This window comes from Bradyrhizobium sp. S3.3.6, assembly GCF_040546905.1.
In the GTDB taxonomy this organism is placed as follows: domain Bacteria; phylum Pseudomonadota; class Alphaproteobacteria; order Rhizobiales; family Xanthobacteraceae; genus Bradyrhizobium; species Bradyrhizobium cytisi.
The window spans coordinates 1-55776 of record NZ_JBEPOT010000014.1 but is presented as its reverse complement, the minus strand read 5'-3'; the positions used below and the strand labels follow the sequence as shown (position 1 = coordinate 55776).

Genomic DNA, 55776 nt, shown 5'->3' with positions numbered 1-55776 from the left:
AACCAGAGAGATAGTCGTTCGTGCCATGATGGGCTCCTCGTTGTTGATGGAGCCGCCGTCTTCTGAATTCGGCACTTGGGCAACGGGCAAGCCTACCTTTAGGCCAAACATCAGCAAATGCGTAATGGGCTCTTCTATTCCTGCTAGAACGAGAGGTTAGTCGCGTTCAGGCAAGGAGATCTGCAGGCTAACCCTGCTGGATATGTCGCATAGATCCCGGATTAATCGGCATGGGGGAGCTCTTACCTTTTGGCCGCTGTTGCGTCGGTGTGCCCCGGGCTGTCTAGCGAGGTTACAGAGACGATTGACCGGAACTCTTCAAGGATCTCCGGATGGTTTTGGTCGAGATAGCGCTCCACCTTCTTGTTGCCGACCAGCTTGACGATGTATCCGCAAGCAATCACGAGATGCAGAACGTCTTCACCGTATGAGGATTCGACCGCCTTGAAGTCCTGTTGGAGCACACTCATTTCGCGTTCCATTCGGGCGATCTGCTCGGGCGTCATACCATCGATCTTTTTCATTCGTTCGGGCTTGGCCAAATCAATCTGTTTGGTCGCGGCCAAGAGAGCTCGCGCATAACCGACGGTGAAATTCGAGGCCGACAGCATCAATTCGGCGACCTCGACCTGACGCATCGGACCCATCCTGCGAAGCACATCAAAAGTCACTGGACTGACCATCTTATCCTTCAGCATCTCGATCACTTCCGAGCTTATTCCGTCGAGCATCGCTCGCCGCCGTTTGATATGACCAATATTGACATCCAGCGCCTTCGCAAGCTTCTCTTCCGACACGCCACGCGCGAGCGCACGCACGATCATGAAGTATTCCTGAATCGTCGCGAGATGGTTGACCCGCTTGTTGTAGGTGAACGTTTCATCATCATGAGCCAAAATGCATCGGGCGCTCATTTCGCCTCGATCCAGGAGCGCCGCACGACGCCAATGACCATCCAGCAGTAGGTATTTCCCGTTCTCATCGGGTTGCCGTGAGACAACCAGGGGCTCGATCAATCCAACTTCAGCAATTGACTGGGCGACTCGCTTGTATCGTACAAGCTTCTTCGTCTCGTCCGAAACCTGTTTGAGCGGTAGAATTAATCCAATCGGAATGACGAGAATGTCTTCCTGAAAGGCGATCTTAACCTCGGGATTGTCCATCTTTAGCCTCCCGCGGCATGGAGCCGCTCGGCAATAGGACGCGGAAGCGTGTGTAGCTCCTCCGTCTGCAACAATTTGACGAACAGAGCCTCTCCCATCAACATTCGCAGGGCATTGACGACGAACAGGAGGCGACCTTGAGCGAGGCCCGCCTTCTTGACGAGCAGCTGTTGTCTATCCGCTTCCTTTCTGAAAGCGCGCACAAGCGCACCCGACGTTACGCGTTTCGCCTGGTGCCGCGGACCTGTCGGGGTTTTCGCCTTCCCGAGCAAATTACGCTGTTCGATGATTTTGCGGATCGTAAGCACTTGATTTCCCGGAATAGTATTGGCCTCATACGCCTCCGCGAGCGCTTTCTGAACATCGCCGTCTTTGGCTTTTGCGATCTCTATGGCGATGGTGTGAGGGATGAGCCCCTTGTCCACCGCCGCCAATAGCCGCTGCTCTCCATTGTCCAACAGGTAGCAGATCGCATAGACGTACTCGGTGCTGAAATCGATCTTCGCGGCGATCTGGGCCATCGAATAGCCGCGCTTCTTGAGATTTCCAATCTCCGAGACCAGCTCCACGGGCGAATGGTGCCGCCGTGCGAGGTTCTCGACTAAGCTCATGACGAAGCAGTCCTCTTCGGAGGCTTCGATAACGATTGCCGGAATTTCCTTTTGGCCGAGCGCGATAAAGGCTTCCAATCGCCCCTGACCACAGACCAGGTCATATCCATGACCGTTGCGGCGACTGACGGTGATAGGCTTTTTGAGACCAAGATGAGCAATGCTTGTCACAAGCTCACCGAATATCCGCTTATTGCGGGATCGAGGATTGATTATCTTGATGTCGGCAACAGGAACTTTAAAGATTTCCGGAGCAGTTTCGTCGGTCATGCGGCAACTCCTAGCTCATTTCGCGCGCTGAGGCCGAAGAACATATCGAGATCGTCGAAGCGATACGCATCCAAATAAATTCCGTTCTCTTCAGCGAGCCGCAGGCGATCCTTTGACATGTCGATACCTGGGAGAAGGTAGTAGTCGAGAATTTCAGCATTCTGTCCGTCCATGCGGATGGCAATCGTGATATCAGGGCGTAGACTGGTATCGAGTCTCAGCTTCCAGCGTAGACACCCAGCCTGAGTGTGCTGGCAACGAGCGATGACAATCGAAGCCGTAAACTCGCCATTGATCGTCAAAATATCCGTCATTTCGTCGAATTCGACCGTCCCGCCGCCTTGCCGTATCCCAGCCAGTGTTTTCTCAAGCACTTCCGGAAACATGGTCCGCAGCGCCCGGTTCGTCTCGATATACCGATAATCGCGACCGGGATCGTAACCGACCAGCTGATAGGCTCGAACGAGGCTTCCAAATCTCGTTCGATACACGGAGCTCGATGGCATCTCATCGACTTCGTCGATCACGAGGCCTGAAAGGTGTCCCCTCTGTTTCAATAGTGTCGTCAGCAGCTCCAACATTTCCTCATCGGTTAGTTGCTTGCTGCGCTCGTCGATAATGCGTTTGGCGGCAAGGAAGAAGTCGCTATCGATCACTGCATCGAAGACGTGATCGGCGCGAATCCACATCTCCGGTGGGTTTATGACGCGCTTCTGTTTCAGCTTAAACGAAACCCGATTGTAGATATTGTTCCCAACGTATTTCTCGTTTGTGAGGATTTGGTGGATCGTTCCTCGCGTCCACGGGCGGCCGAATTCATTCGCGATGCCTTCAGCATTCAACATCGCTGCAATCTCGGCTTCTGTTTTGAGCTGAAGGACAAAGCAGCGGTATATGCGTTGCACGACACCGATTTCGTAGGGCGGACCAGGCTTCAAGATGACCCGATCGGTTTGCAGGCTCTTGTATTCGCCGCGCGAAAGATCGGCTTTTGGAACGCGATGCTCATCTATCAACTGACGCCGAAGCCCGTAACCGGGGGAGCCGCCTTGCCTAAAGCCGAGACCGATTAGGCGGCATTGACCCGCGAAGACCTTGGCCGAGAGCTCCCGACTGTACTCGCCCGCCATCGCCCGTTTCATGCTCTTGATGATGGTGGACGACAGGCTACCGTCGTTTTCGAACTGCTCGGCGCAATACTGAACCTTGATGCCTGCCTCCTTGCAGGTGTACTCGTAGTAGGCGCTTTCGTCCGCGTCAGGGAATCGCCCCCAGCGGCTCACATCGTAGACGACTACGACGCTGTAGTCGGCCCGGCGTTTCCTAACGTCTTCAATAAGTTGCTTGAGAGCATCGCGCCCTTCGATGCGTAGTCCACTGCGTCCCGCATCCTCGTAAGTTCGAACAATCGTGAGATTGTGGCGTGCGGCATAGGCCGCAATCGCATCTTTCTGATTCTCGGTCGAATACTTTTGATGGTCTGTGGACATGCGGACGTATTGCGCGGCCCGTGCCGGTCCTTTGGCTGGCTCTTCGACGTTTGCTTGTCTCTCGCGTCGCACGGAAGAACTACCTGGTCATCGATCAACCTAAATTCAGGTTGAGCGTCGGAGATAGCAAAGCGTACCCAAGGGAGGGCCGGAATGTCGCCTCCGAAAAAGGACCGAAAGATTCAGCCGATTCCGGTAAACTCTTATCCGCCCAAGGTGAATGAGATCGGAAGCGCCGAATTTACGCGGACTATAGCGCAAGCTCTTCATAAAGAATTCGGCGATACCCACGCCGCCGTTAAGACGGTCGTGGCACTCACTAGAGCCAACGAGCGGGCAGTAAAGAATTGGTTTTCGGCCAAGAACGGTCCGACGGGCCGACATCTCGTAGATCTCGTTCGAACTTCAGACGAAGTTCTCGAGGCTGTACTGCGGATGTCTGGCCGAAGCGATCTGATCGTGGCCAAGAAGCTCGGAGAGTCCAAGCGGACTTTGCTCAAGATGCTGAGACTTATCGGTGAGCTTCAGAGCTAGGCTGTGTCTGGTGACCGAGCTTTCGATGTCGCAAGGCCAGAGACTACCGACCCTCTATGGTGATCAATGACGCACTGGACGCGATCGACGACACGCGCCGAATTGTCCGCCCAAGCAAGCGTGACCGTTCGCGGTACTAACTCTTTGCGAACTCATCCGCTGACAAACCAAGACAGGCCATGCTTTCCGAGCCAAGACATCGCCGCCGTACAAGCGATCGAAATCAGGCCAGTCCAAAACCAAGGACGACCACGTGCGGCGCTGACGGAACGCAGATACAAGAATGCTCCGAGCAGCGTTCCATAGTTCCTCCTGAAATCTCCATTGAGCTTGGCAATCTTGGACAGCTCTGAAGACGTGTCGTCGGTCATGGATGCTGGCTCCTAACGTCGGCTACCAGCACCCTATGAACCACTGTTTTGCCCGACGGCGCAAGAGGAATTTCGGTATATCGAAAATTATGCTCGTTAGCTGATCCTCGGTCTTGAACCGCGCTGCACCGCTTCAAGCCAAGTCGTCGACAAACCGATATTGCTCCCAACCGCGCACAGCACGCTGAGCTGTGGACCTAAATATCTCCACATGCAGACAACACTGCATCCCATTCGCACCGAACGGAGATATCATGGTTCGCAAGCCACTACGCTGGCACAATCCAGCACCTACATTTTCAAATTCCACAGACATTGAAGAGCGCCTTATCGGCAACTATCCATCGCATCTGCGTGGGATGGCAACCAATCGGTATGGCGGCAATAAACTGCAACATGAATGCGGATTCCGAGGCGGGACGTACGGAGCGGCAGGACCAGCTCGCGTCTACACTGAGGAGCAGCGCAAGCAATACGAGAACGACCTCCGTGAACGTGGAGAGCTCTCGTGACCTGCAGCAGTTCGATCCCTCCAGAAGAGGGCAGCAAGATCAAGTTCAGATCGCTTTGGGATGAGACGGAGGATTCATCCTCTCCATTGTTGACCGCACAAACTGCACCGCAAGAACGTCGCAAGTCGTATCGCCAGCGCTATCCCGACTCGCTGCCTACCGACGTTCTCGAATGGCTGCAGCTTAACAAGCCCAAAAGTTATCAGGAACTGATGGACTTACGGCGAGCACTTTACGCTCGACGCACGACGGGAAAGTATCGGATTCGACTTGGTGGCCTGACATCACTGGGCGAGCAAAAGATTCGCCTGACCGGGCCAGCCAGTGCTGTTCTCATTCTCAGCGACAGGGCTCGCCACTTTCTGCTGCGCACACTCTGCCGATTGCGAAAGTCTGAACGTTGGCCGCCGATCCGTTACTGACGTCGGCGACCGGGACCCATCGCGACACCCTAGCGAGACTAATAGGCGACGTGCCCTTTCAAAATCCGGTAGCCGTAACGTTGACCATGAAGAAACGGGCGGGAGCGCGTGCGGCAGATGATATCGTTGCGTCCGAAAACCTTCGGCTCTTTCGCGTGCGGCTAGAAACCAGAGTTCTGGGCCGTGCCGCGAAAAGACATGGCAAGAGGTTGCGAATGGTCTGCGTATTGGAAACGAGCGCGGACCACCGTCTTCACTATCATTGTATATTTGAACGCCCTTTCCACTGCTCCTTCGAGCGCTTCAGGGCGATCATTCGAGACCAATGGCTGAAGACTGATTTCGGCTATAACGAGGTAGACGTCCAGGACCGGTCCGATTCCGGGTGGACTGACTACCTCATCAAGCCGCGGCAGAAACGCTCGCTGCTTGATTCCATAGATTGGACCAACTGCCAACTTTGATTGCTGGGCGAAAGGCCCCTCTCAGGCAACCGATCATTCTGTGCTAAGCGAAAGGCGTCTCATGTGGAGGCGCTTTAATAGCTAACTGTACTCCAATGGAAGCAAAGCGCAGAGGACCGAAGGCGAAGTCTTTGAAGGCGATCTAACCAATGAAAGTAGTCAAGTTGCTCATCGAGCCAATCATGGTAGAAGGCCACTCCAGTTAATCGGAGTCGACATGGCCAAGAAATCAAAGAAGGCAGTCAGACGAGAATACACCAAGGAAGACGTGAAGGAGTTGCGGGCTCATTCGAAAGCAAAAACGCCTGTAGCCAAGATCGCCAAATTGACGAAGAGATCGGTTGGCTCGTTACGCCAAAAGGCATTGAAGCTCGGCATCGGATTAGGCCATCAACGATAGTTAGCCAGCCCTTTGCAGCTCTGGCCCCTCGGCTCTTGGGTGGTGCAGGCCAGAGCTGGAATAACCAGGCAACGTCGTTCGCCACGCATAACCAAGTCCGAACCCGTCGCAGGTCACTTCGCCCCAAGCCACATTGCAACACAGGAACGAATCAACTCTGATATCGGCCAAATTGGAGGAGATATAATGCGCGTTCGGCTGATAGTCTTTGCAACGGCTATTTTGGCTCTAAGCACTGCGAATGCCTCGGCATTTTCGATGAGCTTTCGATGGTGTGGTCTCAGCTCTCCAGTGTTCGCGTTGAGTGGTGTGCCGAAGGGGACAGCCACACTGCAATTCCACATGGTCGATCTTCAAGTCCCCAGCTACAATCATGGTGGGGGAACGGTGCTGTACAAGGGGCAGTCTACGGTAGCTTGTGGAGCGCTGAACAACTATTCGCCGCCAAGTCCGCCGAGTGGCAGCCACTCGTATCAAATCACTGTCACCGCATTTGGGCCCAATAATTCAAATCTCGGCTCGGCGACTTTCACAAGGGAATTTCCGGAGAAGAAGTGACCTGAAGAGTTTCCGAGGACCTTGTTAAGGCCCGGGACCTGCCTCTTCGCTTAAGGGGCTCGACAGGTGGTATGTATGAGACAACCTTCTCGACCACCGGCTGGATGTATTGCATTCTGATGATCGGTAGCCGACCGGACTTGTTGCCCGCTTCGGTAGGGTCGTGGCAGCGGCGGCAGTAGCACCGATTCTCGTAAGGCCGTGGGGGAAAGGTAGATGGCAGAGCAAATGACATGGCCCGCACTGATCGGCATGGTCGGAGGTCTGGTTGGGCTGGCGGGCGGTGTGGCTTCGTTCTATGACCGCTTCTACAAGGGGCGACCAGTCGCATCTCTCACGACACGCAACTCAAGCGGCCGAACGATCGTGCTCATCAGGATCAAGAACACGACCAGCTATGATGTAGTCGTCACGGGATCAAAGGAGCGCAAAAACGTCTACTTCGTTGCCGAGGATTCCACCACGCTCAACATCATTAAAGGGCAGATGGACAGGAGCGCTCCAACATTCATCTTGAAGCCCGATGAGACCAGGGAATTGCTCATCATGCCGAAATTCAAGGACAACATGCCTGTGGACGTACTCAAGCCGGGTTACATCGCGTTCTGGATCTCCTGGCGCAGGGGCAACGCAACGTGGCTTCCACAAATCCCGGTGCCGGTTTGCACGACAACTCAGACCATCCGGAAGCTTGGCGGCGTAGAGTGAATGTACGAAGATCACAAGCTCTGCCCGGACTTGAAGCCTAAAGAAATCTGCCTCGTGGTTGAGAAGTACCATGAGGGCAAGATAGAGCGGAAATACCGCCAGCACGTTTCCAGGCATCGTCTGTCGGAAACGTCGCTGCAATATCTGCTTCAGGCGCTGGTGCTGAAGTTCGAGAACAATGAGCCGCTGACCATTGTTCGAAGCTTTCTGAACGACCGCGGCAAGAATCCCTCAGCACACAGCTTCAACTGGCATGTTACCTATCCTGAGCCAGGTGTGTTGAGGAAATATTGCGGCGGCAATACCTCTGCCTGGGCGGATCAAGTGACAATGCCAGGCACGTTTCGCAAGTAGCTCAGCTCAATCGTCTAAAATCCCCTGGGGCAATTGTGGTGAACATGCAGGAGGAGGCGACGTGGTGGTCCTGGTAGGAGATCAAAGTGGCTAGGAAGAAGGGAAAAGGCGGGATGGAGGTCTCGTCCCTGGCCGCTCACAAGCAAAAGGGAAAGCTCTTGCAGCCGCCCATGAACCAGATGGGCGGTTTGCAACTGTCATCATGGGTGAATGAGGTGCTGCCAGAAATGCTCTGGGCTGCGCTGATGCTGAACGGATTGGTTAGAGAGGAATGCTTCGACAAATTTCGCACTCTGTTGGATTACGTAGCCAATCATCCAGCTGCATTTGAGAAGAAATTACTCGACCTGTCCGGTCTTGCAGATATCGACCAAAACACATTTGACGAGATGTTCAAGCCCCTTTGCGGTGAGGAAGCAGTCAAGCAAGCGCTTGCGCCCCTGATGATTCTTGAAACTCTGCCGGGAAGGGTGAGATGGAGCGCCCTGATCGAAGCGCCCACAAACAAAGATGAGGCCGTGAGCACGCTGATTGATGCCGTCGCCTTGGCATACGACCATCAATCCGTCGCGGCAACAGATTGCCGATGGCTTCGGATAATGACGGAGAACGCAAAAGCCAAATTGCATTTTGCAGAACATCTTAAAGAGACGTTTGAGAGCGTTGTCGGGTATCCTGACAATGAGGAGCCAAAGCTCGCAGCGCCGAGGGTGAGGGCCCTCGAAATGGCCACACGCGCAATGGCCAATACCGAGTCCGCGTCCGCTTGGTCGAGCAACTTCTGGAAAGAATGCTGGGAGCGCTGGACGTGCGTCTTGCCGGTAGCGAAAGAGCTAGAGTTTATCGTGCACAAAGAATTATCTGATGCCGTTCAGAAGATCTACGCAGAAGTAGTAGAGCATCATTTTCAGCACCTCGGAACCACAGGCGTTGATGCCAGGCAAGAAAGCGCTTTCGGATTGGTACTTTACGTACTGCATTTAACGCTTCTCGGAGTAAAGTCATCAGTTGGCCAAACAATTCAAGGCCGTCTAAATCTCCGCAGCGCGGTCGAGGCTTTGATCATCTTGAAATTCCTCTCCAAGAAAGATGACCCGACGATTTGGATGCAATACCGAAATTACGGAACCTCTCAAGCGAAGCTGGCATATCTTAAGTACAATGAGGCAGATGCGCCGGCGTTTGTTACGAAGGAATTACTCAGAGATCTTGCCAATACAGACGTGTGGATGGAATTTCAGGACATCAAGCTGGGCGCATGGGCGGACAAAAATCTTCGTCAGATGGCTATTGATGGAGATACGAAGGAATTTTACGACAAATACTATGATGCCTTGTCAGCGTACACTCACGCCAACTGGTCAGCAGTTAGTCAGAGCACGTTTGCAATTTGTGTGAATCCTCTCCATCGATTCCATAAGGTGCCTGTATCGCCCGAGTTTTTCGCGGAGGACGCCGTGCCAGATCTAGTTAAAGTCAGCAATCTAGCTCTAGATCAACTCAACACGCTATATCCGGCTTTTAAGCCCCGTTTGAAGCTCGCATAGGTGCCACGACTCTGAGCGGATCAGCGTACCCCACAAGGAGAGACTCGGGCGGACCTTCCACGCTGCTGATCAACTCGAATTAGGCCGGCTGCAGACAGGCTTCTGAGCGCCCGCGACTTCGCGTCCTTGTCGACGCCAAATCGCTCCAGCAGGGCTCCGGGGAGTGTCACGCATGCCTTTCCCGTCAGGTCGCACTGATGGCGAATAGCCAAGTAAACCGCGAGCGCCTGGCCCGGCAGTCTGGCCGCCACCCACAGCTCGTTCATCGGGATAGGCCCCTTCAGGAACCTGCCGGTCATGCGCGTGGCTCTGTCACGGCTTGCTACCGTCGGAATTTCTATTTCGGGCGTCCTCGATTCAGATGTGTTAGTAGATCTACTATTAGATGAGACGGTATCGCGGTGGAGCGACACCACCTTCGCGCTGCTGCGATCGTTCATGTATTCACCGGGTAGGTAGCGTCTGGCCTACCAACCAGTCGTACAACTCGATTCCACATGGAGATGCCCCGCTCATCCATGTACCGGCCTGGATATCGGATAATCCTAGCTTCGGTGCGAATGGGCAGCCCACCAGTGACATAGGAGCCGGCCTTCGACATGAGCTCGCACATGTGTCGCACGTCATCGTCGAGCCGGCACAACGGCGCTGCAATCAGGAAGGCATCGTGGATCGGTGCACAAACATTGATCCCGGCTTCGGTCGCTGCGATTGCGGCGATTCGCATCATTTCAGCGCCGTTCGCTTGCATGGGAAAGTTCATCAGCGAGGTCGGTTTATCTGTGGCCTTGACCCACCGTCGCCAACCAAAGACCGTACTCAGGCGGTTCGAGATCATCGCGCTATCGACCGCGGTGCTGCTGTATTCCCAGAACCGGTGGTACAACTGTCTGTGGAGCTGGATCATCTCCCGGGCCTCGGCGACGCTGATGCCAGCTCGGTGTGCCATGCCTTCAGCGCCCATACCGTAGTTGAGACCGAGCACGACCGTTTTGCAGCGCTCCCGGATCACCGGATGGGTGGCCTTCGTCGCATCAACCGGCGCGAGTCCGGACTGCTTAGCGAAGGCCATATAGAGGTCGCCGTCTGCGTAGGCCTCCGCCAACCTTGGGTCGCCGGAAAGCCCAGCGGCGATCCCGATCTCCTGTGACACGAAGTCGATATAGGCGATGCCGTGGCCGTCCTCGGGCTTGATGATGCCCCTCAGCCACTTCGAAGGTCCAAAAACGAACGCGCTCGCTGAAGGCTGGTTACGGCCCGTGATGGACCGAAACGGACGGAGGCTGGTGCGAGCCCTGTTGTCCAGGCCAATTTGAATGTCTGATTTGCGGAGCTTGCTGAGGGATTGCCGAAGCTCGTGCAGCGGACCGAGTTGAGGATAGAGCCGGCACTGCTCCTTAAACGTATCGTCCTTCAGGTCCAGAGTGCCTGACGGCAGCCTCGGCCAAGACATACCTCGTGTTTTCAGGAGAGCCTCGAGCCGGCTGAGGCGAAACGAGATGCCGTCGTAGACGCCGTAATCACGGTCTACTTCTTCGACCAGCCGCCCCCTGATTTCGGGCCATTGGTCAACAAAAGTCCGATAGAGTGCCCGATCCACAGGCACGCCGTTCCGCTCCATGTGAGCCACGGCGGACATGTATCTTCCTCTCAAGAGGGCGCGAGACCAGTCGATCGAGGCCGCCATCGATTCGAGCAGGACAACAAGGCCGTCAACGTCTGACTCGCAATAGTCGAGGATGGCTTTCTTTTCGGCGTCGTTCCAAGTCGTCTGATCAAGGATCAGGGACCGCATCTTATCCTTGTGACCCACGCCAATGTGCGGCCGCCCGCGCATAGCGAGAGCGCCAAGCATGCCGTTTCCCATCGGCAAATAGCGACCATTGGTCTCGACGCGGTGCTCTACGAAGAGATCAAGAATCTCCTCCGGAGGATTCCAGCCGAGTTCCAAAAAGCAACCAATCTCGGCGGCCGCCATATAGGCTACGACAAGTACATCCGGTCCCGTAACAAAAGGGGGGCGGGTAAGGGTCCTGAGTTCATCCAGCCAGAGGCGGATAACCTGTCCAGTGACAGCCTCCCTTGCAACCATGCAGATCGGACGGGGACGTTCGCCTTCACCGGCCTGAAACTCAAAATCGACGCACCAGATACGCCGGAAAGGAACGACGGCCCAAAGGCCATCGTTCTTATTGTGTAGGGGAGGCATGTGTCAGACCAGACCGCGAAGTCGCTTAACGACCGGATGATCATCGTTCTCGATCACCCGCCCGCGAAAGGCGATTTCGAGAAGTTCGTTCAGAGGCTTCGCCGGCCATTCAGGCTCAGAGAGGTCTCCCTGCGCCGCCCAAATGCGGTAGGCGCCCAACGACATGTCGGCGACCAGCCGAACCCACGTCTTCTTTGCAACCTCACAGCCCTGCTGAGCGCTATCCTGCCACGCATTCCCGCTGCTGTTGTCGTTCGCGACCTTGATCGGCCAAAGGAAACTAACCTTCTGCCGATTAATGGCGGTGACGAGGATGACCGGGGTCGTTTCCCCAAGCATCGCCGACATCATGTTGGGAGCCACGAAGTAGAACTCACGGTCCTGCTTGTCCTCGTAAACGGCCGTTGCGAGCATCATTCCTTCATCAGGATGGACACGCACAAATTCCTGCTTTTGAGGCTTGCGTACAGGCACTTTCGATAGAATTTGAGTAGTGCCACCAAACACGGTCGAGCTAACGGAGAGCCGCAGCTGGTCGAGGTCCGCAAAGATACTTTGAGGCTTGATCGAAACCTCATTATCCGCAGCCACTTCGGTTTTCAGTTCTTTCATCCACTTTCCTTTCAGGTAGTGCACCACGCGGTGCGCTATCCAAGTAGGGCTGGATGAAGGTGCTGATAAAGTGGGGTAGTTTTCCGCACTTCAGCATAGGTAGGAGGAAAGGTTCACCGCTCCTATCCATTTTCGAGTACGGTTTTGAGCTCACTCAAGGCGACGGGAGGCCAGTCTCGGACGAAGCTTTCGGTGTGAATCCTGGCCAAAAAATGCGTTCGGCCGTGGTAGTAACGCCGCTTCAACGTTCCGGCGGAAATTTGGTTTTCCTTGAATCCCGGCTGATTTGCTACTTCTTCACATGCGCTTACTAGATCACTCGGCTTACCTAAATGTTCGAGGGCTCTCCGAGTATAATGAATGTCCCTCAGCAGAGCCCATACCTCTAGTTCTGTCCAAGGCGGTGTACCCGCGAAGGGGACAAAATCGATCAGCACCTCGAGCAGGAGATCGCGATGAAAACGATTTTCTGGTTGAAGGCCTGCAAGTGCAAAAATAGCTATCGCTTTTCGGTCGTCCTCTTCGAGTGGATCTAGCGTCCAATTGCATTCGCCCCTCCGGGAAATTGCCGATCCAGCTTCCGTGACATTGAGTTCTCGAATCTCGGAGAGCACTCGAACGAGCTTTGGGTCTGCTATCGGATTTGGACCGCCCGTGTTGGTGTTGGAATATTCCGCCATGTGTCCTCGGCAAAGGGATCGTCATCGCGCGCCGACGCGACTACTCACTCTTGCTTAAACTGCCAGTGAGTCACTGATCGAGGAACGAGGTTAGCAAACCCTTACGAGCCGTCGGCACAAATGGGCGTCAGCGTCAAAATCAATTGGCCGCCATATCAACAGGTGATGGCCGCCCGCGGCCGCGATCTCCAGCGCCCGCTTGGCGCTCTCCTGGCCCTTGATGTCGCGCAGATCGAGCAGCGAGCTTGCTGCCTCGTGGACTTTCGGCACGGGCCGCGACAACACCTGTGTGCCCTTGAAATGGTTGGCGATCTGAATCAGGGAGTGTGCGGCGACGATCTGGATGTCCGGGCTCGCCCACGCCGCTTCCGAGCCGCAGGCCGCCGGACAGATCAGGCCTTCCTCGCGCACATTGGCGCCGATCGCGGCTGGCAAAACGCCGGCCACCGGTGCGATCGAGCCGTCGAGGCCGAGCTCGCCGAGCACGGTAAAACCCGTCAGCGCATCCGGCGGGATCGCGCCGATCGCCGCCATCAGCCCGAGCGCGATCGGCAGGTCGTAATGGCTGCCTTCCTTCGGGACGTCGGCAGGGGCGAGATTGACGATGATCCGCCGCGCCGGCAGCGCCAGGCCCGACGCGATCAGGGCCGAGCGCACCCGTTCGCGCGCCTCCGACACCGCCTTGTCGGGCAGGCCGACGATGGCAATGGCGGGATGTCAATGACAAAAGGGGAAGATTCGCGGATCAGGTTGGGGCTGGCTTGTTGGTCTTGCTTTCAACTCAGTACACGCCCGCGACAGGCAGTTATCCACCTTTTCCCCCACATGTAGCGGTAGAGCGGTAAACATCCGACTAGTACTTGACGGAATCGAGTGAAGCACTCAACCTGATGGGAACCTGAACGAACGAAGCCGCCAAACCCTGCAAGGTTCAACGGCTTCTATAAGTTCCGGTCCGCTACTTAACCCGCGAGACAGGTGAAGCGGGACATTGGTCGTTACGCAACTCCGATAGAATCGGAGATACAGCCGGTGGTCAAGCCTGTCTCGCAAGACACAGGTCATTATTATGAACGTCACCGTCAAAACGCAGACCGCCCAAATTAGCTGTATCATCAAGAGCGACCGCTACAACCCGCACGAGCGCATCACCCACGTAGGTGGAACAGCTGGTGGCGGTTGGCGTATCACTCAGGAAGACGCGATTATCCTGATTGAGACGAGGCAATGGGACTTTTGGGTCAAGCCGCCCAATGCTGACCCTGTCTGGGTTGTCGTCGCCATCAGCCGCTTCGGTAACAAGTATCTGAAGACGACGGCCGATGGGGAGCAGCCGAACAACCTGCTGTCACTCCCTGAGTGCCCCAAGGCGTAAGCGCAACGCGCCGGTTTTGCTCATCGACTGCGAGACCGGCGCAGCCTTGGTTGAAATGAACTTCTCCGTGCACAGCGGATGCAGTGTTAGTTCACCGCCGTTTGATCTAGAACGATCAGCCATCGCAGGAAGGATGTCCCGTTGCTGATTGCCAAGACCGCAAGATCAATCGGAGGCTGGACGGGGTCCTCACTACCTGGCTCATGGCGGTAGTTGTGGGAAGCATCTACCCAGTCCTTGAATGAAGCCAGTTGTTTACTGGCAGCCCGCAGGGCAACGGGATCGGCGCTGTAGAGCCTTTGAACCACGGGCGCCAAATATGTTTCAACGGCCCCGGCGTTCAGTTGATTGGCAGACGAAAACATCAATCTGAAAAGCCCCTCTACGGCAAGGAATGCTGCACGCCACGCATCCTTTCCGTTGGGGGGATCAGACGAGAGTTCATTAGAAATCCGCTCGAAAGCAGCGAGGCTATTTGCATAGCGTGGCGTTTGAAGCCCTGCCACGGTCGCCTGCCTGTTCCTCTGAAACTCTTTGTCAACGGCCGGATGCACGATGGCGACGCTGTCGATTTCAAAAGCCAAATGCTCCTCGGAAAAGACGCGGCGCGCTTCGCTCAGCCACCGTTCTTCAAAACTCGTGGCCCTGAGGAACCCGAACGTCAACGTCACGGTGTCGAGGAGGTCTCGCGTCGCGCACTTCGCGGTAAAGATTGGCCATCCGAGACCGTTGACCACCCCAACCGTTATTCCAAGTTCACGCTCAATGAAGTAGCTTAGCCCTCTGTGATTGCTGACCATGCCCTCCATGAGCTTACCCAGCCGATGTCGCGCGCGGGGGCTGTCGGGCAAAGGCGCCGTCTGATCGATGTAGAGTTGGCTGTAGCGCGACACGAGCGGGCTCCCTCCAGCGGTTGCGTCGTCGAAAGCGGGCTAACCCTCACTGTGAGTATTGTCTAAGTACCTGCTCGGCCTCGAATGCCCCTTGTGCCCCCGGCTCGTTTGCATGGAACATAACAACGGTCGCAGCAGCATTAGCAGTGGGGGCACGAACCACGCTCGCAGTACCGAAGCTGCTAGAGGTTCCGCTCATGCTGCCGTAGCCGTAGCTACCATTGAAATTGCTGTTGCTGCTCCCGACAACACCGGCGACCTCTGAGCCTTGGCTCACTCCGGCCTGAGCAAGTTTGAAGTGCGTGTAGCCTCGATCCAGCGTTGCCTTTGCTGCCGCACGCATGGTTTGTGGCACTGTTTGGCTCGTAAAGAGTAGCCCCTTCGATTGGGTGTCTAAGCGCACCACATTGGGTGCCAGAGGCATTTCTTGGGTTGAAATACAACCAGCTAGCATTAACGCAGCCAGCATAGCGCCAGCCAAAGCTGTGATCCTCATTCGGTCGCCCCCCATTCCATCTAACTTTAGATAAAGAACAGCAGTTACCGAACAGCCTTTGCGGGCGTCAAGTCGCGACACAACATCCGAGCGTGCCGTCGATGGCACTCGGGTCCCCTGCGGGCGGTATGGGACCCTTGGCCGGTGTTCATGGGGCCCCTGCTTTCCAAAAAAAGGGGCTAAAGCGATGGGCCTCTGCTCAGCTGAAAAGGGCGGTGTGGTTCGCTGAAAGTACCGTATGGGTCCCGTAGCGGGCCGCTTGCGCCCTTATTGTTTGGCTCATCCAATCGACGTCCGTCCCTAGCGTTGGCAACGTTCAAAGTGCATAGATCACGAAGATAAGAAAGGCGCCGGAGCAAGCAGAGGGAGCGAGCGGGAGACTAATGGGCGATATCCAATTTTTGGTGCTTATAGCCACCATCATTCTCTGCACCGCGTATGTAGCTAATGTCGTGTATCTCGCGGGCAAAGCCATACGTGAGCAGGTTGTTCACTCGGCCAACATGATCCGAGAGAGCCGGCACCTTGCCGAATGATCGGATTGCGGCGCGTGCGGTGGTGGGGCTGGCGCCGCCTAGGCCCCCTTGGCCTAACTATCCTGTGGATCGTTCTGCTGATCCTCAAGGATTTCAGAGAGTTCTGCTTCAGGGCTACCGATTGTTATGTGGCACCAAATCAGCGTACGGTAATTTTACCTGACGGGCCTTCCTTGGAAAAGGAAGGGGGTCACCCGGTGGCAACCAGATGACCCCAAACGGCTCCGTTAAGGAACCTTCCTACCAGAAGCTGCTGGAGTCCTTCCTTGCCTTATCGGCTCGGCAGGCTCCGGCAGTGTGCACGCACGTACTCCACCTTGCCGAACCGAATGCGGACATAGTCGCAAACGGCCACCGGTTGGTGGATCGGACACGACGCTGGACGGGCCATTGCTGTGATCCCGTGGAGACTAGGCTCCACTTCCCCGGGCCGCACGATAGCGCCCCGTTCACAGCGCTCTCGTCTCCGGTGGGGAGGATCACTCCCGACTGAGTCGTTTCCGACCTGCTCTGCTTACCATTCTCCGTTGGATTCCCTGGCGCCACGCCCTCGGTTATCCCCCTATATTGCACATCAGGGACTTTGTTCCCGATTTGTTCTTGGTCACCCCACCACTTCGTTGTTGTCCCGATTGGGCCCGGCAAGGAACTCCGGCCCCCCGGGGGGCCTCTGGCTAACTCTTGGGGCCCCACCGGTTTCAAAAACAACGGGCTAAAGCCCTTGCCTCTGCTCAACTGAACAGGGCGGTGTGCCTTCTTGGAAGTACCCGATGGGGCCCCTGCTCGCCGGGGCCGGGTGGGACAGGGGGCTCGCTTTGCAACTCTGGCGCCGATGCTCCTAGGGGCCCCAGCGGACTCCCTCGGTAGCAGTTCTACCCAACCGCTGTTGGGCCTCGCCCTGGCATCAAACGCATCCAGGGGCTTCCTAGGGGCCTATGGGACATTCGGCAGGGCAGCCTACGCTCCGCCCAAAGCTAAGTTATGGGCCATGGGCACATATACGGCTTGATCTATCTAACTATCTGTTATAGCTCATGATTTTAACTAAATCGGGTTTGCTCTGCTTGGGATCAGCCTACCCCAATGGGGCGCTATGGGTTGGGGTAGGCGGCTATGGGCCCTTGCAGCCTGCGGAGGCCCTCAGAAGGGCTCGTTGTCCTCATCCACCTGCGCCGGATCAAAGGGGCGGCGCGGTTCCCAATGCGCCATGAGCTCCGCTGGCAGCCCGGGGTCAAGCATCTCCAGCGCTAGCGCTGTGATTTCGGGGTTCTTTGACAGATGTAGCTTCGCCCTCTCGATATCGTTAGCTAAGTTCTGCGCTCGCTCCTCTAGCCAGCTAGCTTCGTCAAACGCCTGCTGTTCTTTTCCGTCCAGCTTGGCTATTGCTTGTCTCCAACTGAGGCCTGCTATCCCCTCGTATTGCCCGCTGTGCAACTTCGTCCACGCCTCGCGCATCCGGTTCACTGTGCCTTTGCCTGCACCAGTTAGTTCCCTCGTTTCGGCGATGCTGTCCGGCCACTCTCCCGGCTTTCCTAGCTTCACTAGCTCCCATGTCGCCTCTGTTCTTTCTTTAGTCGTCATCGGCAGCTTGTTCTTAGTGTTGCGCCTCAGTGCCTCCCGGATGGCTTCATCCAAGGTGCCACTAAACACTATTGCCGGAATATCTCCCTTCCACCCTGCCGTTTTGTAGGCCGCAAGCCGGTGATGCCCGTCCATTACGTAGTACTTGTCCGCCACCGGCATGACGAGTATCGGCTCCAGCGCGCCCGTGTTCTGTGTCGCCTTAGCCATTTCGAAAATGTGGTCATCACTCGGCACCATGCCCGGGTTTCTCCACTGGAACACTTTTGTAGCCACGCGGATGTCCTTCAGCGCTAGCTTCACTACTGCGCCAGCCGCGTGCTTCCGCGCTGCCCCGGCATTAGCCGCCAGCTTCGCTGCGATGTCGCCTATGCTTTCACCTGTGTCCGTGGGTCTCTTGATGCCCGCGCGCGTCACGGCGCGCCGCCTATCAGTCTCTTTTCGTTTCGTTGCCATCAGTGTCCCGTCGTCTCTTCAATCTGATTTGCGCCGATTGCCCTTTCGGGGAATAGCGCGCTCAGCGGCTCCCGCGTCTCTTGCCTATGGTCCCATTTGAAGTGCCGTGTGATGCAGAGAACGCCTTGCGTCTCATCGGAGTGATGCCACCGCACCCACAACATGCCTTGCTCCGGGTCAAGCACGATGCGGCGAATGGCGTCCCTCAGTACCCTGTTGGTTTCCTCCACATCCGTGCTTCCGGTGAGCGCCCGCTCCACAGCCTTGAGTCGGTCCTTCACGCTCGCAGTGGTCATGGTGTCGCGCTGTGCTCTCAAGTCCCGTAGCTGCTTCTGGGTGTCCTTCAGATACAGGTCAATCTCCCTAAGCCGTTTTGCTGCTGCTCTGGCTTCCGGGCTTCCACGCTCTGCGGCGATCAATTCCGCCAAGTCGGATATCTGCCCTTCTGCCCCATCGGCGTTGTTTTGCAGGGCTTCAATCTGTTTCTCTAGTGCTGCGGTGCTCTTCCCTCGGGGGGCCTCCTTAACCAGCCCCCTAGCATTCTCCCTTATTGCCTCCTCGACGGTGTCATACCGAACGGCCTTGTACTCGCAGCCCCCTGCTCGCATGTTCGCTCTGGAGCAAACGAGGTACACGTAGTCGCCCTTGGCAACCCGTGTGACCGCGTGCCCGCACGTTGCGCAGAACGCGATGCCTGACACGATGGACTTCGGTGGCTGTCTTGCGTTCCGCCCCCGAGCAGCTTTGGTGCTGAGTTTGCGGTTCACCTTCCAATACGTGTCCTTATCTACCGCAGCGGGGAATAGGTTCTCCACCGGGTCCATTGGCTGATCCCGGCGCGCCCTTGTGGTTTCATCGTGGGATGTGGTGTGGGGTGTGAAGGTGCCGATTGGTGCGGTGCTTGTGAGGACCTTGCGGATGTAGCTGGTCCGCCAATGGTCCGCAGTCCGTTGATTGCCACTTCGCCCCCATGTCGGGACACCGCGCTCGTTCAGGTCCCGAGCTATGCGAGTAAGCCCGTCGCCCGCAGCCATGCGCTCAAACATCTCCCGCACGATGTCGGCGCGCTCATCTATCAGCACATAACGGCCTTCCTTGTCGCTCCATGTGATCCACGCGGGTGTCTGGCGGGTGTACGGCTTCCCCTCAAGACCGTGCTCGCTCAGCCGCTTCTTCTTCCGGGCCTTGGCATCCCCAATTAGCTGCGATTTCCTCGCGCTCTCTTGGTTCGCCCTGATCTGCTCCGCGACGATGTACATGATGTCATAGGGCTGCTTCTTCAGTCGCTCGTGCGAGTACACCTCACCCGTGGCCAGCACAGCGATGTTGATGCCGCCTATGATCAAGTTCTGGAACAGCGTTTGCGCTTCAAAGAAGTCGTCACGCGACAGTCGGTCGATGTTCTCCACGAGCAGATAACTGCCCTCGGAGACGTATCCCTTGTGAACGGCTTCAAGAAACCCAGCGAGCGCCCCTGTGCGGGCATTCTTGCCTCTGTAGGCAGACACACCGATGTCCGTCATGTTCAGCTCGGTGTCCAAGGTCAGCCCATGGTCGAGCGCGAACTTGGTCGCCTTCTCCATCTGCCGCGCGAAGCTCGCTCCCTCCTGCTGCGCGGGTGTCGAGAAGCGGACGTAGGAATACGCGCGGGTCTCTTCGGGCCGCGCAGGGCGCACAGGGGTGGTGCTCATTGGGTAGCCTCAGCCCTTGTGTTCCGGGCTCAGCGCCATCAGCACCGCGTCAATATCCACCTGCCACTGGGTAGCCTGCCTCTCAGCCCAGCCCTCTAAACGCTCCCCGAATGCTGCCGTGGCCCGCGCTGCCCGGTCTAAGCCCCAAGCCAGCCGAATGATGGCCCGGAGGCCGGTGACGATGATCCTATTGCCAAATTCCATTGCAATCTCCGTGTGATGCCAATTGCCCGCGCCTAATAGCGTTGGCATTCACACTCTGCAATGGCGAAGGCCGGCAGGCCCGGGGCGACCTGCACCTGCACGTCGACCGCGCGGGCCTCGATCCCTTCAAAGGCGACTGTCGAAACCCGCTGGACCATGATGCCCCCTCGCACAATTAGGGGTAGCAGAGCGCGATGGCCCTGACAAGAACAATACAAGAACGAAGGCGCGGGCGCCGCGATTCCTAACGACCGGTAAACGGGACGGCGACACTAAGCTTCGACTACGCCTCGAATGCGAGCGGCTGCGCTCAGCACATTCCAATGAATGTGCGCTACTCCTAGGGCTGCGGGATGGGCCGTGATCTAACGGGTGAACAATTCAAATGCTTGCAAATCGCCGCAGAAGCGAACGCCGGATGTGCACGCGGCTCGCCAAGATCCATTTTGGCGCGGGGTCGCTGCCACGGGACTGCACGATCACGGATATCTCGGATGGCGGCGTCAAGGTCGTGGCGGAATTCCTGGAACTGCCGCCGCAATTCACCATCATCTTCGCACCCGACTATTCCCGCCAATGCCGCCTGCGCTGGCGCATCGGCTGCGAATTCGGCGCGGAATTTACCGACTAAGCCCAAGAGGCGGGCGTCCTTAACGGGAATTTAGCGTTAATCGGCAAAGCATCTCTGATCAGTCCGCCGGCGGTGATCAGAGTATGTCCAAGCGTTCGTCCCTTGCCTCTCCCCCGGCGAGATTCCTGCTTCCCGCGCTCCTGGTGCTCGCCCTCGGTGGCTGCCAGACCACGAGCCTGGAGGATGTGACCGGCGCGCTCGGCGTCGGTGGCAAGCCGGAAGCGGCCGCTACGGCGGACGCCAAGCCCGACATCAAGCCCGACATGGACGGCTTGCGGGAGCGCTATCGCGCCAGGCCCAGCGATCCCGCCATCGCCCTCGACTACGGCAAGGCGCTGCGCGAGACCGGCCAGCGCGCCCAGGCGGTCGCGGTGATGGAGCAGGCCGTGCTCGCCCATCCCAGCAACAAGGCGCTGCTCGCCGGCTACGGCCGCGCGCTCGCCGACAATGGCAATTTCCAGCAGGCCTTCGACGTTCTCAGCCGGGCGCATACGCCGGAGGATCCGGACTGGCACATCCTGTCGGCGCAGGGCGCGGCGCTCGACCAGCTCGGCCGCAACGAGGAAGCGCAGCAATATTATGCGTCGGCGCTGAAGATCGTGCCGGACGAGCCGCAGGTTTTGTCCAATCTCGGCCTGTCCTACATGCTCCAGAACAATCTGCCGCGGGCCGAGGACACCATGCGCCGCGCCTATCGGCGCAACCCGGCCGATTCCCGCGTGCGGGGTAATCTCGCACTGGTGCTGGGGCTGGAAGGCAAGCAGGCCGAGGCCGAGACCATCGTGAAGGCCGATCTGCCGCCGGATCAGGCGGCGGCAAAGGTCACGGCGCTACGCCAGCTGCTGTCGAAGAAGCAGCAGCAGCGGGCGGAGAAGTAATCCGCCGCCGAGAGCACTGCGCGCTCGAGAACGCTCTTGCGCTTACGACGCCTTGCGATGCGGAGCGGATGCGCGTCCGGTCCTGCCCTTCAGCTTCTTCAGCAGCGGTCCGAGCAGCGAACGCTTCGGCTTCTTCACTTCGCCGCGCCCGGCGAGGCGGTTGGCCATGTTCTGGAACAGCTCGGTGGTGCGGTGGCTCTTGGAGACCTCCGCAATCATCTGGCCGTTATTGGCGGCGGTCGAGAACAGCTTTGAATCGAACGGGATCACCGCCAGCGGCTGGCTTTCCATCGTCTTGGCGAACGATTTGACGTCGATCTCGGCGCGCTTGTGCATGCCGACCTGGTTGATGCAATAGAGCGGCGGCCGGTCGTTCGGCCGTGCCGCCTTGAGCACGATCAGCATGTTCTTGGTGTTGCGCAAGTTCGCGAGATCCGGCTCGGCCACGATGACGATGTCGTCGGCATTGACCAGCGCGCGCTTGGTCCAGGCCGACCATTGATGCGGCACGTCGAGCACGATGCAGGGCGTGGTCATGCGCAGCGTGTCGAAGATCGCATCGAACGCCTCCGCGCCGAAATCATAGACCCTATCAAGCGTAGCCGGTGCGGCGAGAAGGCTGAGGCGGTCGGTGCATTTGGCGAGCAGGCGCTCCATCAACGCCGTGTCCGGCCGGTCCTGCGACAGCACCGCGTTCGCAATGCCCTGCGCCGGATCCTGGTTGTAGTCGAGGCCGGCGGTGCCGAAGGCGAGGTCGAGATCGATCACGACGGAATCGAGCGCGAGGTCGCGCGCGATGGTCCAGGCCACGTTGTGCGCGACGGTGGAGGCGCCGACGCCGCCCTTGGCGCCGACCACCGCGATGACGCGGCCGGTGATGATGGCTTCGGAGGCCGAGAACAGGCTGCAGATCGAGCGCACGACGTCGAGGGTTTCGACCGGCCCGACCACGTAGTCGTTGACGCCGCGACGCACCAGCTCACGGTAGGGCGCGGTGTCGTTGGGGTTGCCGATCACGACCACGCGGGTGCCGGGATCGCAAACGCCGGCGAGGTCGTCGAGGCCCTCGAGGATGTCGCGTGTGCCGTCGGATTCGATCACGATGACGTTCGGCGTCGGCATCGTGTCATAGACATCGATTGCCGCGGCGAGGCCGCCGCTCCTGGCGGTGAGATGCGCCTTGGCGAGACGGCGGTCCTGCCCGGCCGCGGTCACCGCGGCGAGCGTCTGCTCGGTCTCGCAAAAGGCCTGCACCGAGATCCGGGGAACCGGCGCAATGTGCTCCTCGGGGTGCTGCGGATCGTCCGCCTCTTCGTCGTGGATGCCCGTCATTTGCCTGTTTCGCTGAGTTTGGCCTTGTCAGCCTCGGGATAAGCGGTCGCGGTGGAGGTGCCCTTGCGGTAGCGGTCGAAGGCGATGTCGCGCCGTGCGGTATAGGCCGGCGTCTCCGCGCGCGGCTGCTCGAGGTCGGCGGGGTTGTCGATCATCGCGGCAAGATTACGTTGGGTGGCGCAGCCGAGATTGAAGTAAGGCCGGTTCTCGTTGTAGCCGGGATCGAGGATCGACGGTCCCATGTCCTCTGGCCACAGCCCGCAGGGGCCGGCCACCGCCGCGATCTTGGAATAGCTCAGCCGGATGGTCGGCAGCAGGGCGGGGTCTTCGGGACGATAGCGATGCTGGACGATGGCGCGCGACGGCACGCCGCCGCTGCCGAGCACGGCGCGGATTTCGTGGTAGGTCGCAGCCGCCGCGCGCGAATTCGCGGTGTCGATGGGCACGTCGACGACGACGGAGCCGGTGCCTTCGCGCACCCAATCCTGGGCGATGCCCATCACGTCGGCGTGCTGCGCGGTCGAAAGTCCGCCGCGCGCCTTGCCGACGAAGATCACGATCGAGCGCTTGGCTTCCTGCACCGCGATCGGGTGACGCATGCGGTAGTCGGTCGGTACCGTCTGGGTGGTGACGACGTCGCCCGTGGTGTTGCAGGCTCCCAGCATGACGGAGAGCCCCGTCAGCGCGAGCGCGATGCGCAAATTGCGACGTCGATCATTTGTCTTCGTCATCGCTTCATCCCCTCTTGTCCGTGTCGTGTCTTGCCCGGTCCCCAAACCGTTGGTGTCAGTCGATGATGAAGCCGAAATCACCGCGATCGCCGTCGATCGGATCGGCGCGGCGGGCGATGCCGTAGAGGCGGTTCATGCGGCCGAGCAGCGCCGACTGCGCATCCGAGGACGGCGCGAAGCCGTCATCGGGCCGCGACAATTCCTTCTGGGCGACCGCGCGCACCACATAGGGGGTCACGATCACCATCAGCTCGGTCTCGTTGTTGACGAAGTCCTGGCTGCGGAACAGCGCGCCGAGGATCGGCACCTGGTCGACGCCGGGCAGGCCGTTGACGGCCTGCTTGGTCTGCTGCTGGATCAGGCCGGCCATCGCCATCGAGCCGCCCGAGGGAATTTCCAGCGTCGTCTCGGCGCGACGGGTCTGGACCGAGGGGATGGTGATCGAGTTGGTCGAGCTCGAGGACAGTGCCTGCGACACGGTGATGGCGTTCTGGTTCGACAGCTCCGAGACCTCGGTCATCACCCGCAGGCTGATCCGGCCTTCGCTCAGCACGACCGGCGTGAAGTTCAGGGAGATGCCGAATTTCTTGTAGGAAATCTGGGTGGTACAGACATGCGTGGTCGGATCGCAGGAATAGCCTGCGGGGATCGGGAATTCGCCGCCCGCGATGAAGGTCGCGGATTCGCCGGAGATCGCCGTCAGGCTCGGCTCGGCCAGGGTGCGCATCACGCCGGCGCTTTCCATCGCGCGCATCGTGGCGCTGACGGTGGCGACGCCCTTGGCGAGGCCGGCGACGCCGAGCCCGTTGCCGCTGACCAGCGGTCCGCCACTGGCCGAGAACGGGTTGGAATTGTTGAAATTCACCACTGCGGTGCCGGCGTTCAGGCTGGCGCTGAGATCGACACCCAGCTGCTTGACGATGTCGCGGCGGACTTCGCCGACCACGACCTTCAGCATCACCTGGTCGCGGCCGCGCACGACGATGTTGTTGACGACCTTGTCGGCGCCGCCGACGAGCTTGGCGGCGACGTCGCCGGCCTGCTGGGCCTCGACCGGGCTCGACACCGAGCCGGTCAGCATCACGCTGTCGCCGACGCCCTCGATCTGCACGCCCGGCAGCGATGCGCGCAGCGCCGTGCGCATGCCGTTGAGGTCGCGCTTGACCGCGATGTCGTAGGAAGCAACCTGCTGGCCGTCGGCGCCGAAGAACACCACGTTGGTCTGGCCGACCTGGCCGCCGATGATATAGGCGCGCTGCGCTGAGCGGATCACCGCATTGGCGATCTTGGGATCGGCCACCAGCACGTCCTTGACCTCGCGCGGCAGGTCGATGACGACCGACTTGCCGACGCCGAGCGACAGCGAACGCGTCCGCGCCGGCGCGATGGTTGCGACCGGCGACACGCCGAGATCCGGCGCCTGCATCGGCGCCTGGTCTCCGACCGGCGCATCCGCAGCGCGGACGAGATCGGGAACTGCGAGCAGCCCCAGCATCAGCATTGCCCCTGCCCGGAACGAGCCAGCGCGCTTCCCCCGAATGCGCAGGCCCATCCGATTACCCCCGTAGTTCATCATGTCCCCATCACTTCTGTGACGTCAGTTGTCGCGCCTGCACGCCGTAGCGGATCACGTTCACGCCGCTCGAGCGTTGTTTGAGCGCCTGGTCCTCGGGCGTGCCGTCGGAGGCGCTGGCATCGGCGATGCTGCGCAACGCAAGTGTCAGCGCGCCGCCCTGGCGCGAGGCCGACAGCGTCGCGACCTGGTCGGGCCGGAGCTCGAGCGTGACCGTCTTGCCGAGCACGGCGTTCTGGCCGTCCTTCTCCTTCGGCGCCTGGTCGATCGCGAGCACGCGGATGTTGGTCAGGATGACTTCCGACAGGATCAGGTCATTGCCGCCGGTCGAGCTGTTGGTGTTGGCGCCATCAGGGTTCTTCAGGCGTCGCGTCAGGACGATGTCGACGCGGTCGTTCGGCAGGATGAAGCCGCCGGCCCCGGTCTCGGCGGAGATCTCGGTGGACACGGCTCGCATGCCGGACGGCAGGATCGCGGCCATGAAGCCGGAGCCGTCGGCCTTCACCAGCTTCTGCTCGCGGATCGGCTCGCCCTGCATCAAGGGCACGCGTGCGATCGAGCCGGCGATCTGGGTCTGCGCGTCGGGCCTGCTGTCGCGGCGGATGAAGGCGCCGCTTGCGGTCGATTGCGGCCAGGTCTGCCATTGCAGATCCTCGGCCTTCACGGCCTGGCCGAGCTGAATGTCGGATTTGGCGACGAGCACTTCGACCGTCGGCAGCTTCTCGGCCACCGGGAGCGCGGGCGCGGGCTTGTTGTCGTAGCCGCTCGCCAGATACGCAGCGACGCCGCCGGCGCCGAGTGCGATGACGAGAACGACAATGCGTGCGGTGTTCATACGCTTCTACTCTTACGCGGGGCACTCGAACCGCACGTGGCGGGTTCCCCGGCATCGATGAGTAGGGAGTAAAAGTATAAGGGGTGTTGCGAGGCCGAGTGTGATGGTCAGTGACGGCGCGGGTTCTGGGCAGATGGTGAATGCCGCGTTAGCCGCGCGGCCAGCGGCCCCGTAGATTCACGCAGGCGCGCTCGTGCGTTCGCACGAGGCGCGGGGCGTCATGGTGAATGGGTGGTTAGTGAAGCGCGGTCAATGTTTCCGTTGATGCCTGTAGCGCCGCTGCTTACTTCGCCCGCTTCTGCTCGATCGTGTCCCAGATCTTCGCCGCAACATCGGGGCCGCCGAGCCGCGCGATGGCGCGGATGCCGGTCGGCGAGGTCACGTTGATCTCGGTGAGGTTGCCGTTGATGACATCGAGGCCGACGAACAGCAGGCCGCGCTCGCGCAACGCCGGGCCGACGGTGGCGCAGATCTCGCGCTCGCGCGGCGTCAGCTCGGTCTCCTTTGCCGCGCCGCCGCGCACCATGTTGGAGCGGAGGTCGTCGGCGGCCGGCACGCGGTTCACCGCGCCAGCGAACTCGCCATTGACCAGGATGATGCGCTTGTCACCGAGCTTCACCTCGGGGATGAACTGCTGGATCACCCAGGCCTCCTTGAAGGTGACCGAGAACATGTCGTAGAGCGAGCCGAAATTCATGTCCTGCGGCATCACGCGGAAGACCGCGGCGCCGCCATGGCCGTGCAGCGGCTTCATCACCACGGCACCATACTTGTCGCGGAAAGCGTTGATCTCTTCGAGGTCGCGCGAGATCAGGGTCGGCGGCATCAACTGCGGAAAGTTCATCACGAACAGCTTTTCGGGCGCATTGCGCACCGAGGCCGGGTCGTTGACGACCAGCGTCTTCGGATGGATGCGCTCGAGCAGATGCGTCGAGGTGATGTAGGCGAGATCGAACGGCGGATCCTGGCGCAGCAGCACCACGTCAAAGCCGTTCAGCGCCTCGCGCCTGGGCTCGCCGAGCGTGAAGTGATCGCCGGGCTCGTCGCGCACGGTCAGGAGCTGCACGGGTGCGACGATCTCGTCGCCGACCATCGAGAGCTTGTCGGGTGTGTAATAGGACAGGCCGTGGCCGCGCTTCTGCGCCTCCAGAAGCAGCGCAAAGGTGGAATCGCCCTTGATGTTGATGCGGGCGATGGGGTCCATCTGGACGGCGACGTTCAGTTTCATGGTCTGCCTTTCAGGTCGAGGCGTCGAATGCCGCCAACACATGGCGTGGAAGTGATCGCGGCGCAATCAGCATGGCGTCGAATCGCAATTCGAATTCCGCATGCTCGGGATGCGTGGCAAGCCAGCCCTGCGCGGCGTCGATGATGCGCTGCTGCTGGCGCGGCGTCACCGCATAGGCGGCCTCATCGAAGCTGGCACGCGCCTTGACCTCGACAAAGGCGATCAGGTTGCGGCGGCGCGCCACGAGGTCGATCTCGCCATGCGGGGTGCGGTAGCGCTTGGCGAGGATGCGGTAGCCCTTCGCCATCAGATAGGCGGCGGCGCGGCTCTCGGCCGAGATGCCGGTGCGGAACGCGGCAACGCGCTCGGGCGAGGCGATCTTCGGTTCCGGTTTCGGATCCGCTGGATCCTTAGGCTTCGCCATCGCCGCCCCGCAAATCTTTTGCGAGTTCGAGCGCGCGGGCATAGACCTCGCGCCGCGGCCGACCCGAGAGCGCGACTGCGTGTGCGACGGCGTCCTTGACGCTGTGGGTGGCGAGCTGCTCGCGCAGGAGACCGTCCAGCGCGTCCGATGTCAGCACGTCGGCATCCGCGGCCGGCGGAGCGATCACCAGCACGAATTCGCCGCGCGTCTCCAGCGTGTCCGCCTCGCGCGCCAGCTCATCGAGCTTCGCGCGCGAGATCTCCTCGTGCAGTTTTGTCAGCTCGCGGCAGATTGCGGCCTCGCGCGTGCCCATGATCTCGGCGAGCTCGGCGAGCGTATCCTGCACCCGGTTGCCGGATTCGAACATCACCAGCGTCGCGTCGATGCGGGCAAGTTCGGTGAGGCGCGACCGCCGCGCGGCGGATTTCGCCGGCAAAAATCCCTCGAAGAAGAAACGGTCGGTCGGCAGGGCCGCGACCGACAGCGCCGCCAGCACCGAGGATGGGCCGGGTAGCGCATAGACCGCATGGCCGGCTGCGCAGACATCGCGGACCAGCTTGAAGCCGGGATCGGAGATCAGCGGCGTGCCGGCGTCCGACACCAGCGCGACCGAGCCGCCTGCGGCAAGCGCCTCCAGGATCCTTGGGCGGGCGGCCTCGGCATTGTGCTCGTGATATTGCTTGAGCGGCGCCGAGATATTGTAACGCTCGGTCAGGCGCCGCGTGATGCGGGTGTCCTCGCAGCAGATGACGTCGACCCCGGCCAGCGTCTGCAGCGCACGCAGGGTGATGTCGCCGAGATTGCCGATCGGGGTCGCGACCAGATAGAGGCCGGCCGCCGCCTTCGGCACCGCGAGCCGATGGGCGTCGATGGAGAAACCGCGCGGGGCGGCGTCCGTAGCTTCAGTCGTATTTATCGAGGCCGGCTTTGCGCGCATAATCAGACGAACTTAGGCATGATCCCCGGGGCTGGGAACCGGTCCCCCGAAAAAGATCGTGCCGGGCAAGATACTGAACTGGGGCGAGGAAAGACTGGAATGTGATCCATCCGGCATCACATTCCCTAGGAAATGAAGCGTCAGCGCCATATTCGTGGCGGAAACCCCGCTTTGATGCTGGATGACGGACGGCGAGCAGCCAACCAGGAACGTAAGGCAGTCGCGTTAAGCGGGCATTATCCTTTTGTTTTGGTTAACTATTTGCCGACAATATGCCTGAATCCGCGGCTTCTGTCGCGGCAAGATTTGCTGTGATCGGCCGGCGACGGAAGATCAGAAGAAGAGCTGCCATGGTGGGCCCGCGTGATCTGAAGTCTTCCGTTAACGGGTCCCGTTTGTCGGGGGCGACCCGGCGGAGTGCGCTTGGCCTGCTGCTCGGCACGCCCTTGCTGTCAGCCTGCGCCGGCGTGCAGCAGAGCCTCAGCCAGTTTTCCAGCCCGTTCTCGAGCTCATCCCCGCCGGCCCAGCCGGCCGGGCCGCCGCAGCAGGCGACGACCGCCGGCACCGGCGGGGTGAAGGTCGGCGTGATCCTGCCGCTCTCGGCCGCCGGCAATGCCGGACTTGCCGCGCAGTCGATGCGCAACGCCGCCGAGATGGCGCTGGCCGAGTTCCAGAACCCGAACATCCAGCTCCTGATCAAGGACGACAATGGCAGCCCGCAAGGTGCGCAAGCCAGTGCGCAGCAGGCAATCGACGAAGGCGCCGAGATCATTCTGGGGCCGCTGTTCGCACAATCGGTCCCGGCCGTGGCCCAGGTCGCGCGCACGCGCGGCATCTCGGTGATGGCGTTCTCGACCGATTCGAGCATCGCAGGCCGCGGCGTCTATCTCTTGAGCTTCCTGCCTGAGTCCGACGTCAATCGCATCGTCGAATATTCCGCCAGCATCGGGAAACGCTCCGTCGCCGTGCTCGTGCCCGACAATGCCTATGGCAATGTGGTCGAAGCCGCGGTGAAGGCCGCAGTGCCCAGGCGCGGCGGACGCATCGTCGCGTTCGAGAAATACGGCGCCGATCGCGCGACGCCGGCGCGCACCGTCGCGCAGCAGCTCGGCAGCGCGGATGCACTGTTCATTGCCGATGACGGCGATGCCGTCGTCGCGGTCGCGGATGCAATGACCGCTGCGGGCGCGAATTTGCGCAACATCCAGCTGCTCGGCACCGGCCTGTGGGACAGCCCGCGTGTCTATGCCAGCCCAAGCCTGCAGGGTGGGCTCTATGCCGCACCCGATCCGGCCGGCTTCCGCGCGTTCTCCGGCCGTTATCGCACCAAATACGGCGCCGATCCGATCCGCACCGCGACGCTCGCCTATGACGCGGTGGCGCTTGTCGCAGCGCTCGCGCGCACGCAGGGCACCACGCGCTTCTCGTCCGACGTGCTCACCAATCCCTCCGGCTTCGCCGGCATCGACGGCCTGTTCCGCTTCCGCGCCGACGGCACCAATGAGCGTGGGCTCGCGGTGATGAAGGTGACGACGGGCGGCGGCGTTGCAGTCGCGGGCTCGCCGAAGAGCTTTGGGGCTTAACGAGCTGCTGTAGGGTGGGCAAAGGCGCGCGCTTGCGCGCCGTGCCCACCATCTCTCAACAAATTTTCATGGAATGGTGGGCACGCTCCGCGTTGCCCACCCTACGAGATCTCATTATGCCGCGAGATCCGCGACCACTGCGTCGAGCACTGGGAATCCGCTGCTCGTGACGCGCAAACGGCCCGTCGCATCCACCGTGATCGCGCCTTCCTCGCGCAGTAGCGCGATGCGTTTGGGATCGAGCGGGCGGCCGGAGAGCGCGGTGTAGCGCTCGGGGTCGATACCTTCGGCCAAGCGCAATCCCATCAGCAAGAATTCGTCGGCGCGTTCTTCGCTGTTGAGAAGATCGTCGGTGACAACGCCATGGCCGCTGCTCTCGACGCGCATCAGCCAGGCTTCGGGACGCTTCTCGGTGGCGGTCGCGTGCCTGGTGCCGTCGATGTCGAGGCGGCCATGCGCGCCGGGGCCGACGCCGGCATATTCCTCGCCGCGCCAGTACACCAGATTATGCCGGCACTCGGCGCCGCGCCGCGCGTGGTTGGAAATCTCGTAGGCAGGCAGCCCCAGCTTGTCGCAGGTCTCCTGTGTCACGTCGTAGAGAGCGCGCGCGACCGCTTCGTCGGGCGTCTTCAGCTTGCCGGCCTGGTGTAGGCCGAAGAACGGCGTGCCTTCCTCGATCGTCAATTGATAGAGCGACAGATGCTCGGCCGCTTCGTCGATTGCGAGACGCAGTTCATCGGCCCACATCGCCGGCGTCTGGTCGGGGCGGGCGTAGATCAGGTCGAACGAATAGCGATCGAACGAACGACGCGCGATCGCAACGGCATCGAGCGCCTCGCGCGCGCTGTGCATGCGGCCCAGCGCCTTCAGCGAGGTATCGTCGAGCGCTTGCACGCCGAGCGAGACGCGGTTGACGCCGGCTGCGCGATAGCCGGCAAAGCGCGTCGCTTCGACACTGGTCGGGTTTGCCTCGAGTGTCACCTCGACGTCGTTGGCAACTTTCCAGTGCTTGCCGATCGCGTCGAGCACGGCGCCGACGGTTGCCGGCTGCATCAGCGACGGCGTGCCGCCGCCGAGGAAGATCGAGGTCACCTCGCGGCCGGGCGAGCGCTGCGCGGTGGTTTCGATCTCGCGGGCGAAGGCGGATGCAAAGCGCGCCTCGTCGATCGCGGCGTGGCGGACATGGCTGTTGAAGTCGCAATAGGGGCACTTCGACAGGCAGAACGGCCAGTGCACGTAGACGCCAAAGGCTTCGGATTCCTGTTTTGACGCGTTTTCCTGGCGCGAACCGGTATCCACTTCGCTCGAAAACGCTCTAGCGCGGCTCAAGGCAGATCTCCGCCAGTTTCACGAAGGCGCGGGCGCGGTGCGACAGGCCGAGGCCAAGCGGCGGCAGGCCGTGCTTCTCGATGCTTTCCATCTCGCCGAAGGTGCGATCGTAACCATCCGGCAGGAACATCGGATCGTAGCCGAAGCCGGCGGCGCCGCGCGGAGGCCACACCAGCGTGCCGTCGACGCGCGCCTCGACCTCTTCGAGATGACCGTCGGGCCAGGCGACGCAGAGCGCCGAGACGAAATGCGCCTTGCGCTTGTCCGGCGAGGTGGCGCCACGCTCCTGCAACAGGCGCTCGATCTGCGCCATTGCGGCAGCGAAATCCTTGGACGGTCCGGCCCAGCGCGCGCTGTAGATGCCGGGCGCGCCGTCGAGCGCATCGACCACGATGCCGGAATCGTCGGCGAAAGCGGGCAACTTCGACGTCTGCGCCGCCGCGACCGCCTTGATCGCTGCATTGCTGCGGAAATCGTTGCCGGTCTCGTCTGGCTCGGGCAGGCCGAGCTCGCCGGCCGACACCACCTCGATGCCATGAGGCGCGAGCAGCTCCTTCATCTCGGCGAGCTTGCCGGGATTATGGGTCGCGATGACGAGCTTTCCGGTGATTCGGCGGTGCATGGGCCTATTGACTACGCGACAGCCAGTTTCTGCAAGTCCACGAGACGCGCGATGCCCTTTTGCGCCAGGGCGATCAGCGCAAGGAACTCGTCCTGGGTAAACGGCTCGCGTTCCGCCGTGCCCTGCACCTCGATGATGCGGCCATCGCCGGTCATGACGAAATTGGCGTCGGTCTGGGCTTCCGAATCCTCGGCATAGTCGAGATCCAGCACCGGCTTGCCCTGATAGATGCCGCAGGAGATCGCGGCGACGTTGTCGCGCATCACGTTGGCCTTGATCATGTTGCGCGTCTTCATCCAGTTGATGCAGTCGGCGAGCGCGACCCAGGCGCCGGTGATCGAGGCGGTGCGGGTGCCGCCGTCGGCCTGGAGCACGTCGCAATCGACCGTGATCTGGCGCTCGCCGAGCGCTTCGAGATCGACGATGGTGCGCAACGAACGCCCGATCAGGCGCTGAATCTCGACGGTGCGGCCGCTCTGCTTGCCGGCGGCGGCTTCGCGGCGGGTGCGTTCGGAGGTCGCGCGCGGCAGCATGCCGTATTCGGCGGTGACCCAGCCGCGGCCCTGGCCCTTCAGCCAGGGAGGCAAACGGTCTTCCAGCGTAGCGGTGACCAGCACATGGGTGTCGCCGAACTTCACGAGGCAGGAGCCTTCCGCATATTTGACCACGCCACGCTCCAGCGTCACGGGGCGCAATTCGTCGGGCGCACGGCGGCTTGGCCGCATGGGAATTCCTCCAAAACTCTCGGAAAAGGGCTATTCGCGGTGCTTGTAGGTGGGGTGAGGGTGGGCGGCAAGGGGGGAAGACAAGGCTTTTTCACCCCCGGTTTTCCACCCCGCAAACGCCACGCTTGTCAGAACCCTCGGGGATGGACAAATTATCAGCATCTGAGAGGAGTTACCCTGTGGCCCATCACGATCCGATCCATCTGATCGCGCCGCGCGCAGGCCTCGCCCAGCTCAACGAGCGTTCCCGCGACATCTTTCGTCAAATTGTCGAAAGCTATCTCGCGACCGGTGAGCCGGTGGGCTCGCGCAACATCTCACGGCTGATCGCGATGCCGCTGTCGCCGGCCTCGGTCCGCAACGTCATGGCCGATCTGGAACATCTCGGCCTGATTTATGCGCCCCACACCTCTGCTGGCCGGCTGCCCACGGAACTCGGCTTGCGCTTCTTTGTCGACGCCTTGATGCAGGTCGGCGACCTCAACGACGCCGAGCGGCAGTCGATCCAGAGCCAGCTGACCTCGGTCGGGCAGGCGCAGTCGGTCGAGGCGGCGCTCGACCAGGCGCTGACGCGGCTGTCGGGTCTCACCCGCACCGCTGCTGTCGTTCTAACGCCGAAATCGAATACCCGGCTGAAACACATCGAATTCGTCCGGCTGGAACCCGAGAAGGCGCTGGTGATCCTGGTCGGCGAGGACGGCCAGGTCGAAAATCGCGTGCTGACGCTGCCGCCGGGGGTTCCCTCCTCGGCCATCACCGAAGCCGGCAACTTCCTCAATTCGCGGATTCGCGGCCGGACGCTCGCCGAGGCGCGACTCGAGCTGGAAACCGCGCTCGGCGAGGCTCGCGCCGAGCTCGACCAATTGACGCAAAAGGTGATCTCGGCCGGGATTGCGAGCTGGTCCGGCGGCGATAATGAAGACCGCCAGCTCATCGTTCGCGGCCACGCCAATCTGCTGGAGGATTTGCACGCGCTGGAGGATCTCGAGCGGGTGCGGCTGCTGTTCGACGATCTCGAGACCAAGCGCGGCGTGATCGACCTGCTCGGGCGCGCCGAAACCGCCGAAGGCGTGCGGATTTTCATCGGTTCGGAGAACAAGCTGTTCTCGCTGTCGGGCTCCTCCACCATCATCTCGCCCTATCGGGACGCGGCCGGCCACATCGTCGGCGTTCTGGGCGTGATCGGGCCGACGCGGCTGAATTATGCCCGTGTGATCCCGACCGTGGACTATGCCGCCCGCATCGTCAGCCGCCTGCTGGGGGGCTGACCGGCATTTGAGCCGATCACGGGCGCTTGATTTTCAGCGCCCGAAGCACGATATCCGGGCCAGCAAAATCCCGTAAGACGAGCTTGAAAAGAGAGCCGATGACCGATCAAGACCGGCAACCCGAAGACACGACCGCCGCGACCGGCGAGCCGGTGGTGTCAAAACCCTACATCATGCCCGACGATCCCGAGCCGGGTTCGGTGGAATTGCTGCAGAAGGAAGCCGCCGAGTCGCGCGACCGCATGCTGCGGACGCTGGCCGAGATGGAAAATCTGCGCAAGCGCACCGCCAGGGAGGTCGCTGACTCCAAGCTCTACGGCGTCACCGGCTTTGCCCGCGACGTGCTCGACATTGCCGACAATCTTCAGCGCGCGCTCGACGCCGTTCCGGCCGAAGCGCGTGCCACCGCCGATCCCGGCCTGATCGCGCTGATCGAAGGCGTCGAGCTCACCGAGCGCTCGCTGCTCAACGCGTTGGAAAAGCACGGCGTGAAGAAGTTCGATCCGCAGGGCCAGAAGTTCGATCCGAACTTCCAGCAGGCGATGTATGAGGTGCCCGATGCGTCGGTGCCCGCGGGCACCGTGGTGCAGGTCATGCAGGCCGGCTACACCATCGGCGATCGCGTGCTGCGACCGGCGCTGGTCGGCGTCGCCAAGGGTGGCACCAAGCCCGCGCCCGCGGCGAACAGCAACGAGGCGGACTGAGCGGCGTCAAGCCGCGTTCTGAAAATTGAGGTGTCATTCCGGGGCGATGCGACGCATCGAACTATGGCGCGCAATTGCGCACCTGAGAATCTCGAGCTTCCGGGTTCGGCTCTGTGAGCCGAACCGGAATGACCGTGCGAAAACCTTACGCGCTCGCCGCGATATCCGCAGACTGAATCCGCTTCACGCCGGCCTTGGCCATATCGGCCCAGGCCTTCGCGAGCGAGCCCTGATTGTCGATGCCGCGGCAGGCGTCTTCCACGACATAGACCTCAAAACCCGCCTTGCGCGCATCGAGCGCGGTCCAGGCGACGCAGAAATCCGTGGCGAGACCCGCCACGAAGACGCGCTTGATCTTGCGGCCCTTGAGATAGCCGGCAAGTCCGGTCGAGGTCTTGCCGTCGGCTTCGAGGAACGCCGAATAACTGTCGACGTCCTTGTGAAAGCCCTTGCGGATGATGAGCTCGGCCTGCGGGATCGAGAGGTCCTTCGACAGCAAGGCGCCGTCGGTGCCTTGCACGCAATGGTCGGGCCACAGCACCTGCTTGCCGTAGGGCAGGTCGATGGTCTCGAACGGCTTCTTGCCGGAATGCACCGAAGCGAACGAGACGTGGCCGGGCGTGTGCCAGTCCTGCGTCATCACCACGTTCGAGAACGCTTTCGCCATCTTGTTGATCACAGGCACGACCTGCTCGCCTTCCTTTACCGCGAGGCTGCCGCCGGGCAGGAAGCAGTTTTGCACGTCGATCACGAGCAGCGCGGATGTGTCGTCGGGCTTGATCGTGGCCGCTGCGAAAAGTGCTGATGGAGCGAGGCCCGCGAGGGCCGTGGTCCCCAGCGCCGCCAAGATCTGTCGTCGGTTTAGCATCGTCGGCCTCCCCTCCAGGATGATCCAATGGAGGGAAGCCTAGTTCCGTTCGTGTACGAACAAAAGCCCGAAAATGCAGCCGGCTCTGGTGAGCGGTTGGGCTGTCAGCCCCAAGAAACTAGCCCTTGGGCTGGATGCCGTCGCGCACGGCGCGGAAGCGGGTGAAGGCGTCCGGCCACTGGTCGCGCGGCGCGCTGGCGATGATGCGGAGCGAAGCACCGCCGGGCGCGAAGCGGATCCACTGCACCACGGTCACCGGCGTCTTGTCCTTGCCACTGACGCCGTCGATCCGGGTCTCGAAGCCCGGCTGGCCGTTGATGCGGATCGGCTCCGACATGGTGACGCGGGACTCGCGCACCCCGGGGATCTGGAGCGCCGCCTCCTGGGCAAAGCGGGCGCGGTCGTCAGCCTGCTGCGGCGTGGCGCCGATCAGGCCGAGGATCATGAACGGCTTAGATTCATAGCCCGAGCTCTCGTTGCCGTCGGCCAAGATGATGCTCGAGCCCGGGACCAGCGTGCGGATGTCCTTGAAGCTGGCGAGATCGGTGATCTTGAACGGCATCAGCCCGATCTGCTCGTCAGCCGACACCTCCTTGCGGGTCACGGCGGTGGCAAACATCTGCCGCACCGCCTCATCGGTGTAGATCTTCGACGCGTTCTCGGGCACCTGCACGGCGACATAGCCGGAGAAGCCGGTGCCCGGCACGATCATCGAATAGCGCCTCACCGGGGTCGTGCCGGCCTTGCCGCTCTCGGTGGTGAAATAGGCAAGGCCCGCGAGCGTCTCAATCTTGTCCGGCTTGATGCCGTTGCTGCCGGCCGGATTGGCGTTGAAGGCGCCCACGACCTCGCCATAGGCCGCCGGCGGCAGCTCGGTGATCAGCACCTTGACGCTGCCGTCCTCACTCTCGAAGCCCGGAAAGGTCTTGGCCGTGTTCAGCCCGACCAGCGGCACCATGCCGAGGCGCAAGCCAGGCGGAAACACGGCGTCGGCGGAGAGCGCCGGAAATGCTGTGGCAACGAGCAGGGCGAGCGCGGCGAGGGGGCGGGTCAGCTTCATGGGCACTCTGATTGGTTCACATTGAGGCCGTTCAATGGTCGGCGATTGGGCCGCTTTGTCGCGCGAAGCAGCCCCATGGGAGGCAGCCCATGGCGAGGCTGTCCGGCCGGCGCCTTTTAGCGGGTTTGGCGCGCCGGCAACAGGGCCGGGCCAATCACGGGCGGCGGGGCTGGCAGATGGCCGAACCTGTTAATATTTCCTCACCCGCAAGGGCGGTGAGGCCCGGATATGATCTTCCAAAACCCAATGTTTTCACGGCCGAAACTTGCGCTCGGTCCTTGCGGGCCCCTCCCCCCCTCCTATATGAGCGTCAACCATCGCAATATCGCGAATGTTTGATCTTAGGGGGTTTCGGTTCGGGTGCCTTCTGGGCCCAGCCAACCTGCCGCAAAAACAAGGATATCAGGACCATGGGAAAGGTCATTGGGATCGACCTCGGCACCACGAATTCGTGCGTCGCCGTAATGGATGGCAAGAACGCCAAAGTCATCGAGAATTCCGAAGGCATGCGCACGACGCCTTCGATCGTCGCCGTGACGGACGACGGTGAGCGCCTCGTCGGCCAGCCTGCCAAGCGCCAGGCCGTTACCAATCCAGAGCGTACGTTCTTCGCAGTGAAGCGCCTCATCGGCCGCCGCTACGACGACCCGATGGTCGAGAAGGACAAGAAGCTCGTTCCGTACAAGATCGTGAAGGCTTCCAACGGCGACGCCTGGGTCGAGGCCGACGGCCAGACCTACTCGCCCTCGCAGGTCTCGGCGTTCATCTTGCAGAAGATGAAGGAGACCGCGGAAGCCCATCTCGGCCAGAAGGTCGACCAGGCGGTCATCACCGTTCCCGCCTACTTCAACGACGCCCAGCGCCAGGCGACCAAGGACGCCGGCAAGATCGCGGGCCTTGAAGTGCTGCGCATCATCAACGAGCCGACCGCGGCTGCGCTGGCCTATGGTCTGGACAAGACCAAGACCGGCACGATCGCCGTGTACGACCTCGGCGGCGGCACGTTCGATATTTCCATTCTCGAGATCGGCGACGGCGTGTTCGAGGTGAAGTCGACCAACGGCGACACCTTCCTCGGCGGCGAAGATTTCGATATGCGCCTCGTGGGCTATCTGGCCGACGAGTTCCAGAAGGAGCAGGGCATCAACCTGCGCAACGACAAGCTCGCGTTGCAGCGCCTGAAGGAAGCCGCTGAAAAGGCCAAGATCGAGCTGTCGTCGACGACGCAGACCGAGATCAACCTGCCCTTCATCACCGCGGACCAGACCGGCCCGAAGCATCTGACGATGAAGCTCACCCGCGCCAAGTTCGAGGCGCTGGTCGACGACCTCGTCCAGAAGACCGTCGAGCCCTGCCGCAAGGCGCTGAAGGACGCCGGCGTCACCGCCGGCGAGATCGGTGAAGTCGTTCTGGTCGGCGGCATGTCGCGCATGCCGAAGGTCCAGGAAGTCGTGAAGCAGCTGTTCGGCAAGGAGCCGCACAAGGGCGTCAATCCGGATGAGGTCGTGGCGATCGGGGCCGCGATCCAGGCCGGCGTGCTCCAGGGCGACGTCAAGGACGTGCTGCTGCTCGACGTGACCCCGCTGTCGCTGGGCATCGAGACGCTGGGCGGCGTGTTCACCCGCATCATCGACCGCAACACCACGATCCCGACCAAGAAGAGCCAGGTGTTCTCGACCGCCGAGGACAATCAGAACGCGGTCACCATCCGCGTCTTCCAGGGCGAGCGTGAAATGGCGGCCGACAACAAGATGCTCGGCCAGTTCGATCTGATGGGCATCCCGCCGGCTCCGCGCGGCATGCCGCAGATCGAGGTGACCTTCGACATCGACGCCAACGGCATCGTCAACGTTTCGGCCAAGGACAAGGCGACCGCCAAGGAACAGCAGATCCGCATTCAGGCCTCCGGTGGCCTGTCGGAAGCCGACATCGACAAGATGGTCAAGGACGCCGAGGCCAATGCCGCGGCCGACAAGCAGCGCCGCGAGGCGGTCGACGCCAAGAACCACGCCGACGCGCTGGTGCACTCCACCGAGAAGGCACTGGCCGAGCACGGTTCGAAGGTCGGCGAGACCGAGCGCCGCGCCATCGAGGATGCCGTCAGCGACCTCAAGGAAGCGCTGAAGGGCAGCGATGCCGAGGCGATCAAGACCAAGACCAACACGCTGGCCCAGGCTTCGATGAAGCTCGGTGAGGCCATGTACACGCAGCAGGCCGAGGCCGACGCCAAGAGGGATGCGGCCAAGGACGACGTCGTCGACGCGGAATTCACCGAGGTCGACGACGACAAGAACAACAAGAAGTCTGCATAAGCCCGAGAGGGTATGATGCGGACGGCTTGGACCCCACACGCTGCACAGGCCTCCCCTCTCAAGGGGGAGGCCGCCGTGTCGGGCTCGACGGGACGAGCGCCCGTTACGATCGATCAATTCCCAGCCGTTATTCTCGACGTTGCCATGCAGTCCTCTGCCGCAAGGCGGAAGGCTGCCTATATCGTCACGTGGCGACGTTGCTTCGCCCCGACTTGAATCGCGATTGGATAGACCGAGTTGAACATGTCCACGTCCGCCAAGCGCTGCTATTACGAAACCCTCGAAGTCGAACGTGACGCCGACGAATCCAGGTTGAAGTCGTCGTTCCGCAAGCTGGCGATGAAGTTTCACCCCGACCGCAATCCCGGGGATGACACCAGCGAGGTCAAGTTCAAGGAAATCAACGAGGCCTACGAGGTCCTGAAGGACAAGGACAAGCGCGCGGCCTATGACCGTTTCGGCCATGCCGCCTTCGAGCAGGGCGGTCCCGGCGGCGGCGGTGCCGGTTTCGGTGCGGGCTTCGCCTCCTCGTTCTCCGATATTTTCGAAGATCTGTTCGGCATGGCCGGACAGCGCGGCCGCGGCGGCCGCGAGCGTGGCGCCGACCTCCGCTACAACATGGAAATCACTCTCGAGGAAGCCTTTGGCGGCAAGACCGCGCAGATCGAGATTCCGGTCTCGGTCACCTGCGAGGCCTGCTCGGGCATCGGCGCCAAGGCGGGCACCAAGCCCAAGATCTGCTCGACCTGCGGCGGTGCCGGCCGCGTGCGGCAGTCGCAGGGCTTCTTCACTCTCGAGCGCACCTGCCCCGGCTGCCAGGGCCGCGGCCAGATGATCGAGGACGCCTGCCCGTCCTGCTCGGGCCAGGGTCGCGTCACCCGCGAGCGGAATCTGTCGGTCAACATCCCCCAGGGCGTCGAGGACGGCACCAGGATCAGGCTCGCCGGCGAAGGCGAGGCCGGCGTCCGCGGCGGCCCGCCCGGCGATCTCTACATCTTCCTGTCGCTGGCCCAGCACCAGTTTTTCCAGCGCGACGGCGCCGATCTGCATTGTCGCGTGCCGATCTCGATGGTGACCGCGGCGCTTGGCGGTGAATTCGAGGTGCCGACCATCGACAAGGGCAAGGCCAAGGTGAAGGTCCCCGCCGGAACCCAGTCCGCCCGCCGATTCCGCATTGCATCAAAGGGCATGCCGGTGCTGCGCTCACGCCAGATGGGCGACATGTACGTTCAGGTCGTGGTCGAGACCCCGCAGAACCTCACCAGGAAGCAGCAGGAATTGCTGGCCGAGTTCGACAAGCTCTCCTCCGGCAACACCCAGCCGGAATCCGAGGGCTTCTTTACCAAGGTCAAGGATTTCTTCGGTAATCGGGCGAGTTGAGCCGTCTTGACCGTATCGCCTTCGGCCTATACCTCTTTGTGACCATTTTCTGACACGCCGCGGTCACGCGGTCTCGTCCCGTCCGGTCCAGACATGCCATTGCCGTCGTCCGCGCGTGCGTTGAAGAAGCCTCGTCTTGACGACGAGGTGCGCTTTCTGAGGTCGTGGATCGAAAAGCCCCTCCACATGGGCGCGGTGATGCCGTCGGGCAAACTTCTCGCCCGAACCATGGCTCATTACGTCGATGTCAATTCGGATGCTCCGGTGGTCGAGCTCGGGCCCGGCACGGGCGCCATCACCTCGGCACTGGTCGAGCGCGGCGTCGACCAGAAGCGCCTCGTCCTCGTCGAATACAATCCCGGCTTCTGCGCGCTGCTGCGCGATCGCTATCCGCAGGCCAAGGTGGTGCAGGGCGATGCCTATCGCCTCCGAGACACGCTCTGGAACGTGCTGAGCGCGCCGGCTAGCGCGGTGGTCTCCGGCCTGCCGCTGGTCACAAAACCGATGCTGACGCGGCTGCGGCTCATTCGCGACGCCTTCACGGCGCTCGCGCCCGGCGCGCCCTTCGTCCAGTTCACCTATGCTGTGGTGCCACCGATCCCGAAATCGCTGCCCGGCGTGACCACAGAGGCCTCGGAACGGATCTGGATGAACCTTCCGCCGGCCCGCGTCTGGGTGTATCGCAAGGACTAATTCCGCCGGCTTCCTCTAATGCGCGGCGGGCTCGTTTCGCCGAACGTATTGGATCGGATGTCAGCCCCGAAAATCCTGGTCATTCCCGGCTCGCTCCGCACCGGCTCGCACAATGCGAAGCTGGCGGCGGTCGCCGCTTATGAATTCGCCCGGGCCGGCGTTGACGTCACCCGCATCTCGCTCGCCGATTTTCCGCTGCCGATTTACGACGGCGATCTCCAGGCCAAATCCGGCGTGCCCAAGCACGCGATCAATCTCAAGCGCATGATCGCCGCGCATCATGGCGTGCTGTTCGTCTCGCCCGAATACAACGCCTCGGTGCCGCCGCTGCTGAAGAATGCGATCGACTGGGTGAGCCGCGTGCATGAGCTCCACGAGGCGCGCGGCGAAGTGTTCCGCAACCGCGCCTTTGCGCTTGCCGGTGCTTCGCAGAGCCGGCTCGGTGCGGCGCGCGCGCTGCAGGCGTTGCGGCTGATCCTGACCTCCTGCCACGCCAATGTGATCGCCAGCCAGCTCACGCTCGCCTTTGCCGACCAGGCCTATGACGATATGGACAGGTTGAAGAACGAGGGTGATATCGCTTCGTTGAAGGAGTTGGTGCGGCAGTTGATCGACATTTCCCAACACATGATGTGAGGTGACATGACGCCAGCCGAAATCGCCCCGAAGGACCGCCTGATCGTTGCGCTCGATCTGCCGAGCGTTGATGCCGCGGAAGCGATGATCGCAAGGCTTGGCGACAGCGTCACGTTCTACAAGATCGGCTATCAGCTCGCTTATGCCGGCGGCCTGCCGCTGATCGGCAAGCTCGCCGACAAGGGCAAGAAGGTGTTTGCCGATCTCAAGCTGCACGACATCGGCAACACGGTGACGCGCGGTGTCGAGAGTATCGCCAAGCTGGGTGCGACCTTCCTCACCGTGCACGCCTATCCGCAGACCATGAAGGGCGCCGTCGAAGGCCGCGGCACGTCGCGCCTGAAGATCCTCGCCGTCACGGTGCTGACCTCATACAATGAGGACGATCTGCACGCGGCCGGCTACCGGCTCGGCGTCTCCGAGCTCGTCGAGGCGCGCGCGCAGCAGGCGCAGCTGCTCGGCGTCGATGGGCTGGTGTCCTCGCCCGAGGAAGTCGGAGCCTTGCGCAAGATCGTCGGCCACCAGATGCATCTCGTCACTCCCGGCATTCGCCCGGCGGGCTCGGCAACCGGCGACCAGAAGCGCATCATGACGCCCGGCCGCGCGATCACCGCGGGGGCCGATTACCTCGTCGTCGGGCGCCCGGTGGTGGAAGCCACGGACCCCAAGGCAGTCGCAGACGCCATCCACGCCGAGGTCGCGCAGGCGCTCGGCTGACGAACAACCAAGGAGAAGAACAATGGCAAAAGGCTACTGGATCGGGCGCGTCGACGTGAGCAATGACGAGGGCTACAAGCCCTACGCCGTCGCCAACGGTCCCATCTTCAAAAAATGGGGCGGCCGCTTCGTCGTCCGCGCCGGCAAGTTCACCACGGTCGAAGGTGCCAGCCGGACCCGCAACGTCGTGATCGAATTCCCGGACTACGAGACTGCGATCGCCTGCTACAACTCGCCGGAATACCAGGCCAACATCAAGGTGCGCCAGCCGCACGCGATCGCCGACCTCATCATCATCGAGGGCTATGACGGCCCACAGCCGTCGGACGGTTGAGGTTCGATCTTCTCTTTCCTACCCTCCAGGGGAGGATAGGAGCGCGCCGCGTGCTGGTGGGCTTCGGTTGCCGGAACTGCATCCCGCCGCTACAACGGCCCTGAGAGGATCACACCATGTCTGACATGCGCTTGATTGTTGCTGGAGCCGGCGGCCGGATGGGCCGTGCGCTGACGCGGGCGATTTCCGAGAGCAAAGGCGCGGTGCTGGCTGGCGCCCTGGAGGCGCCGGGCTCGGAGCTGCTCGGCAAGGATGCCGGCGTGCTCGCCGGCCTGCCCGCCAACGGCATCACGGTGTCCGCCGATCTCTGGGCGATGTCGAAGGAGGCCGACGGCATTCTGGATTTCACCGTGCCGGCGGCCACCATCGCCAATGTCGCAATCGCAGCCGAGCGCGGGCTCGTCCATGTCATCGGCACCACGGGGCTTTCCAATTCCGATAATGCCGTGATCAGGAGCGTCACCAACCGCGCGGTCGTGGTGCAATCGGGCAATATGAGCCTGGGCGTCAATCTACTCGCCGCCGTGGTCAAGCGCGTCGCCAAGGCGCTCGACGAGAATTTTGACATCGAGATCGTCGAAGCCCATCACCGCATGAAGATCGATGCGCCCTCCGGCACCGCGCTGATGCTGGGCCAGGCTGCAGCGGCCGGCCGCGGCATCTCGCTCGAGGACAATGCGGAACGCGGCCGCGACGGCATCACCGGCGCGCGCAAGCCGGGCGCGATCGGCTTTGCCTCCTTGCGCGGCGGCACCGTCGCCGGTGAGCACAGCGTGACCTTCCTCGGCCCGTTCGAGCGCCTGACGCTGTCGCATCTCGCCGAGGACCGCATGCTGTTCGCGCACGGCGCGCTGAAGGCGGCGCTGTGGGCGCATGGCAAGAAGCCGGGGCACTACTCCATGGCCGACGTGCTCGGCCTTTCAGACATCTGAGCAAAGCAAGCAACGGAACTAGTCAATGAGCGAACGTCTTCTCGTGCTGGTGCGGCACGGCCAGAGCGAATGGAATCTGAAGAACCTGTTCACCGGCTGGAAGGATCCTGATCTCACCGAGCTTGGTATGAAGGAGGCCTCGGAAGCCGGCCGCAAGCTGAAGGTGCAGGGCCTCGTGTTCGATGTCGCCTACACTTCGGTGCTCACGCGCGCACAGCACACGCTCGATCTCATTCTCGGCGAGCTCGGCCAGACGGGCTTGCCGACCTCGAAGGACCTCGCCCTGAACGAGCGCGACTACGGCGATCTCTCCGGCCTCAACAAGGACGACGCGCGCAAGAAATGGGGCGAGGACCAGGTGCTGATCTGGCGCCGCTCCTACGACGTGCCGCCGCCCGGCGGCGAAAGCCTGAAGGACACGCTGGCGCGGGCGCTGCCGTATTATGTGCAGGAAATCCTGCCCGGGGTGCTCAACGGCAAGCGCACGCTTGTTGCCGCTCACGGCAACTCGCTGCGCGCGCTGATCATGGTGCTGGAGAAGCTGTCGCCCGAAGGCATCTTGAAGCGCGAGCTCGCCACCGGCGTGCCGATCATCTACCGCCTCAATGCGGATTCGACGGTGGCATCGAAGCTGGATCTGGCGGGCTAAGTTTCTTCGCCTCTCCCCGCGTGCGGGGAGAGGCCGGATTGCATCAAAGATGCAATCCGGATGAGGGGGACTCTCCGCGAGTCCGACTGTCACCGTCCCTGCGGAGACTCCCCCTCACCCCAACCCTCTCCCCGCAAGCGGGGCGAGGGAGAAGAATCACTGCATCCCCAGCTGCCCGGCTTCCCAGCCCAGCATCGCCTGCTTGCGGGTGATGCCCCAGTGGTAGCCGGTGAGCGTGCCGCTCTTGCCGAGCGCGCGGTGGCAGGGCACGACGAATGAGACCGGGTTCTTGCCGACGGCTGCGCCGACGGCGCGCGACGCCTTCGGATTGTTGATGTTGCAGGCGATGTCGGAATAGGACACCGCGCGTCCCATCGGGATCTTCAACAGCGTCTCCCACACCCGCACCTCGAAATCGGTGCCGATCATGACTACGCGCAGCGGCTGATCCGGCCGCCAGAGTTTCGTGTCGAAGATGCGCTGCGCGAGCGGTGCGGTGCCTTCGTGATCCTCGACATAGGTTGCGTTTCGCCATCGTCGCGTCATGTCGGCAAGTGCGATCTTCTCTTCGCCGGGGTCGGCGAAGGCGAGACCTGACAGACCGCGATCGGTGGCGATCACGATCGCGGTGCCGAACGGCGAGGGGTGGAAGCCGTAGCGCAAGGTGAGGCCCGCGCCGCCGTTCTTCCATTCGCCCGGCGACATCGCTTCGTGGGTGACGAAGAGATCGTGCAGCCGGCCCGGCCCCGAGAGGCCTGAGTCGAGCGCGGCGTCGAGGATGCTCGCGGAGTCCCGCAGCAACCCCTTGGCGTGGTCGAGGGTGAGCGCCTGCATAAAGGCCTTCGGCGTGATCGAGGCCCAGCGGCGGAACAGATGGTGCAGCTCATCCGGCGTGACGCCGGCTGCATCCGCCATCGCCTCGATGGCCGGCTGCGCGCGCCAGTTCTCCGAGATGAAGGCGATCGCCCGGCGCACCGAATCGTAGTCGCGCAGCGCGGCGTTCTGGGAGCCCGGCCTGGCCAGGCGCTGGTCATGTATGGCGAGTGTCATCATGACCGGAAATGTAGGCGCGGCAGGGGTACTAAACCACCCGATTTCCGACTGCGATCAGGTGACCGGATTGTAGGTCGGGCCGCGCTTGGCAGCATTCAGCGCCTCAACCAAGCCTTTGTAGAAACTTGCCTTTTCGTCCGGTCCCAGGAAACGGGCGATCTGGATCTGGTGGCCGCGCGAGATCAGATAGAGGTGCTCGATGCCAAAATCCTCGTCCATTTCCATGTCGAGGCGGACCCAGAGCGGATTGAAGGTCCATTCTGCAACCCGGCCGCGATGGCTGACGCGCCGGACGCGCATTTCGGTGGTCGTGACCGTGATCTCCTCGCGCGCTCGCGCGGTGCGGAAATTGACCTTGAAGGCCCACCAGATCACCAGGACGTCGAGGCCGAAAAAGCCGAACACCGGCCAGGCGCCCTTCATCAGGAACACGATGCCGGTAACGAAGCTGACGACGCTCAGGAACAGCATCACGGCGAGAAAGCCGGTGCGGTTCAGCGAGCGATGCGGCGTCAGCAGCGCGGAGAAGATCTGCTGCTCGGCATGACCTTCAAGATCTTGGCGCTCAATTTCGTTGCCTGTGCTCATCGTCCCTCAGTATATCCCGATCATGGCGAAAATCACCCGCAAGCCGGCCCCGCGCAAAACGGCGGTGCCGAAGAAAAAGGCAAAGGCAGCCAGCGCGAAGCCCAAGCCTTCCGCCAAAAAATCGCTCAAGGCGATAAAGCCCAATTCTATCAAACCCTGGACGCCCGCGGAGATCCACGAGGTCTTCAGCCGTTTCCGCAAAGCCAACCCGGAGCCGAAGGGCGAGCTCGAGCACCTCAATCCGTTCACGCTGCTTGTCGCCGTGGTGCTGTCGGCGCAGGCGACCGATGCCGGGGTCAACAAGGCGACACGCGCATTGTTCGCGGTCGCGGATACGCCGCAGAAGATGCTCGATCTCGGCGAAGAACGCCTGCGCGACTACATCAAGACTATCGGCCTCTACCGCACCAAGGCCAGGAACGTGATCGCGTTGTCCGCAAAGGTGCTCAGCGATTTCGGCGGCGAGGTGCCGGGCACGCGTGCCGAGATCGAATCGCTGCCGGGCGCGGGACGCAAGACCGCGAACGTCGTGCTCAACATGGCCTTCGGCGAGCACACCATGGCGGTCGACACGCATGTTTTTCGCGTCGGCAATCGCACCGCGCTGGCGCCCGGCAAGACGCCGCTCGAGGTCGAGCTTGGTCTCCAAAAGGTGATCCCGGCCGAATTCATGCTGCATGCCCATCATTGGCTGATCCTGCACGGCCGTTATACTTGCCTCGCGCGAAAACCGCGCTGCGAGGTATGCCTGATCAACGATCTCTGCCGGTGGCCGGAGAAGACGGTGTGAGCATGGCGCTCGGGCAAAGGGGTTTTGGGGGACCATCGTGAGTCAGCAGGAACAAGTTTCGCCGTCGCCGACCGCCACACCGGCTCCGCCGCCCAAACCGACGCAGCGGCCGGCGAGCTCGCTCTGGAGCCGGCTCGCGATCCCGCTGCTTGCCGTGATCGTTGCGCTCGCCTTCGTCGCGCTGGCGACGTTGCGGTTCGACGAATGGGTCGGCAATGCCGTGGTCCAGACTACCAATGACGCCTATGTGCGCGCCGAGCTGACGCGGCTTGCAAGCCGTGTCTCCGGCGAGGTGCTGACTGTCGCCGTGACCGACTTCCAGCGCGTCAAGGCCGGCGACCTCCTGATCCAGATCGATCCCGCCGATTACCAGGCCCAGGTCGCGCAGTCCGAGGCGGCCGTGGCCGCCGCGCAAGCCGTGCTCGACAATCTCGCCAACCAGATCGAGCTGCAATATGCGACGATCGCCCAGGCCGAGGCTTCGCGCCTGTCGGCAGAGGCGCTCGAGGTCGAAGCCAAGCAGGAGCAGGAGCGCCAGCAATCGCTGTCGCAGTCCGAAGCCGGCACGCGGCAGCGGCTTGAGCAGGCGGTCGCGGGCCTCGCCAAGGCGCAGGCCGATGTGCGCGCGAGCCGCGCGGTGATCGCGGCCCAGCAGCATCAGCTCGAGGTCCTGCAAGGCACGAAGAAGCAGCGCGCCGCCGATCTCGACGCCACCAAGGCGACGCTGGCAAGCGTCAAGCTCAAGCTCGGCTACACCAGGATCACGGCGCCGTTCGACGGCGTCGTCGGTGAGCGCCAGGTGCAGCCCGGCGACTACGTCAACATCGGGACCAACCTCATCAACGTGGTGCCGCTGCCACAGGTCTATGTGATCGCGAATTACAAGGAGACCCAGCTCACGCACGTCGAGCCGGGCCAGCCGGTCGAGATCACCGTCGACAGTTTCCCGCGCGAGAAGCTGCGCGGCAGGGTCGAGCGTATCGCACCCGCGACCGGTGCGCAGGTCGCGCTGCTGCCGCCTGATAATGCGACCGGCAATTTCACCAAGGTCGTGCAGCGCATTCCCGTGCGCATCCAGTTCGACGACAATCAGCCCTTGCTGGCGCGGCTCGTGCCGGGCATGTCCGTCGTGACCAGCATCGACACGAAGGACGCGAATGGCGGGAAATGACGACGCCGGCCGTGGACCGGTCTCGCGCGGCAGCATTGCGGCGCAGCCGCTGTTCGCGGTCGCGGCCGTCCTGCTCGGCTCGTTCCTGGCCAATTTCGACAGCCGGCTGACCACGGTCGGCCTGCCCGATCTGCGCGGCGCATTCGGGCTTACCTTCGACGAGGGCGCCTGGCTCTCCACCGCCGGCATCGGCTCGCAGATCTTCATCGCACCCGCGGTGGCGTGGCTTGCGACCGTGTTTGGCCTGCGCCGCGTGCTCGGCATCCCGAGTCTTGTCTATGCCGTCGTTTCGCTGATCGTTCCCTTCGTGCGCGATTATCCGACCCTGATCGCGCTCAGCGTCGTGCATGGCCTGCTGCTCGGCACCTTCGTGCCGGCGACGCTGATGATCGTGTTCCGCAATCTGCCGATCCGCTGGTGGCTGCCGGCGATCGCGCTTTATTCGATCCGCGTCGGCTTTGCCTTGGACTCATCGACCTCGCTGGTCGGCTTCTATGTCGATCATCTCGGCTGGCAGTGGCTGTATTGGCAGAGCGTCCTGATCGCGCCGCTGATGGGCCTGATGGTCTATCTGGGCACGCCGAACGAGCCGGTCAATCGCGCGCTGCTGCGCGAGGCCGACTGGGGCGGCATGCTGCTGCTCGGCGCCTCCGTCGGGATGATCTATGCCGGGCTCGATCAGGGCAATCGCCTGGACTGGCTCGGCTCCGGCACGGTGATGGCGTTGCTGGTCGGCGGCGGCGTGCTGTTCGTGGCTTTCCTCCTCAACGAGTCGCTGGTGCGGCAGCCCTGGGCGCATGTGAACGTGCTGTTCTCGCGCAATATCGGGCTGTCACTGGTGGTGATCCTGCTCTACACGCTGACCTCGCTCTCCAACTCGTCGCTGGTGCCGAACTTCCTCGGCAACGTCGTTCTGCTAAGGCCGGAGCAGAGCGGGCTGTTGCTGCTCACCTATGGCGCGCTGCCGATGTTCGTGCTGGTGCCTGTTTCGATCTGGCTGCTCCGCCATTTCGATGCGCGCGCGGTGACGGTGCTGGGATTTGCCTGTTTCGCGGCTGCCAATCTCTGGGGCACCCAGCTTACTCATGACTGGGCGCGCGAGGATTTTGTCGGCATCGTCCTGCTGCAGGCCGTCGGCCAGTCGACGACGCTGCTGCCGCTCATCATCATCGCGTTGTCCAATTCCGATCCGAGCCGCGCGACCTCGTTTGCCGCCTATATCCAGATCATGCGGCTGGGCGGCGCCGAGATCGGCGTGGCCCTGATGGGAACGTGGCTGCGCGTCCGCGAGCAGATCCATTCCTTCTATCTCGGCCAGAACCTCGAAATCGGCGACGTCAATGTGGTGCGCGCGCTGAAGCAGCTTGCCGATCACTTCGCCGCCCACGGTGCCGGCTCGGCGTCGGCGCGCGCGGTCGGCACGCTCGCGAGCTTCGTCGCGCGCGAGGCCAACGTGCTCGCCTATATCGACGGCTTCTGGCTCTGTTTCTGGCTGGCCATGGCCGCGCTCGGCTTCATCGCCCTGATCACCCGCGCGCCGCCGGGCCCGTTCACCCCGGCGCCGTTCGGCTTCGCCAAGATGCTGCTGCGAAAGTGCGGGGTGAAGGTCGCGTAATCTCCGTCACCGTGTCTGCCGCGCGGGCGCGATCAGCTCGGGCCGCGACCCGGACAGGCGCTTGTGCATGTGGACCATGAAGGCCATGCCGAAGATCGGCGTCGCCAGGTTGACGACCGGGATCGAGACGAAGGCCGCGATGAAGAGGCCTGCGGTGAAGATCGTCGCGGCGTTGTCGCGCCGCATTGCCTTGGCGTCTTCCGGCGAGCGGAAGCGCATCGCTGCGAGCTCGAAATATTCGCGGCCCAAGAGCCAGGCGGCGGCGAGGAAGAAGATCAGGAAGCCGGCGCCGGCCAGGAACACGAACGGTAGCGCGATCAGATACACCACGATGGTCAGCAGTGCGGTCTTGATGCCCTCTAGGATCGCCTGGTTGAACGGCAGCGCGCTGCCCGGCCGCTCGGCGGGATAATATTCGCGCTCGACGATGTCGGCGACGTCGTCGACGAACAGGCTTGCAACCAGTGAGGTGATGGCGGGCATCAGGAACACACTGCCGAACACGACGCCAAGACCGGCCGCAATCGAGATGATCCAGGCGAGCACCTCTAGCGACGAGTGCCAGCTCGGCCCGAGCAGGCCTTCCAGCCAGACCTCGCCATAGGTCGCGAACCAGCTCAGCAGCCGCTGCAACCCGATCGCCAGCACGACGATCAGCACCAGTGCAAGCCCGATCGACCGCCACAGGATCGAGCGCATTGGCGGCGATATCATTTGCGACAGCGCCTTGACGGCGGCATCCAGCATGGGAACCTCTCACGAAACCACCCGCGAGAGGTAGACACCCCGGGCGGCTTCGGCAAGAGAGGCTGACCCGTGGGCGGCCGCGGCTTATGGCTCCGCCACGATACTCGCCCAACACGTGATGGCGCTGCAGACCGTGCTCCAGCGGCCGAACCCCTTGTAGATCTGGGCGGCCACCTGCTCCTGCTGCTTCAGCGTGCCTCAGCCTTGATCTGCGGGTCGGAGACGTTGCGGATCGCGAGCCACCGGAGTCACATCGTGTCCAGCGCCTTGCCGCGCACGTTGGGGCCGAACAGCGCCATCGCGATCACCACGATCAGCATTGCCACGGTGATCAGGCCGAACACGCCGACGACGCCGGCCTCCTTCAGCATGTAGGCGACGATGAATCCGGAGAACGTCGCGCTCAGCCGGCTCATGGAATAGACGAGGCCGGACGCCCGCGCACGGATCTGGGTTGGAAACACTTCTGTCTGGTAGGCGTGATAGGCGTAGGACATAGTCGTGTTGCAGGCCGTCAGCAGCACGCCGCAGACGATCAGCAGTCCAGGCTCGGTCAATTGCGCGAACGCCAAGCCGAAGGCGATGATGGCGATGCAGGCACCGGCGATGATCCATCGGCGTTCGTATCGGTCGGCGAAGCTTGCGGCCAGCAGCGGTGCGATCGGATAGGCGAAGGCGATGATGAAGGAATATTGCAGGCTCTTGGTGATGGTGATCCCCTTCTCGACCAGCAGCGTCGGCACCCAATTGGCGAAGCCATAGAAGCCGAAGGCCTGGCACAGGTTGAACACCATGAAGAGGATGACGAGCGACAGATAGGGCGGACGGAACAGATCGGCGAAGTTGATGCGCGCGGCTGTTTGCGCCGCCGGCCGCGCGAGCAAGGCTGAGGGGCCCGGCGCGGCGGCCCCGCCCCTGGCTTCCAGCGTCGCGAGAATCCTGAACGCCTCCTCGGTGCGGCCATGACGCGCGAGCCAGAGCGGACTCTCGGGCACGAACAGTCTTACCACCCAGATAATCATGCTGGCGGCGGCGCCGATCAGCACCACCCAGCGCCAGCCCTCGACACCGTAGGGCGCGAGCGGCACCAGCCACCAGGCGACAAAGGCGACGACCGGCACGGCAACGAACATGATCGACTGGTTGACCGCAAAGGCGCGCCCGCGCACCCGGCTCGGCACCAGCTCGGTGATATAAGCGTCGATGGTGATGACCTCGACGCCAATGCCGATGCCGGCGAGGAAGCGCCAGAACAGCAGGCCTTCCGAGGAGGCTTGGCAGGCCATGATCACGGACGCTGCGCTGTAACCGAGCAGCGCGTAGGTGAAAATTGCGCGGCGGCCGAAACGGTCGGCGAGGAAGCCGAGGAAGAAGGTGCCGACGAACAGCCCGGCGAACGTCGCGGCGACGAAGGCGCCGATGCCGGAGAAGCCGAAGAAGGCCGTGGTCGTCGTCGAGAGCAATCCGCTGCGGCTCAGCCCCGGCGCGATGTAGCCGGTCAGGAACAGATCGTAGACCTCGAAGCAGCCGCCGAGCGAGAGCAGGATGACGAGGCGCCAGACATAGCCCGTCGCCGGCATCGCCTCGAGCCGTCGCGAGATCTCGTCCGGTCCGGATGGTGCAGTGCCGAGCTCAAAGCCCGTGTCGATGCCGACAACGCTCATGATGTCCTCCCCGTGGCGCGCGGATCGCGCGCGGTTCCCGGCGGCTCATCTCTGTCTTTTTCTCGCGAGCCTTGCCGGACCGCGCTATGTTGGCCGGCCGAAGCCAGAAATCCAGACGAACATATCGATCGAAGCGTTCTATATTTTCGAACTCGCGTGTTCTTCGCCTCTCCCCGCGTGCTCCCCGTAAGAACAGCGAGAGGGGACAGCAGCGCCGCCGCTCTACCCCACCAACGTCGCTTGCCAGCCGCCGCTGCGGACCTGCTCGGCGATCAGGGCGAGCATCAGGCGGCTCATCTCTTCCATCGCATAGGTCATCGGGCGGTTGCGCAGGCGGCACAGATACAGCGTGCGGATCAGTTTTGGCGCGACCACCTCGCGCGCGACCAGGCGGCCGGCGTCCAGCTCCTCCCGTGCGAACAGCTTTGTGGCGATGGCGCAGCCGAGCCCCTCCACCAGCGCGCCGGTCATGCCGGTGATCGAGTTGGCGTGCAGGATAGCGTTCGCCTCCAGGCGCTTGAGCAGCACCGGATCATCCAGCAGCGCGCGCGAGGAGAGGCCGTAGCGCAACAGGATCAGCGGCAATCTGCTCAGCTCCTCGAACCGGATCGGAGCCTTGCTCCTGCCCACCAGCTTCGGAATGCCGACACAGAACATCTCCTCTTCCAGCACCGGTTCGGCGATCAGCTCCTTCTCCGACGGTGGATTGTAGACCAGCGCCAAATCGACGTTGGACGCCATCAGATGCATCAGCGTCGCGCCGGACATGCTTTCGGTGAGCGACAGCTTCAGCTTGGGATATTGGGAGAGCACGGTACGCATCACGGCCACGCCGATCGCCTTGACGGCGGAATTGGCCATGCCGATCGAGATATTGCCGGCGATGACACGCGCGCCCTCACGCACCTCGGTCTCGGCCTCGGTCATCGCGCGCAGGATGATGCGGGCATGTTCGTAGAGCCGCTCGCCCGCCGCCGTCGGTTCCATTCCGCGCGGCTTGCGCTCGAACAAGCGCGTTGCGAACTCGGCCTCCAGGTTCGAGATATGATGGCTGAGCGCGGACTGCGCGACGCTGACCTGGTCGGCCGCGCGCGACAGGTTCCGCTGCTCGTACACGGCGATGAAATAACGGAGCTGGCGTGAATCCATGGCGAAGCGTTCTATAAGCACGAAGGCAATCTTCGATAGATTATATTTTTCAGAAGGCTTGTGAAGGCCTAGTTTTCGAGGCGAAGAACAGGGAGAGACGCATGATTGAGGCCGGATTGCCGCTTGAGGGCGTGCGGGTCGTCGAGATGACCCACATGGTCATGGGCCCGACCTGCGGCATGATCCTCGCGCAATTCGGTGCCGAGGTGATCAAGGTCGAGCCGCCCGCCGGCGACAAGACCCGCACGCTTGGCGGCATGGGGACGGCGTTCTTTCCGCTGTTCAACCGTGGCAAGCGCAGCGTCGTGCTGGATCTGGCGATCCCTGCTGACCGCGACACCATGCACCGGCTGCTCGAGACGGCCGACGTGTTCCTGGAAAATTTCCGCGATGGTCAGCTCGAGAAGCAGGGGCTGAATGCCGAGGAGTTGCGCCGCCTTCATCCGCATCTGATCGTCGCCGGCCACAAGGGTTTTCTGTCCGGGCCCTACGAGCATCGGCCCGCGCTCGACGAGGTGGTGCAGATGATGTCGGGGCTCGCCGCCATGACCGGCACGAAAGAGAAGCCGCAGCGCGTCGGCTCCTCCGCCAACGACATCATGGGCGGCATGTTCGGCGTTATCGCGATTTTGGCCGCGCTCTATCAGAAGCGCGGGGGCAAGCGCGACGGCGCTGACATCCGCATCGGCCTGTTCGAGAACTGCCTCTTCCTGGTCGCCCAGCATATGGTCGACTACGAGATGACCGGCAACAAGCCGCGCTCGATGCCGGAGCGCGAGCATGCCTGGCCGATCTACGACATCTTCGATGCCGCAGACGGCGGGCGCATCTTCATCGGCGTCGTCACCGAAGGTCACTGGCAAAGCTTTTGCCGCGAGTTCGGCCTTGCGGAATTCCTTGATGATCCGGCCTTGCGCACCACGACCGACCGCATCCTGGCGCGGTCGCGGATCATTCCGCGTGTCGCGGAGATCATCCGGCAGCGGAATGTCGGAGAGCTGTCGCAAAGGCTCGACGCGCTCAACATCTGCTTCTCGCCTATCAACCGTCCCGAGGATCTCTTGACCGATCCGCATGTGCTGCGGCCGGGCGGTCTCGTCAACAACATCAATGCCGACGGCAAGCCGTTCCGCGTGCCGGCGCTACCGGTCGAGTGGAACGGCAGCCACATCGGCGAAGGCCTGAAGGTCGCGCCGCTCGGTGCCGACACGTCGGCGGTTCGCGCCGAGATCGACAACAACGACGTCACGTCAAAAGCCGCTGGGAGGCGCGCATGAGCCGGATCGAGACAATTTACCCCGTGGATCGCGTCAGCCTGCGCGAAGTCGGCTTGCGCGATGGGCTCCAGCTCGTGAAGCAGTTTCCGTCCACCGAGGCCAAGCAGCGCTGGCTGCGCGAGGAATATGCCGCCGGCGTGCGTCATTTCGAGGTCGGCTCGTTCCTGCCGGCAAAGACGTTTCCGCAGTTCGTCGACGTTCGCGATGTGATCGGAACGGTGGCAGGTCTGCCCGGTGCCCACGGCATCGCGCTTGCGCTCAACGAGCGCGGGGTCAACGAGGCGCTGGAATCCGGCGTCGGCGAGATCGCCTCGGTGGTTTCGGCGACCGAAGAGCACAGCCAGGCCAACACACATCGCTCACGCGACTCCGCGATGGCCAATGTGAGGCGTCTCTGCGAGATGCGCGACGCCAGCGTCCACAGGCCGCTCGTGAACGCCGCGATCTCGATGGCGCTGGGCTGCTCGATCACCGGCGCGGTCGACCCGAAAGAGGTGCTGCGCCTGGTCGACAAATGCCTTGAGGCCGGCGTCGATTTCGTCGCGATCGCCGACACCGTCGGCTATGCCGGACCGAAGCAGGTGGGTGAATTGTCGCGCGCCGCGGTCAAGCTCGCCGGCGCAAAGCCGATCTGCATCCATCTCCATGACACCCGCGGCATGGGCATCGCCAACGCCGCGGTTGCGCTGGACGAGGGCGTGCGCATCCTCGACGGCTCGCTCGGCGGCCTCGGCGGTTGCCCGTTCGCGCCCGGTGCGACCGGCAATGTCGTGTTCGAGGACCTCGTGTTCCTCTGCGAGAGCAAAGGCTTTGCGACGGGGATTGATTTGGAGCAGCTGATCGCGGTCCGCAATATTCTGCGTGAGGAGATGCCGAACGAGCAACTCTACGGCGGCGTGGCGCGGGCGGGCCTGCCCGGTGGGAGTGCTGCGAAGGCGGCGTAAAGCCACGAGCACAGTGCTCTTCCCTTCTCCACTTGTGGGAGAAGGTGGTGCGAAGCGCCGGATGAGGGGTTTCTCTCCGCGAATTCAAATCGTGAGCGATGCTCTCGCGGAGAGAGACCCCTCACCCGTCTCGCCGCTGCGCGGCGTGCCACCCTCTCCCACAAGGGGCTATGGGATTCCCGGATTTTGTTCTTGGTTAGCAAGAGCATATCCCTCGAGCGTAGCAGCGAGACGGTTCCAGCCGTCTCGCATGGTCTTTG

The 55776-nt window shown here is 62.1% G+C and carries 57 protein-coding genes and 2 pseudogenes (1 of these 59 only partly in view); 27 read left to right on the top strand and 32 right to left on the bottom strand.

From position 1 onward, the window contains the following. The 4 genes from ABID59_RS30930 to ABID59_RS30915 all read right to left on the bottom strand — a co-directional run. Positions 1–27: the start of a hypothetical protein gene (locus tag ABID59_RS30930; protein ID WP_354085885.1), read on the bottom strand. Its footprint begins 381 nt before the window's first position; only the first 27 of its 408 coding nucleotides appear in the window; its start codon is at positions 25–27; the stop codon falls past the left edge of the window. 215 nt (positions 28–242) lie between these two features. Continuing rightward, positions 243–1163, bottom strand: coding sequence for a plasmid partitioning protein RepB C-terminal domain-containing protein (locus ABID59_RS30925; protein WP_354085884.1), 921 nt, complete (start codon positions 1161–1163; stop codon positions 243–245). 2 nt (positions 1164–1165) lie between these two features. Next, complete coding sequence (locus tag ABID59_RS30920) at positions 1166–2044, bottom strand: plasmid partitioning protein RepB C-terminal domain-containing protein (RefSeq protein ID WP_354085883.1); 879 nt, start codon at positions 2042–2044, stop codon at positions 1166–1168. Next, positions 2041–3606 (bottom strand): recombinase family protein, encoded by a 1566-nt coding sequence (locus ABID59_RS30915; RefSeq protein ID WP_354085882.1) that lies wholly within the window; start codon positions 3604–3606, stop codon positions 2041–2043. The genes ABID59_RS30920 and ABID59_RS30915 overlap by 4 nt, the downstream gene beginning before the upstream one ends. A gap of 81 nt (positions 3607–3687) precedes the next feature. On the opposite strand from ABID59_RS30915, the gene ABID59_RS30910 reads away from it, so the two are divergent. Further along, the gene (locus ABID59_RS30910; RefSeq protein ID WP_354085881.1) at positions 3688–4068 is read left to right on the top strand and encodes a hypothetical protein; all 381 of its coding nucleotides are present in this window, start codon (positions 3688–3690) and stop codon (positions 4066–4068) included. Positions 4069–4220: 152 nt separating this feature from the next. Here ABID59_RS30910 and ABID59_RS30905 read toward each other — a convergent pair whose 3' ends face one another. Next, a complete protein-coding gene (locus ABID59_RS30905; RefSeq protein WP_354085880.1) occupies positions 4221–4439 on the bottom strand; it encodes a hypothetical protein in 219 nt (72 codons plus the stop codon). A 508-nt stretch (positions 4440–4947) separates the two neighbouring features. On the opposite strand from ABID59_RS30905, the gene ABID59_RS30900 reads away from it, so the two are divergent. The 7 genes from ABID59_RS30900 (at position 4948) to ABID59_RS30875 (ending at position 9404) form a co-directional block, all read left to right on the top strand. Continuing rightward, positions 4948–5373 carry a hypothetical protein gene (locus tag ABID59_RS30900; protein ID WP_354085879.1) on the top strand — a complete coding sequence of 142 codons (426 nt, stop codon included), beginning with the start codon at positions 4948–4950 and terminating at the stop codon, positions 5371–5373. A 50-nt stretch (positions 5374–5423) separates the two neighbouring features. Next, complete coding sequence (locus tag ABID59_RS37485; protein WP_502916841.1) at positions 5424–5837, top strand: rolling circle replication-associated protein; 414 nt, start codon at positions 5424–5426, stop codon at positions 5835–5837. A 217-nt stretch (positions 5838–6054) separates the two neighbouring features. After that, on the top strand, positions 6055–6237 hold the full coding sequence (locus tag ABID59_RS30895) for a hypothetical protein (RefSeq protein WP_354085878.1): 183 nt from the start codon (positions 6055–6057) through the stop codon (positions 6235–6237). Positions 6238–6423: 186 nt separating this feature from the next. Continuing rightward, positions 6424–6795 carry a phospholipid-binding protein gene (locus ABID59_RS30890; RefSeq protein ID WP_354085877.1) on the top strand — a complete coding sequence of 124 codons (372 nt, stop codon included), beginning with the start codon at positions 6424–6426 and terminating at the stop codon, positions 6793–6795. A gap of 216 nt (positions 6796–7011) precedes the next feature. Next, complete coding sequence (locus ABID59_RS30885) at positions 7012–7503, top strand: hypothetical protein (protein ID WP_354085876.1); 492 nt, start codon at positions 7012–7014, stop codon at positions 7501–7503. Further along, the gene (locus ABID59_RS30880; RefSeq protein WP_354085874.1) at positions 7504–7857 is read left to right on the top strand and encodes a hypothetical protein; all 354 of its coding nucleotides are present in this window, start codon (positions 7504–7506) and stop codon (positions 7855–7857) included. Positions 7858–7943: 86 nt separating this feature from the next. Then, complete coding sequence (locus ABID59_RS30875; protein WP_354085873.1) at positions 7944–9404, top strand: DUF5677 domain-containing protein; 1461 nt, start codon at positions 7944–7946, stop codon at positions 9402–9404. A 436-nt stretch (positions 9405–9840) separates the two neighbouring features. On the opposite strand, the gene ABID59_RS30870 is transcribed toward ABID59_RS30875, so the two are convergent. The 4 genes and pseudogenes from ABID59_RS30870 to ABID59_RS30855 all read right to left on the bottom strand — a co-directional run. Beyond that, positions 9841–11382, bottom strand: a complete 1542-nt coding sequence (locus ABID59_RS30870; RefSeq protein ID WP_354085872.1) for a DNA polymerase — start codon at positions 11380–11382, stop codon at positions 9841–9843. Positions 11383–11616: 234 nt separating this feature from the next. Next, positions 11617–12225, bottom strand: a complete 609-nt coding sequence (locus ABID59_RS30865) for a hypothetical protein (RefSeq protein ID WP_354085871.1) — start codon at positions 12223–12225, stop codon at positions 11617–11619. Positions 12226–12347: 122 nt separating this feature from the next. Further along, complete coding sequence (locus ABID59_RS30860) at positions 12348–12905, bottom strand: hypothetical protein (protein ID WP_354085870.1); 558 nt, start codon at positions 12903–12905, stop codon at positions 12348–12350. A 153-nt stretch (positions 12906–13058) separates the two neighbouring features. After that, positions 13059–13619: pseudogene (locus tag ABID59_RS30855) on the bottom strand (magnesium chelatase domain-containing protein); the annotation flags it as partial. Between the two features lie 355 nt (positions 13620–13974). Between ABID59_RS30855 and ABID59_RS30850 the strand changes: the two are divergent. Beyond that, a complete protein-coding gene (locus tag ABID59_RS30850) occupies positions 13975–14280 on the top strand; it encodes a DUF3892 domain-containing protein (protein ID WP_354085869.1) in 306 nt (101 codons plus the stop codon). A gap of 86 nt (positions 14281–14366) precedes the next feature. Here ABID59_RS30850 and ABID59_RS30845 read toward each other — a convergent pair whose 3' ends face one another. The 6 genes and pseudogenes from ABID59_RS30845 to ABID59_RS30820 all read right to left on the bottom strand — a co-directional run. Then, a complete protein-coding gene (locus ABID59_RS30845) occupies positions 14367–15173 on the bottom strand; it encodes a hypothetical protein (protein ID WP_354085868.1) in 807 nt (268 codons plus the stop codon). A gap of 46 nt (positions 15174–15219) precedes the next feature. Then, entirely contained in the window at positions 15220–15669 is a 450-nt protein-coding gene (locus ABID59_RS30840; protein WP_354085867.1) for a hypothetical protein, read from the bottom strand. 1676 nt (positions 15670–17345) lie between these two features. Next, a complete protein-coding gene (locus ABID59_RS30835; RefSeq protein WP_354085866.1) occupies positions 17346–18242 on the bottom strand; it encodes a ParB/RepB/Spo0J family partition protein in 897 nt (298 codons plus the stop codon). Next, positions 18242–19933: a recombinase family protein gene (locus ABID59_RS30830; protein ID WP_354085865.1), complete on the bottom strand. Its 1692-nt coding sequence runs from the start codon at positions 19931–19933 to the stop codon at positions 18242–18244. The genes ABID59_RS30835 and ABID59_RS30830 overlap by 1 nt, the downstream gene beginning before the upstream one ends. Before the next feature lie 9 nt (positions 19934–19942). Next, positions 19943–20137, bottom strand: coding sequence for a hypothetical protein (locus ABID59_RS30825; RefSeq protein WP_354085864.1), 195 nt, complete (start codon positions 20135–20137; stop codon positions 19943–19945). Positions 20138–20196: 59 nt separating this feature from the next. Continuing rightward, positions 20197–20295: pseudogene (locus ABID59_RS30820) on the bottom strand (ATP-binding protein); the annotation flags it as partial. A 227-nt stretch (positions 20296–20522) separates the two neighbouring features. Here ABID59_RS30820 and ABID59_RS30815 point away from each other — a divergent pair. Both ABID59_RS30815 and ABID59_RS30810 read left to right on the top strand, forming a co-directional pair. Next, positions 20523–20768 (top strand): PilZ domain-containing protein, encoded by a 246-nt coding sequence (locus tag ABID59_RS30815; protein WP_148738150.1) that lies wholly within the window; start codon positions 20523–20525, stop codon positions 20766–20768. Between the two features lie 83 nt (positions 20769–20851). Beyond that, positions 20852–21646: a tetratricopeptide repeat protein gene (locus ABID59_RS30810; RefSeq protein WP_354031237.1), complete on the top strand. Its 795-nt coding sequence runs from the start codon at positions 20852–20854 to the stop codon at positions 21644–21646. Between the two features lie 42 nt (positions 21647–21688). Here ABID59_RS30810 and ABID59_RS30805 read toward each other — a convergent pair whose 3' ends face one another. From ABID59_RS30805 to rsmI, 7 genes are all read right to left on the bottom strand, one after another. Continuing rightward, a complete protein-coding gene (locus ABID59_RS30805) occupies positions 21689–22978 on the bottom strand; it encodes a CpaE/TadZ family protein (protein ID WP_354085862.1) in 1290 nt (429 codons plus the stop codon). After that, positions 22975–23709, bottom strand: coding sequence for a CpaD family pilus assembly protein (locus tag ABID59_RS30800; protein WP_354085861.1), 735 nt, complete (start codon positions 23707–23709; stop codon positions 22975–22977). The genes ABID59_RS30805 and ABID59_RS30800 overlap by 4 nt, the downstream gene beginning before the upstream one ends. Positions 23710–23764: 55 nt before the next feature. After that, complete coding sequence (locus ABID59_RS30795; RefSeq protein ID WP_354085980.1) at positions 23765–25282, bottom strand: type II and III secretion system protein family protein; 1518 nt, start codon at positions 25280–25282, stop codon at positions 23765–23767. 10 nt (positions 25283–25292) lie between these two features. Then, the gene (cpaB, locus tag ABID59_RS30790; protein ID WP_354085860.1) at positions 25293–26117 is read right to left on the bottom strand and encodes a Flp pilus assembly protein CpaB; all 825 of its coding nucleotides are present in this window, start codon (positions 26115–26117) and stop codon (positions 25293–25295) included. A 283-nt stretch (positions 26118–26400) separates the two neighbouring features. Next, the gene (gene gshB, locus ABID59_RS30785) at positions 26401–27345 is read right to left on the bottom strand and encodes a glutathione synthase (RefSeq protein WP_354085859.1); all 945 of its coding nucleotides are present in this window, start codon (positions 27343–27345) and stop codon (positions 26401–26403) included. Positions 27346–27355: 10 nt separating this feature from the next. Beyond that, positions 27356–27769, bottom strand: a complete 414-nt coding sequence (locus tag ABID59_RS30780) for a YraN family protein (protein ID WP_354031241.1) — start codon at positions 27767–27769, stop codon at positions 27356–27358. Then, the gene (gene rsmI / locus ABID59_RS30775) at positions 27756–28706 is read right to left on the bottom strand and encodes a 16S rRNA (cytidine(1402)-2'-O)-methyltransferase (protein ID WP_354085858.1); all 951 of its coding nucleotides are present in this window, start codon (positions 28704–28706) and stop codon (positions 27756–27758) included. Before rsmI ends, ABID59_RS30780 begins: the two co-directional genes overlap by 14 nt. Positions 28707–29056: 350 nt before the next feature. On the opposite strand from rsmI, the gene ABID59_RS30770 reads away from it, so the two are divergent. Then, complete coding sequence (locus ABID59_RS30770) at positions 29057–30289, top strand: penicillin-binding protein activator (protein WP_354085857.1); 1233 nt, start codon at positions 29057–29059, stop codon at positions 30287–30289. A 114-nt stretch (positions 30290–30403) separates the two neighbouring features. On the opposite strand, the gene hemW is transcribed toward ABID59_RS30770, so the two are convergent. The 3 genes from hemW to rph are packed head-to-tail and all read right to left on the bottom strand — an operon-like array spanning position 30404 to position 32965. Beyond that, on the bottom strand, positions 30404–31588 hold the full coding sequence (hemW, locus tag ABID59_RS30765; RefSeq protein WP_354085979.1) for a radical SAM family heme chaperone HemW: 1185 nt from the start codon (positions 31586–31588) through the stop codon (positions 30404–30406). Positions 31589–31604: 16 nt separating this feature from the next. Continuing rightward, a complete protein-coding gene (gene rdgB / locus ABID59_RS30760; protein WP_354085856.1) occupies positions 31605–32240 on the bottom strand; it encodes an RdgB/HAM1 family non-canonical purine NTP pyrophosphatase in 636 nt (211 codons plus the stop codon). Positions 32241–32251: 11 nt separating this feature from the next. Beyond that, on the bottom strand, positions 32252–32965 hold the full coding sequence (rph, locus tag ABID59_RS30755) for a ribonuclease PH (RefSeq protein WP_148752716.1): 714 nt from the start codon (positions 32963–32965) through the stop codon (positions 32252–32254). 179 nt (positions 32966–33144) lie between these two features. Here rph and hrcA point away from each other — a divergent pair, with 179 nt between their 5' ends. Further along, the gene (gene hrcA / locus ABID59_RS30750) at positions 33145–34233 is read left to right on the top strand and encodes a heat-inducible transcriptional repressor HrcA (RefSeq protein ID WP_148752715.1); all 1089 of its coding nucleotides are present in this window, start codon (positions 33145–33147) and stop codon (positions 34231–34233) included. Between the two features lie 98 nt (positions 34234–34331). Beyond that, positions 34332–34937: a nucleotide exchange factor GrpE gene (gene grpE / locus ABID59_RS30745; protein WP_354085855.1), complete on the top strand. Its 606-nt coding sequence runs from the start codon at positions 34332–34334 to the stop codon at positions 34935–34937. Between the two features lie 145 nt (positions 34938–35082). Here the strand turns inward: grpE and pncA are convergent, their stop codons facing one another. Together pncA and ABID59_RS30735 are read right to left on the bottom strand one after the other, a co-directional pair. Further along, the gene (gene pncA, locus ABID59_RS30740; protein ID WP_354085854.1) at positions 35083–35805 is read right to left on the bottom strand and encodes a bifunctional nicotinamidase/pyrazinamidase; all 723 of its coding nucleotides are present in this window, start codon (positions 35803–35805) and stop codon (positions 35083–35085) included. Between the two features lie 118 nt (positions 35806–35923). Further along, positions 35924–36865 (bottom strand): hypothetical protein, encoded by a 942-nt coding sequence (locus tag ABID59_RS30735; protein WP_354031247.1) that lies wholly within the window; start codon positions 36863–36865, stop codon positions 35924–35926. A gap of 410 nt (positions 36866–37275) precedes the next feature. Between ABID59_RS30735 and dnaK the strand changes: the two genes are divergently transcribed. The 8 genes from dnaK to ABID59_RS30695 all read left to right on the top strand — a co-directional run bounded on the left by dnaK (position 37276) and on the right by ABID59_RS30695 (position 44518). Continuing rightward, positions 37276–39177, top strand: a complete 1902-nt coding sequence (gene dnaK, locus ABID59_RS30730; protein ID WP_148752711.1) for a molecular chaperone DnaK — start codon at positions 37276–37278, stop codon at positions 39175–39177. Between the two features lie 243 nt (positions 39178–39420). Beyond that, positions 39421–40557, top strand: coding sequence for a molecular chaperone DnaJ (gene dnaJ, locus ABID59_RS30725; RefSeq protein WP_148752710.1), 1137 nt, complete (start codon positions 39421–39423; stop codon positions 40555–40557). Positions 40558–40650: 93 nt separating this feature from the next. Beyond that, positions 40651–41250, top strand: coding sequence for a class I SAM-dependent methyltransferase (locus ABID59_RS30720; RefSeq protein WP_148752709.1), 600 nt, complete (start codon positions 40651–40653; stop codon positions 41248–41250). Between the two features lie 57 nt (positions 41251–41307). Then, the gene (locus ABID59_RS30715) at positions 41308–41886 is read left to right on the top strand and encodes an NADPH-dependent FMN reductase (RefSeq protein WP_354085853.1); all 579 of its coding nucleotides are present in this window, start codon (positions 41308–41310) and stop codon (positions 41884–41886) included. Positions 41887–41892: 6 nt separating this feature from the next. Continuing rightward, entirely contained in the window at positions 41893–42603 is a 711-nt protein-coding gene (gene pyrF, locus ABID59_RS30710; RefSeq protein WP_354085852.1) for an orotidine-5'-phosphate decarboxylase, read from the top strand. 22 nt (positions 42604–42625) lie between these two features. Next, positions 42626–42937, top strand: coding sequence for a DUF1330 domain-containing protein (locus ABID59_RS30705; protein ID WP_354031250.1), 312 nt, complete (start codon positions 42626–42628; stop codon positions 42935–42937). A gap of 116 nt (positions 42938–43053) precedes the next feature. Beyond that, positions 43054–43869 carry a 4-hydroxy-tetrahydrodipicolinate reductase gene (gene dapB / locus ABID59_RS30700; RefSeq protein WP_148752705.1) on the top strand — a complete coding sequence of 272 codons (816 nt, stop codon included), beginning with the start codon at positions 43054–43056 and terminating at the stop codon, positions 43867–43869. A 25-nt stretch (positions 43870–43894) separates the two neighbouring features. Beyond that, on the top strand, positions 43895–44518 hold the full coding sequence (locus ABID59_RS30695) for a 2,3-bisphosphoglycerate-dependent phosphoglycerate mutase (protein ID WP_148752704.1): 624 nt from the start codon (positions 43895–43897) through the stop codon (positions 44516–44518). 156 nt (positions 44519–44674) lie between these two features. Here the strand turns inward: ABID59_RS30695 and ABID59_RS30690 are convergent, their stop codons facing one another. Together ABID59_RS30690 and ABID59_RS30685 are read right to left on the bottom strand one after the other, a co-directional pair. Beyond that, positions 44675–45571, bottom strand: a complete 897-nt coding sequence (locus tag ABID59_RS30690; RefSeq protein WP_148752703.1) for a methylated-DNA--[protein]-cysteine S-methyltransferase — start codon at positions 45569–45571, stop codon at positions 44675–44677. Between the two features lie 54 nt (positions 45572–45625). After that, on the bottom strand, positions 45626–46159 hold the full coding sequence (locus tag ABID59_RS30685) for a DUF2244 domain-containing protein (protein ID WP_148752702.1): 534 nt from the start codon (positions 46157–46159) through the stop codon (positions 45626–45628). A 22-nt stretch (positions 46160–46181) separates the two neighbouring features. Between ABID59_RS30685 and nth the strand changes: the two genes are divergently transcribed. From nth to ABID59_RS30670, 3 genes are read left to right on the top strand one after another with little or no spacing between them, the layout of a single operon-like run. Further along, a complete protein-coding gene (gene nth, locus ABID59_RS30680; protein ID WP_354085851.1) occupies positions 46182–46949 on the top strand; it encodes an endonuclease III in 768 nt (255 codons plus the stop codon). Positions 46950–46986: 37 nt separating this feature from the next. Then, positions 46987–48120, top strand: coding sequence for an HlyD family secretion protein (locus ABID59_RS30675; RefSeq protein WP_148752701.1), 1134 nt, complete (start codon positions 46987–46989; stop codon positions 48118–48120). Next, positions 48107–49735, top strand: a complete 1629-nt coding sequence (locus ABID59_RS30670; RefSeq protein WP_148752700.1) for an MFS transporter — start codon at positions 48107–48109, stop codon at positions 49733–49735. The genes ABID59_RS30675 and ABID59_RS30670 overlap by 14 nt, the downstream gene beginning before the upstream one ends. Before the next feature lie 6 nt (positions 49736–49741). Here ABID59_RS30670 and ABID59_RS30665 read toward each other — a convergent pair whose 3' ends face one another. The 3 genes from ABID59_RS30665 to ABID59_RS30655 form a co-directional block, all read right to left on the bottom strand. Further along, positions 49742–50482 carry a sulfate transporter family protein gene (locus ABID59_RS30665; protein ID WP_148752699.1) on the bottom strand — a complete coding sequence of 247 codons (741 nt, stop codon included), beginning with the start codon at positions 50480–50482 and terminating at the stop codon, positions 49742–49744. A 248-nt stretch (positions 50483–50730) separates the two neighbouring features. Beyond that, positions 50731–52146, bottom strand: a complete 1416-nt coding sequence (locus ABID59_RS30660) for an MFS transporter (protein ID WP_148752698.1) — start codon at positions 52144–52146, stop codon at positions 50731–50733. Positions 52147–52368: 222 nt separating this feature from the next. Beyond that, complete coding sequence (locus tag ABID59_RS30655; RefSeq protein WP_354085850.1) at positions 52369–53295, bottom strand: LysR family transcriptional regulator; 927 nt, start codon at positions 53293–53295, stop codon at positions 52369–52371. Between the two features lie 101 nt (positions 53296–53396). On the opposite strand from ABID59_RS30655, the gene ABID59_RS30650 reads away from it, so the two are divergent. Together ABID59_RS30650 and ABID59_RS30645 are read left to right on the top strand one after the other, a co-directional pair. After that, a complete protein-coding gene (locus ABID59_RS30650; protein ID WP_354085849.1) occupies positions 53397–54572 on the top strand; it encodes a CoA transferase in 1176 nt (391 codons plus the stop codon). Further along, entirely contained in the window at positions 54569–55516 is a 948-nt protein-coding gene (locus tag ABID59_RS30645) for a hydroxymethylglutaryl-CoA lyase (protein ID WP_354085848.1), read from the top strand. The genes ABID59_RS30650 and ABID59_RS30645 overlap by 4 nt, the downstream gene beginning before the upstream one ends. The last annotated feature ends 260 nt before the right edge of the window (positions 55517–55776 follow it).

Coding starts and splice junctions, on each gene's coding strand:
- dapB (WP_148752705.1), top strand. CDS start 43,054: ATGTCTGACATGCGCTTGATTGTTGCTGGAGCCGGCGGCCGGATGGGC.
- pyrF (WP_354085852.1), top strand. CDS start 41,893: ATGACGCCAGCCGAAATCGCCCCGAAGGACCGCCTGATCGTTGCGCTC.
- ABID59_RS30715 (WP_354085853.1), top strand. CDS start 41,308: ATGTCAGCCCCGAAAATCCTGGTCATTCCCGGCTCGCTCCGCACCGGC.
- ABID59_RS30650 (WP_354085849.1), top strand. CDS start 53,397: ATGATTGAGGCCGGATTGCCGCTTGAGGGCGTGCGGGTCGTCGAGATG.
- dnaJ (WP_148752710.1), top strand. CDS start 39,421: ATGTCCACGTCCGCCAAGCGCTGCTATTACGAAACCCTCGAAGTCGAA.
- ABID59_RS30770 (WP_354085857.1), top strand. CDS start 29,057: ATGGTGGGCCCGCGTGATCTGAAGTCTTCCGTTAACGGGTCCCGTTTG.
- ABID59_RS30880 (WP_354085874.1), top strand. CDS start 7,504: ATGTACGAAGATCACAAGCTCTGCCCGGACTTGAAGCCTAAAGAAATC.
- ABID59_RS30685 (WP_148752702.1), bottom strand. CDS start 46,159: ATGAGCACAGGCAACGAAATTGAGCGCCAAGATCTTGAAGGTCATGCC.
- ABID59_RS30690 (WP_148752703.1), bottom strand. CDS start 45,571: ATGATGACACTCGCCATACATGACCAGCGCCTGGCCAGGCCGGGCTCC.
- ABID59_RS30890 (WP_354085877.1), top strand. CDS start 6,424: ATGCGCGTTCGGCTGATAGTCTTTGCAACGGCTATTTTGGCTCTAAGC.
- cpaB (WP_354085860.1), bottom strand. CDS start 26,117: ATGAACACCGCACGCATTGTCGTTCTCGTCATCGCACTCGGCGCCGGC.
- ABID59_RS30660 (WP_148752698.1), bottom strand. CDS start 52,146: ATGAGCGTTGTCGGCATCGACACGGGCTTTGAGCTCGGCACTGCACCA.
- ABID59_RS30720 (WP_148752709.1), top strand. CDS start 40,651: ATGCCATTGCCGTCGTCCGCGCGTGCGTTGAAGAAGCCTCGTCTTGAC.
- ABID59_RS30920 (WP_354085883.1), bottom strand. CDS start 2,044: ATGACCGACGAAACTGCTCCGGAAATCTTTAAAGTTCCTGTTGCCGAC.
- ABID59_RS30885 (WP_354085876.1), top strand. CDS start 7,012: ATGGCAGAGCAAATGACATGGCCCGCACTGATCGGCATGGTCGGAGGT.
- dnaK (WP_148752711.1), top strand. CDS start 37,276: ATGGGAAAGGTCATTGGGATCGACCTCGGCACCACGAATTCGTGCGTC.
- ABID59_RS30925 (WP_354085884.1), bottom strand. CDS start 1,163: ATGGACAATCCCGAGGTTAAGATCGCCTTTCAGGAAGACATTCTCGTC.
- ABID59_RS30780 (WP_354031241.1), bottom strand. CDS start 27,769: ATGGCGAAGCCTAAGGATCCAGCGGATCCGAAACCGGAACCGAAGATC.
- ABID59_RS30825 (WP_354085864.1), bottom strand. CDS start 20,137: ATGGAATTTGGCAATAGGATCATCGTCACCGGCCTCCGGGCCATCATT.
- ABID59_RS30870 (WP_354085872.1), bottom strand. CDS start 11,382: ATGGCGGCCGCCGAGATTGGTTGCTTTTTGGAACTCGGCTGGAATCCT.
- ABID59_RS30795 (WP_354085980.1), bottom strand. CDS start 25,282: ATGAACTACGGGGGTAATCGGATGGGCCTGCGCATTCGGGGGAAGCGC.
- rdgB (WP_354085856.1), bottom strand. CDS start 32,240: ATGCACCGCCGAATCACCGGAAAGCTCGTCATCGCGACCCATAATCCC.
- ABID59_RS30830 (WP_354085865.1), bottom strand. CDS start 19,933: ATGAGCACCACCCCTGTGCGCCCTGCGCGGCCCGAAGAGACCCGCGCG.
- ABID59_RS30645 (WP_354085848.1), top strand. CDS start 54,569: ATGAGCCGGATCGAGACAATTTACCCCGTGGATCGCGTCAGCCTGCGC.
- ABID59_RS30665 (WP_148752699.1), bottom strand. CDS start 50,482: ATGCTGGATGCCGCCGTCAAGGCGCTGTCGCAAATGATATCGCCGCCA.
- ABID59_RS30865 (WP_354085871.1), bottom strand. CDS start 12,225: ATGAAAGAACTGAAAACCGAAGTGGCTGCGGATAATGAGGTTTCGATC.
- ABID59_RS30840 (WP_354085867.1), bottom strand. CDS start 15,669: ATGAGGATCACAGCTTTGGCTGGCGCTATGCTGGCTGCGTTAATGCTA.
- ABID59_RS30800 (WP_354085861.1), bottom strand. CDS start 23,709: ATGACGAAGACAAATGATCGACGTCGCAATTTGCGCATCGCGCTCGCG.
- rsmI (WP_354085858.1), bottom strand. CDS start 28,706: ATGCGCGCAAAGCCGGCCTCGATAAATACGACTGAAGCTACGGACGCC.
- ABID59_RS30815 (WP_148738150.1), top strand. CDS start 20,523: ATGCTTGCAAATCGCCGCAGAAGCGAACGCCGGATGTGCACGCGGCTC.
- ABID59_RS30895 (WP_354085878.1), top strand. CDS start 6,055: ATGGCCAAGAAATCAAAGAAGGCAGTCAGACGAGAATACACCAAGGAA.
- ABID59_RS30860 (WP_354085870.1), bottom strand. CDS start 12,905: ATGGCGGAATATTCCAACACCAACACGGGCGGTCCAAATCCGATAGCA.
- ABID59_RS30705 (WP_354031250.1), top strand. CDS start 42,626: ATGGCAAAAGGCTACTGGATCGGGCGCGTCGACGTGAGCAATGACGAG.
- ABID59_RS30655 (WP_354085850.1), bottom strand. CDS start 53,295: ATGGATTCACGCCAGCTCCGTTATTTCATCGCCGTGTACGAGCAGCGG.
- nth (WP_354085851.1), top strand. CDS start 46,182: ATGGCGAAAATCACCCGCAAGCCGGCCCCGCGCAAAACGGCGGTGCCG.
- ABID59_RS30805 (WP_354085862.1), bottom strand. CDS start 22,978: ATGACGGGCATCCACGACGAAGAGGCGGACGATCCGCAGCACCCCGAG.
- pncA (WP_354085854.1), bottom strand. CDS start 35,805: ATGCTAAACCGACGACAGATCTTGGCGGCGCTGGGGACCACGGCCCTC.
- gshB (WP_354085859.1), bottom strand. CDS start 27,345: ATGAAACTGAACGTCGCCGTCCAGATGGACCCCATCGCCCGCATCAAC.
- ABID59_RS30905 (WP_354085880.1), bottom strand. CDS start 4,439: ATGACCGACGACACGTCTTCAGAGCTGTCCAAGATTGCCAAGCTCAAT.
- ABID59_RS30735 (WP_354031247.1), bottom strand. CDS start 36,865: ATGAAGCTGACCCGCCCCCTCGCCGCGCTCGCCCTGCTCGTTGCCACA.
- ABID59_RS30670 (WP_148752700.1), top strand. CDS start 48,107: ATGGCGGGAAATGACGACGCCGGCCGTGGACCGGTCTCGCGCGGCAGC.
- ABID59_RS30695 (WP_148752704.1), top strand. CDS start 43,895: ATGAGCGAACGTCTTCTCGTGCTGGTGCGGCACGGCCAGAGCGAATGG.
- rph (WP_148752716.1), bottom strand. CDS start 32,965: ATGCGGCCAAGCCGCCGTGCGCCCGACGAATTGCGCCCCGTGACGCTG.
- ABID59_RS30910 (WP_354085881.1), top strand. CDS start 3,688: ATGTCGCCTCCGAAAAAGGACCGAAAGATTCAGCCGATTCCGGTAAAC.
- grpE (WP_354085855.1), top strand. CDS start 34,332: ATGACCGATCAAGACCGGCAACCCGAAGACACGACCGCCGCGACCGGC.
- ABID59_RS30850 (WP_354085869.1), top strand. CDS start 13,975: ATGAACGTCACCGTCAAAACGCAGACCGCCCAAATTAGCTGTATCATC.
- ABID59_RS30835 (WP_354085866.1), bottom strand. CDS start 18,242: ATGGCAACGAAACGAAAAGAGACTGATAGGCGGCGCGCCGTGACGCGC.
- ABID59_RS30810 (WP_354031237.1), top strand. CDS start 20,852: ATGTCCAAGCGTTCGTCCCTTGCCTCTCCCCCGGCGAGATTCCTGCTT.